Here is a 57,671-nt window from a genome sequence, read left to right as displayed (position 1 = left end):
TGCCGCCGCGGAAGAGACCGCAACGAGCGCCAAAACGGCTTAACAAGACGGCTTGGCCAAGACCACCCGATCAGGACCGCTTGGTCCCGACATTTCCCCGGAGACTGATGGAGGCGCATTTCGGTGCGCCTCTTTTCTTTTGCCAAGTTCTTTTGCCAAAGGCAGGGATGCCAGATACCAGAACGCCAAGCGCGGCAGATCGCCCTCGCCGCTCACAATCGTCGGAAACGTCAGCGAACCTGCCTATTTAAGCCGTTTCCTGATGGTAGATTCCTATGACAGCGACGTTGACAATTGGCATTTTGTATACCAGACTCCCGTCAACGATAACCAAGGAGGTTGCCATGCAAGTCGGAGATATCCTGCGCAAGAAGACCCCCCGCGTCGCCACGGTGCGCATGAACGAGACCGTCGCGATTGCCGCGCAACTGATGCGCGCCAGCAATATCAGCGCGCTCGTGGTCAAGGATGTCGTTCGCACCGAGGGCAACACCGCCGTCGGCATGTTCACCGAGCGCGACGTGGTGCGCGCGATCGCCGAGCACGGTGCGGCCGGTGCCGGCATGAAGGTGTCGCAGTTCGTCTCGGTGCAGCAGCTGGTCTCGTGCACATCGAGCGACACGCTCGAGCACATCCGCCATCTCATGACCAAGCACCACATTCGCCATGTGCCCGTCATCGACAATTACAGCCTGATCGGTGTCGTCAGCATGCGCGACATCGCCGCGGCGTTCGACGAGGAGACCGCCGCGTCGAAGAAGGACGCCGTGCCGGCGTAAACACGCGCCTGCTTTGCCTTGCTCTCAGCCAGGCGCTGCGTGTTCGATCACGAGCGCCTGAACAGATGACGAAAGATTTCCGTCCCGCCCTCGCCTGACCGCCGCGGCCCGTCATTTCCGCATGGGCGCGCCGCAGGTCGCCGGTAGACAATTGCCGGACAGGACTGCATCCTTCCCTCGACATCCCATAACAACACCGTGCGCCGCCGTCCGCGTCACGGAAAATTCCGATGGAAACGAGGGCAGAATGATCAAGACACGTTTCACCGAAATGTTCGGCGTCGACCACCCGATCGTGCAGGGCGGCATGCAATGGGTCGGGCGCGCCGAGCTGGTTGCGGCCGTCGCCAATGCCGGCGCGCTCGGCATGATCACCGCGCTGACGCAGCCGACGCCGGACGATCTGCGCAAGGAAATCGCGCGCTGCCGCGAGCTGACCGACAAGCCGTTCGGCGTCAACCTGACCATCCTGCCCGCGATCAAGCCGCCGCCCTACGCCGAGTATCGCCAGGCCATCATCGAGAGCGGCATCAAGATCGTCGAGACCGCCGGCAACAAGCCGCAGGAACATGTCGACGAGTTCAAGAAGCACGGCATCAAGGTGCTGCACAAATGTACCAGCGTGCGCCACGCGCTGTCCGCCGAGCGGATGGGCGCCGACGCGATCTCGATCGACGGCTTTGAATGCGCCGGCCATCCCGGCGAGGACGACACCCCCGGCCTGATCCTGATCCCCGCCGCCGCCGACAAGGTGAAGATCCCGATGATCGCCTCGGGCGGTTTCGGCGACGCGCGCGGCCTCGTCGCTGCGCTCGCGCTTGGCGCCGAAGGCATCAACATGGGCACGCGCTTCATGTGCACCAAGGAGAGCCCGATCCACCAGCTCGTGAAGGAGCGCATCGTCGCCAATGACGAGCGCGAGACCGAGCTGATCTTCCGCACCATGCGCAACACCTCGCGCGTCGCCAAGAACGCGATCTCGACCAAGGTCGTGCAGATGGAGAAGGAAGGCGCCAAGTTCGAGGACGTGCGCGAGCTGGTCGCCGGCGCCCGCGGCAAGATGGTCTACGCATCAGGCGATGCCGACGAAGGCATCTGGTCGGCCGGCCAGGTGCAGGGCTTGATCCACGACATTCCGTCCTGCGCCGAGCTGGTGTCGCGCATCGTCCACGAAGCGGAAGCGATCATCCGCGAGCGGCTGGAAGCCATGATGTCCGGCGCCAAGCGCCAGGCCGCGGAATAGGGCCCGTCGTGATCCGTCACCTGAGGAGCGCGAAGCGCGTCTCGAAGGGTCGACGGCCACCAGCCGGGCCGTTCACCCTTCGAGGCTCGCTTCGCTCGCACCTCAGGATGACGGTATCAACTCACGCGAGACAACTAGCCGGGAATGCCCCATGAAAGCCTATGTCTACGGAGCCAACGGCCCTGAAATCACCGACGTTGCCAAGCCCGTGCCGAAGGGCACCCAGGTGCTGGTCAAGGTTCATGCCTGCGGGTTGAACCGCGCCGATCTCGGCATGACCAAGGGCCATGTCCACGGCGCGGCCGGCGGCGTCGGCACCGTGCTCGGCATGGAATGGGCCGGCGAGGTCGCCGAGCTCGGCCCCGATGCCAAAAGCGTCAAGGTCGGCGACAAGATCATGGGCTCCGGCGGCGCGGCATTCGCCGAATACACGCTGGCCGATCACGGCCGGCTGTTCCGCGCGCCCTCGAACATGAATTTCGACGAGGCCGCAACCCTGCCCGTCGCGCTCGCCACCATGCACAACGCCGTCGTCACCAACGGCGCGCTGCAGCCGGGCCAGACCGTGCTGATCCAGGGCGCGAGCTCCGGCGTCGGCCTGATGGCGATGCAGATCGCCAAGCTGAAGGGCGCCAGGCTCGTGGTGGGCTCATCGACCGACGCGATGCGGCGCGGCCGGCTGAAGGAGTTCGGCGCCGATCTCGCGGTGGACTCGAAGGATCCCGGCTGGGTCGATCAGGTGCTGCAGGCGACATCAGGCGAAGGCGTCGACCTGATCGTCGACCAGGTTTCCGGACCGGTCGCCAACCAGAACCTCAAGGCGACCAAGGTCAAGGGCCGCATCGTCAATGTCGGCCGGCTCGGCGGCACCCATGGCGACTTCAACTTCGACCTGCATGCGGCGCGCCGCATCCAGTATATCGGCGTCACCTTCCGCACCCGCTCGATCGAGGAGATCCGCGCGATCTTCGACGAGGTGCGCAAGGACATCTGGCCGGCGGTCGAGGCACGCAAGCTGCAGCTGCCGATCGACCAGGTCTACAAATTCGCCGACATCGGCAAGGCGTTCGAGCACATGGAAGCCAACAAGCATCTCGGCAAGATCGTGGTGACGCTGTAGCAACCGCGAGCGAAGGGCGGATCAGCCAACGGGTCCGGGAATCCAATAGTCCCCCGCAAGCGGGCTGACCTTGACGCCACTGATGACTCCGAGCTCCAGGCTTGGATCGAAGTAGCGCATCGTCCGCTCATTGAGGTCAATGATGCGGCCGGGCCGTAATGGCCCCACGTCATTTATCTTCACGATGACCTTCTTGCCGACGGCCTCGACGAGGGCATATTTCGGCCTCGCGCCAAATTGGACCCCACCGAACTTGCGACGCAAACTCGTCTTGATGGCAGCTGCCCAGACCGAGTGATCATAGCGCTCGCCGGAGGCTGTGCTCGGGCCGCCCTCCTCCTTGCCGGGCTTGAACGGATTGTACATGGATGCCGCGCCAACGATTGCATCCCCACACGCGGCATTGACGACGGCGCTTGAATGAACCGCAGCAATTTCACTTCGAGCAGCGGTGCCAGACATGGCGAGCGCAACCAGGGCGCCGCAAATCGCGGCGCTCGAGCCGAACAGCATCATAACTCCTTGATTGATTTTCTTCGATCTTCCGGTTCCCGATGCCGCAAGACATGGTCGAGCGAACGCGGAGGCGTTAACGCGTGCCAATTCTTTGCGGATTCGTGCCAGTTCCGGCGGTGGAACCGTTATGAGAACCGGGGCGGTCCTCACACCGTGTCTTCAGTTTCTCGCCCGACTAAGACAGAGATTGCGTCAGCAAAATGACTGATCGGCACTGTCTTTCGACTGCGCGTGAAGGGTATATCGGCTCCACCTTCCCTACCCGATCGATCGAGGAGATCCGCGCGATCTTCGGCAAGGTGCGCATAACGCAGCGGCGCGAGGCAAGTGCCCCGCGCCGTTTGACCGTATGATTATCGTATGATTATCGCGACGTTCCCCCTCGCCCCGTCGTGGCGGATTGAGCCGTCGCGTTCGGCGTCACGATATTGAACCAGAAGTCGAACGTGTCGAGATACGACACGAGATCGCGCAGCTTGGTCTGGTCTCCGCTGACCTTCACCGCGCCGGACGAGATGGCATCGTCAAACCTGGTCTGCTGCAGGATGATGCCGTTCAGCGTATCGCGCGACAACGCGACCGTCGCATCGGCATTGTTGGACTTCATGTTCGCCGTGTGGTTCAGCACGCCGTTCTTCAGCTCGACGAAGTAATTGCCGTCCTTGCCGAACTCGAAGTTGAGCTTCGCATGCGCGTTGCCGGCCTTCTCCGCGTTGAGGCGAACTCCGAGATAGTCGAAGAATAAATCCGCGGACATCGCGCGCACCGTATCGGGGCTCGCGGTGTTCGGCGTCGGCAGCTTGGCGACTCCGTTGCGCAGTTCCTGGGCGCCGGTCAGGTAGAAGTTGCGCCACGGTCCGGACTCGGCCTGATAGCCGAGTTGCTCGAGCGCGTCGGCTTCGAGATTCTTGGCGGCCTGATTGTCGGGATCGGCGAACACGACGTGGTGGACGGCTTGAGCCACCCAGCGATATTCGCCCTTGTCGTAGGAAGCCTTGGCCTTCTTCAGAACCTCGTCGCTGCCGCCCATGAACTCGACGTACTTCTTGCTCGCCTCGACCGGCGGCAGTTCGTGCAGGGTGGCCGGGTTGCCGTCGAACCAGCCAAGATAAAGAACATAGGTGGCGGCCACGTCATGATAGATCGAGCCGTAGTAACCGCGGTTTGCCCAGACATTGGCGAGGCTGTCAGGCATTTTGAATCCGTCGGCGATCTCGCGCATCGTCATGCCGTGGTTGACCATGCGCAGGGTCTGGTCGTTGATGAAGCGGTAAAGGTCGCGCTGGCTCTCCAGAAGCGAAACCACCTTGTCATTACCCCATGTCGGCCAGTGGTGCTGCGCAAACACCACATCGACCTTGTCGCCCCACATCACCAGCGCCTGGTTGAGGTATTTCGACCAGGGCAGCGGCTCGCGAATTTTGGCGCCGCGAAGCGAATACGTATTGTGCAGCGTGTGAGTCGCGTCCTCGGCGGATTCCATCGCCTTCTTTTCCTCGATGAACCACATCATCTCCGAAGGCGCTTCCGAACCGGGTGCCATCAGAAACTCGTAGGTCAAGCCGTCGATCTTCTCTTTCTGTCCGGTTTCCTTGATGATGTTGGTCGGCGCGATGAGCGTCACCGTGCCTGCCGAGGTCGTGGTGCCGAGACCTGCGCCGACCTGACCTTTCGGATCCGCCTTGAGCAGGTTGCCGTACATGTAGCTGGCGCGCCGGCTCATCGCGGTGCCAGCCATGACGTTCTCGGCGACCGCAGCCTCCAGGAATCCATCCGGCGCGTAGATCTTGACCTTGCCGGACTGGACGTCGTCCTCGCTGGTGACACCCCGCACACCACCATAGTGGTCGACATGGCTGTGGGTGTAGATCACGGCCTTGACTGGCTTGTTGCCGCGCTTCGAGCGGTACAGGTCGAGCGCCACCTTTGCCGTCTCCGCCGAGACGAGCGGATCGACGATTGTAACGCCCTCGCTGCCCTCGATGATCGTCATGTTCGACAGGTCCTGGTTGCGGACCTGATAGATGCCGTCGGTCACCTCGAACAAGCCGGAGATGTTGATCAGCCGGGATTGTCGCCACAGGCTTGGGTTGACCGTATCGGGGGCCGTCGCGTCGCTGATGAAGCCGTACTGCTGCGGGTTCCAGATCGCGTTGCCCGCGCTGCCCTTGATTGTCTCGGATGGCAGCGCGGCCATGAAGCCTTTGTTCGCCGCGTCGAAATCAGAGGTGTCGCTAAACGGCAGCTGTTTCAGCAAGACCGAATTTGCCTGCTTGGTCGCATCGGCCGCGCCCTTGCGCAAATCTTGAGTCTGTGCCGCGGCCGTACCGATCAGGCCCGCGCTGACAACCCCGAGGATTGACGCCTTCGCTGTTCAACCGGCATGATTCCCGACATTTTGGACCGGCATGATCCCCGACAGTTTGGGTTAAGCGGTCTGTTCACCCGGTTCGCGCAGCCCCTCACGCGGCGGAGCGAACCGGGTGAACAGACCGCGGCGGTCGATGAGACCGACGTCGAGGTCGCAGAAGCGGACGACGTGGTCACCGGTATCGAGTTCGGCGATGCCGACAAGTTCGTTCACCAGCGCCTGACCGATAAAGACGAACTTGCCTTTCCATTTGATCTCTCCGTTGCCGCGAACACGGCGGGCCTGGTGATTGGCGTCATACCAGGGGTCTTGCTCGCGATCCGGCATGGTGCGTTGAGATGCTCGATAGGCGTCTTCCGGCGGCCGTTGGCCCAGCGCTTCGTGAGGACGTTCCCTATTGTAATGCTCTCGGAAGGCGTCAAAGCGGGCCTGTTGCTCCGACGCATTATCTGCCGGTGGGCTCGATGTTTGCGCCTTCAAGGTGCGATGCATGCGCTCATGGCGACCGTTCTCCTGCGGCGAGGCCGGACGGATGAAGCGCGGCGTAATGCCGAGCTTCAGCCACCAGACCGACAATGTGGTGAGACCGCCGGCGCCGCGCGAGCCGAACGGCGAACCATTGTCGCAGCGGATTGCCCGCGGCAGGCCATGCTCGCGGAAAGCTCTTTCGAAGCGGGGGCGGACGCCCTCGGTCGTCGGTGCGACGATCTGCAGTTCGATCAGGAAGCGGCTGTGGCTGTCGGCCACCGTCAGGGGATCGACCCGGCACTGGTCGCGGGTGCGAAACCAGCCCTTGAAGTCCACGCTCCACTCGTCGTTCGGCTCCTGCACCGGCGTGCAGGGACGCCGCTGGTCGAGCGGACGGCGACGGCGCTTCACCGGCGAGATCAGCCCCGCGCGCTTGAGAATGCTCCCAATCGTCGACGCCGCCGGCCAATCGATCTCCGGCGCCTGGCGGTCGAGCAAGGCGAGCAGCTTGCGCGGTCCCAGATAGGGAAAGCGCTGCCGAGCCGCGATCACCTTCTCTGCAATCGCTGCATCGGTCGTTTGTCGGCATTGCTGCGGCGCGTGCGAACGGTCCCTGAACCACTCCGGATCGCCGCTCTGCTTCCGCTGGCGCCATGCGTAAAACGTGTCGCGGCAGATACCGTGACGGCGGCACAACTCCGACACGTTCCAGTTCCCGCTCTCGTACTCCATAAACATCCGGATACGCTCTTCCATCCGACTGGTCTCTCTGAACGGCATCGTCGGGCCCTCCCGCCGATGCTTCTAGAAACCTGTCGGCAATCATGCCGGTCTAAACTGTCGGGTATCTATCCGGTCTGTACCCGCGAAAACGCTCCTCATGTGGCCTCTCCCTTTTCTTTGGTCCGCTCCCTGAGCACCGAGAGCATCGCCGCCAAACACCTCCAGAAGGGAATCGTTCCACCCGAAGTTGTGGCGTCAAAGCATGCCCGGCGACTTCTGTCCGCGTGGCTGCGCGCTCTGGCACAAACTGCATACGAACGCTGCGGGCCGAGCTGCCAAAAAAGGGGACCTGGTGCGAGAAATCACGCTCCGAGCAGCCGCATGCCGCGATGGCCGGCTTTGAAGTTGAGGCACAGCGCAACGGCCACGCCGGGAGAGCGCTGTTTTGCCGCACGCGCTCGCGTCCTGGCGATGGCGAACCGTTCGCATTTTACGCAAACGGAAGGCCCCCCCGAAGGCGGTCCCCTGTCCGCGCTACGCACCCGGTCTGACCTGCGTGATGGCAACGCCGGAGATCGCAAGCAGTCCGCCGACAATCAGCTTCGGCGTCACGCTGTCGCCAAGGAACATCACGCTGAAGAGCAAGGCGAACACCGGAAGCAGCAGACCGAAGGGGGCAACACGCCCCATCGAGCAACGCGCGATCAGCCAGAACCAGAGGCCGAACCCGACAATGCCGCCGATGAAGATGGTGTAGGCCAGCGCCAGCCAGCCACGTTGATCCGCCGTGACAAGGCTCGCCGCTTGTCCATATTCAAGCAGCAGCGACATCAACATCACCTGTGGCACCGTGAGCAGCGACGACCACCCCATCAGCATCAGGGGATCGAATGGGCCGTAGCGTTTCGTCAGGACGGTGGACACCGCGAATGCGAAGGCTGCCCCGACCACAAGCAGCAGCGGCAGCACGTTTGCCGACAGTCCCGGCCCCGCCGCCAGCACGACCACGCCGACGAACGCCAGTACCACGCCGGCGGATGTGACGAGCGACGGCCGCTCCGCGAGCAGCGGCCAGGCGAGCAGCACGGTGAACGGCGGGGCAAGTTGATAGGCGACGGCCGACATGCTTCCCGAGCCGAGCCCGAGGCCGACATAAAACAGCCCGAAGTTCAGTCCGCCGAGGAAAACCGAAATGGCCGCGACAGGGCCGAGCTGTTGGCGCGTCGGCCTTCTGACGAACGGTACAAGCAGCAGCGCGATGGCCAGGAAGCGCAGTCCGAGGAAGAAGAGCGGCGGAAACTCGGTGACGCCGACCTTGATGACCACGAACTGATAACCCCAGAGCAAGGGAACGGCCACCGCGCAGACGATCTGGATGGCAGACATGGCACCTTCCTTTCAAGACCGATCGGTCCATATATCGACACGCCAAAAGCGAGAGGCGTCCACGGGCTCCTTACCTGAGGAAGCGATCGAGCAGCGCGTCAGCGGTGGCTTGCGACGTGGTACGCGCCGGAGCCGTTTTGGCGACCACGCGCAGCCCCCACAGGAAACAAATGAGAATTCGGGCGGCACTCGATGGCTCGACGCCAGCGGCCAGCTTGCCCGCGGTCTCCGCACGGGAAAATGCGTCCGCCACCCTGGCCTCCATGGTTTTGAAGAAGCTCGCGAAGCGACGGCCAACCTCGGCATCCTGGCCAGCCAGTTCCATCGCCGTCGCCACCAACAGGCAGCCGCGCCGGCCATTGGCACCGCACGTGCGCTCAACGTAACCGGCAAGGTAGGCCCGCAGGCCATCGACCGGATCTCTGCCGGGATCGAGTTCGTCATCCATCCGCGTCACGGCATCGGCAATGTAGCGATCGAGCGCGCGCAGGAACAGCGAGTGCTTGTCGCCGAAGGCAGCGTAAAGGCTGCCGCGCGAGAGTTTTGTCGCACGCAGCAGGTCCGGCAGCGCCGTGGCGTGATAGCCGCGCGACCAGAACACATTCATGGCGCGCTCGACCGCGGCCTCCGTGTCGAAGCTTCGCGGGCGCCCACGGGGCGACTGCACTGGGGTTTGGCGGCTCATTGCCGATATATAGACCGATTGGTCTTTAAATAGCAAGTGATTGCGATCGATTGCAGCGCGGGCAGTCCGTTGGATGGGTCGAGCGAAGCGAAACTTCACGTTACCGCGCGGAAACAACTGATGGGTTTCGCTGCGCAGCACATCCAGTGTCGTCCTGGCGAAAGCCAGGACCCATTGCCCCGAATGCGAGTCATGAGGCGATGCAATCGCAACAGCTCACTTCAACAACACAACCCTGTGGTTATGGGTCCTGGCTTTCGCCAGGACGACGGCATGATTTTGGCGCAAGGATGCAATTGCAACTGAGTGGCGACTGCGCGTGGCGAATGACACTTGATGTTCACCAACTCCCTGCTACACCGCCGCCCATGAGCTCTTCAAAGACCAGCGCCCCCTCCGCCAAGACATCGGTCGCCGCGATCTCGATCCTCGCCAGCGGCAGCATGGCGGTGGCGAAGTTCGTCGTCGGCATCGCGATCGGATCGCTGGCGCTGATCTCCGAGGCGCTGCACTCGTCGATCGACCTGGTCGCCACCATCATCACCTGGGCGGTGGTGCGGGTGTCGGATCAGCCGGCCGATGCCGAGCATCATTACGGCCACGGCAAGTTCGAGAGCGTCTCGGCACTCGGCATCATCGCTTTGCTCTATGTGCTGGCCGGCGGCATCCTGGTCCAGGCCTACAGTCATCTGCGCGAGGGCGCGCCGCCGCCGTCGATCTCGGCCATCCCCTTCATCGTTCTGGTCATCGATATCGGCGTCAATCTTTGGCGGGCCCGCGCGCTGCACCGCGCCGCGCGCGACACCAAGAGCCAGGCGCTGGCCGCCGACGCGCTGCATTTCGCCTCCGACGTGATGGGCTCGAGCGCCGTCATTGTCGGCCTGGTGCTGGCCGGCTTCGGCTTCTGGTGGGGCGATGCCGCGGCGGCGATCGCGGTCGCGGTGATGATCGCCCTGCTCGGCCTGCGCATGGCGCGGGAGACGGTCGAGACCCTGCTCGACCGCGCGCCCGAAGGCGCGCTGGAGAAGGCCACCGCCGCCATCAAGGCCGTGCCGGGGGTGGTCGATGTCGACCGGTTGCGCGTCCGCATGGTCGGCGCGACGCATTTCATCGATGCCAGCGTCACCGTGCCGCGCACCTACCCGATCGACCGCGTCGAGGACATCAAGCGCCGGGCGCAGGCGGCGGTGGCCAAGACGTTCGGCGACGCCGACCTTACCTTCACCGCGGTGCCGGTGGCGCGCGACAATGAGAGCGTGCGCGAGCGCATCATGGTGATCGCGCGCAATTCCGGCCTCGCCATCCACCACGTCACCGTACACGATATCGGCGGCAAGCTGATCGTCGGTATCGACCTCGAGGTCGACGGCGACATGGCGCTCGACGCGGCGCACGACATCGCCCACAACCTCGAGCGCGCGATCCGCGAGGATTTCGGCGAGGACGTCGAGGTCGACACCCACATCGAGCCGCTCGAGCCGGAACTGCCGTGGGGAACCGACGCCGCGCCCGATCGCGTTGAAACCATCAAGGCCGCGCTGACCGGCTTTGCCGATGGCGGCGCGATCCATGACATCCACAATGTGCGGGTCCGCAACACCGATGCCGGCGAGATCGTCAACTTCCATTGCCGCGCTCGCCCTTCGATGAGTGTGATCAAGGTGCACGAAAGCGTCGACGAGATCGAACGCAAACTGCGCCGTGCGTTCCCCTCCGTGAAGCGTGTGATCAGTCACGCAGAGCCGACGCGCGCGTAATTCTACGGAGCCGTTCCTGTTTCGGACTCACTTTGCGCTGCATGATTCTCTCCGGGACAAGAATTTTTTCGCATTAACGAATCGTTGACTCTCGACAGTCCCGGAAATCTGGATTCAAATGATCATGATTCGGATGCATCGTGGGGAGCATCCGAACCGGGTAAAAATCAGCTTAGAGCGGGGGTCTAAGGCATGGCGCGCGCGCATGCAGCGAACGCGTGCGTCCAATCCGATTCGATCAAGGGATTGGCGCAGTCGATCGCGAAACCGGCCTATCACAGGCTCTTGACGGCCGAGCCTGCACTGCGCCGCGCTGTCCCTACCCTCATCATCGCCTTCCTCATCACGATCTGCCTCGGCGCCTTCGTTCAGGTGATCGACCAGAGCCGGCAGAAGCGCGGCGCGATGAAGCGCGACCTCGCCGCGCTCTCCGACATCCTCGCCGAACGTCTCGATCGCCTGACCTCGGTGCGGCGCGACCGGCTCGCCAACATCGAGCGGATGCAGGAGCTGCTGCCGGACCTGATCCCGTCCTGGGGCATCGCCTATGGCCGCCACGTCATCATCACCAGCGCCGATCACCGCGTGCTGGCGCGCGTGCCGGTCGATGGCGCCGGCGAGAACGACCGCATCCTCGACATCGTCTCCACCGCGCAGCTGCTCGTCGCGCCCGGCCAGCAGGGCACGGTCAGCGACATGACGCTGCCCGGCGGCACCGGCGCGCTGGCGATCTCGCAGCTCGTCAAGTCGCTGCCCGGCCAGGTCGTCGTGATCCAGGAGATGAACGAGCCGATCTGGGGATCGGACGCCGCGCTCTCGGTGACGCTGTCGGCGACCACGAGCTTCGTGGTGCTGATCCTCGGCTTCGCGTTCCACTGGCAATCGACCCGCGCCCGCGAGGGCGACCTGATCAACGACGCCGTGCGCGGCCGGATCGACACCGCGCTCAACCGCGGCCGCTGCGGATTGTGGGACTGGGACCTGTCGCGCGGCAGGATCTTCTGGTCGCAGTCAATGTTCACCTTGCTCGGCCTCGACACCCGTAACGACCTCCTCACCTTCGGCGAGGTCAACGCGCTGGTGAATTCGGACGACATCAACCTGTTCGACATCGCCGACCAGCTGATCTCGGGCAAGATCGATCACATCGACCAGAGCTTCCGCATGCGCCATGTCGGCGGCCACTGGATCTGGCTGCGGGTGCGCTGCGAGCTCAGCCACGCCGCCGCCGACGGCGGCCTGCATCTGATCGGCATCGCGGTCGACATCACCGAGCAGAAGAGCCTCGCCGAGAAGTCGGTGGAAGCCGATCTCAGGCTGCGCGACGCGATCGAGACCATTCCGGAGGCCTTCGTGCTCTGGGATGCCGACGACCGCCTCGTGCTCTGCAACTCGCACTTCCAGCGGCTGCACAGGCTGCCCGATTCCGCCGTCAGCCCCGGCACCTCCTACGAGACCGTGATCGAGGTCGGCAGCATGCCCGAGGTGCGTACCCGCCTGCACGAGAGCGGCGTGCCGGCGCCCGGCGCCCGCACCTTCGAGGCCCAGCTCGACGACGGCAGCTGGCTGCACATCAGCGAGCGCCGCACCAAGGACGGCGGCTACGTCTCCGTCGGCACCGACATCACCCGCATCAAGGCGCACGAGCAGAAGCTGGTCGACAACGATCTGCGCCTGCGCGCCACCGTGATCGACCTGCAGCGCTCGCAAGCCGAGCTGGAACGGCAGGCCGTCGAGCTCGCCGACCTCGCCGAAAAATACTCGCAGGAAAAGACCCGCGCCGAGGACGCCAACGCCGCGAAGTCGAAGTTCCTCGCCAATATGAGCCATGAGCTGCGCACGCCGCTCAACGCCATCATCGGCTTCTCCGAGATCATGGGCAGCGGCCTGTTCGGCACGCTCGGCTCGGACAAGTACGCGGAGTACTGCCACGACATCCTGACGTCGGGGAAATACCTGCTCGAGGTCATCAACGACATTCTCGACATGTCCAAGATCGAGGCCGGCCGCATGAAGTTCGACATGGAGCCGCTCGACCTCTCCGGCATCCTCGCGGAGTCGCTGCGGGTGGTCTCCGGCCGCGCCGAGCACAAGGGATTGTCGCTGGAATCGGATATCGAAAGCACGATCTCGGTCGTCGCCGACCGCCGCGCGGTCAAGCAGATCATCGTCAACCTGCTCTCCAATGCGGTGAAGTTCACGCCCGACCACGGTCGTGTGCTGGTGCGCGGCCAGATGCTGGATGACTCGATCGTGCTTCTGATCGCCGACAGCGGCATCGGCATCGCGCCGGAATCGCTGCGCCGGCTCGGCAAGCCGTTCGAACAGGTCGAGAGCCAGCTCACCAAGAGCTACCAGGGCTCCGGTCTCGGACTTGCGATCGCGCGCTCGCTCACCAATCTGCACGGCGGCTCGATGCGGCTGCGCTCCAGGCTCGGCGTCGGCACCGTCGTGCGCGTCACGCTGCCCCGCGATCCGCGGTCCCTGCAGACGAAGCTGCCGGAAGCGGCCTGACGCCCCACACTACTTCGCAAGCACCCCTTCCAGCAGAGCGGAATCACCGAGCACGGCCAGCGTCTCGCGCGGCGTGAGATGGCGGACCGCCTGGTCGAAGCTGTCGCTTGCCTCGATCCGCGCACGCGCCACCGCGAGGTGAAGATCGATCTCGCCCGGACCGCCGCGCCGCGCCGGCGGCAGCGACGAGAGATGGCGATGCAACAGCGCGGGATCCTGCCGCAGCGTCGCGAGCGCAGGGGCCGACGCGTGTGCCGGCGACGCCGCCAGCTCATTGGCGCGGACCAGCACGCGCGGCGGCTTAGCTTCCTCCGGCGTCACGAACAGCGCGTGCATCGCCGGCCTGGCGGTCCAGGCGCCGATCGGGATCGCAAACAACAGGCCGACGATCACCGGCGACATCCACAGCAGCAGCGGCAGCGACACCGCCCACGCGCTGATCGCCATCGCGACACCGCAGGCGGTCGGAACGCCGTACTTCCGATAGAGCTCGCGCCGCTCGACCGCGCCGTCGTCGCGCCGCTGCGTCTGCCAGCCCGCGTCCCGGCCGAGCAGGATCTCGACGACGGCGATCGACTGGAACACCATCATGACCGGCGCGATCATCGCCGAGATCAGCACTTCGGCGATCACGCCCGTCAAAGCCCGGAAGCCGCCGCCGAATTGCCGGCGCACGTCCGAGCGTGTCAGCAACAGGAGGAAGCCGAGCAGCTTCGGCACGATCAGCAGCGCCATGGTGAGGCCGAACACCCAGGCGGCGAGCACGGGATCCTGCGCCGGCCAGTTCGGGAACAGCGAAAAACCCTTCGGAAAATACTCGGGGCGAATGAAGCGCGCCTGCAACGAGATCAGGATTCCGAGCAGCAGGAACGACAGCCAGAGCGGCGCGGTGATGTAGGAGCCGATGCCGGTCATGAAATGCAGCCGCGAGATCCAGTGCAGCCGGCGCGTCCTCAGCACGGCGAGATGCTGCAAATTGCCCTGGCACCAGCGGCGGTCCCGCGCGGCAAAATCCAATAGCGACGGCGGCACCTCCTCAAAACTGCCGCCGAGCATCGGCGCCATGTAGATGCCCCAGCCGGCGCGCCGCATCAGCGCCGCCTCGACGAAGTCGTGGCTCAGGATATGTCCGCCGAACGGCTTGCGTCCGGAGAGCTCGGGCAGGCCGGCCTGCTGCGCAAATGCCTCGATCCTGATGATGGCATTGTGCCCCCAATAATTGCCCTCGGAGCCGTGCCACCACGCAACGCCGGCGGCGACCATCGGTCCGTAGAGCCGGCCGGCAAACTGCTGCAGGCGGCTGAACAGGCTGCGCGCGTTGACGATGACCGGCAGCGTCTGCAGCAGCGCCGCCTGCGGATTGCTCTCCATGGCGTGCACCATCCGCACCATGGTGTCGCCCGACATCAGGCTGTCGGCGTCGAGCACGATCATGAACCGATAGGCGCCGCCGAACCGGGTGATCCACTCGCCGACATTGCCGGACTTGCGCGCCGTATTGTCGGCGCGATGCCGGTAGAACAGCCGCTGCGCGCCGCAGGCCTCGCACAGCTCGAGGAACGCCCGTTCCTCGGCGATCCAGATATCGGGATCGCGGGTATCGCTGAGCACGAACCAGTCGAAGTTGTCGCCCTGGCCGGTCGCCTCGACGGACTCGTAGATGGCGCGCAGCCGCGCCATCAATTGATGCGGATTCTCGTTGTAGGTCGGGAGCAGGACCGCGGTCCGGCTCGCGAGCTGCGGCAACGGACCATCGTCGCGGATCGGCAGGGCGTTGCCGTTGCGCCGAAGCAGAGCGAAGAAGCCGGCGAGCGCCGAAGCGAACGAAAACGCGATCCAGGCGAGCAGCGCGACGAACAGCACCAGCACCATGCCCTCCATGATCGTCACGCCGCCGACCTGGACCACCATGTACATCTCGTAGGCACCGGCGCCGGTCAGCGCCGCCGTCAGCACCAGGACGAGCGCGCGGCGCATCAACATGCCCGCGCCGACCGACACCGGCTTGCTCACCGCGTGCGGCGGCCGGCCGAGGTCGGCCGCCGACATCGCAAGCGGGCTCTCTTGCGGCAGGAAGCCGTCGGTCGCCGTGGCGACCTCGGGATGAGGCGACGTGACTATGGCGCCCATCGATAGACCCAGATCTCGGAGAGCGGCTTGTCATCTTGCGCCAGATGCGCACGCAGCTCGATCGGGTCCTTCCTGACGGCGCACTGGAAGCTGAGCCGCCATCCGCCGGTATTCGGATTCGGCTGCGTGACGACATTCGTGATCTCGGACTTCTCGGCCGTCACGACGCCCTTGACGCTATTGGGATCGATCCCCTTCAGATTGTCCCCGAACAGGTCGAGCACGAACAGCTTGCTGTTCTCGCCATGCGCGCCGATGCCGCTGCGCGTGAAGCGGGCGAGCGAATGCGGCTTCGGCGCGTCCGGCCCCCAATGCAGGCGATAGGTGAAATTGGTCTCGCTCTTGGCCTTGGGCGGCGCCTTCGGCCGCCAGAACGCGGCGATGTTGTCGTGGATCTCTTCCTTGGTCGGGATCTCGAACAGGATGACCGCGCCCTCGCCCCAGTCGCCGATCGGCTCGACCCAGAGGCTCGGACGCTTCTCGAAGCGCGATTCGATGTCCTGATAAGCGAAGAAATTCTTCTCGCGCTGCATCAGCCCGAAGCCATGCGGATTGACGTCCTGGAACGTGCTGATCTGGAGGTCGCGCGGATTGCTCAGCGGGCGCCACAGGCTCTCGCCCTTGCCGTTGTAGATCGCGAGCCCGTCCGAATCGTGCACCGACGGTCTGAAGTCGTCGACCTCGTTGCGATCGTTGGGCCCGAAGAAGAACATGCTGGTCATCGGCGCAAGGCCGACATGCTCGAGATCGGCGCGCGGATAGAGCGATGCCTCGACATCGAACACCGTGGTCGCTCCAGGCCTGATCGTGAACCGATAGCTTGCCGCGCAGCTCTTGCTGTCGAGCAAGGCGTGAATGACCAGCGAGGTCGCGTTGGGCACCGGGCGCTCGAGCCAGAACGCCTTGAAGAACGGAAACTCCTCGCCCTTGGCCTCGCCGGTATCGATCGACAGGCCGCGCGCCGACAGGCCGTAGGTCTCGTCCTTGGCGACGGCGCGGAAATAGCTCGCGCCGAGGAAGACGCAGACCTCGTCGTAATAGTCCGGCTTGTTGATCGGCGCGTGGATCCGAAATCCGGCAAAGCCGAGGTCGGTCTCGGTGAAGTCAGGCACGGTCTCGCCGAACGAAAACATGTCCTTGCTGTATTTGACTTCGCTGACCTTGCCGTCGGCGACCTCGAAGATACTGACCTTGTTCTTGTAGAAGAAGCCGCGGTGGAAGAACTGTGCCTCGAACGGCAGCTTCGCACCGCGCCACAGCGCGCGCTCGGACGTAAAGCGGATCGAGCGGTACTGGTCGTAGTTCAGGTCCGTCAGGCCGTTCGGCAACTTCTCGTCCGGCGCCTCGAACGACTTGCTGGCGAGATTGCGCGCAAGCTCCCTGACCATGCCTGGGTTGAAGGGTGCGTCCGTCGCGCTCGCTGCGGCGGCGGCCTGGCGCTGTGGCAAGAACATGAGTGTCGGCAACACGGCCGATCCGTGGAGTAACTGGCGACGATTCAAAGCAGCTCCTGCTCGCTGACCGGGACGCCGCAATGCAACCGCCGAACCGGCGCTGAGTTCCATCTTTGCTGCGAGCAAGCGAAGATTGTCCGCCGGCTGAACACCAGGACTTGCTTCAACGCAAGCACACAACGCGTGGTCGCTTGCTGCTGTGCCGGAACCGTGACGGAAGGGCCGCGGGAGAATGCCGGGAGCTACGCGCTCTCGAGTGTCGGCGCGACCTCGCGTGCGACCTGCACCAAGGCTGCGATCAGCGGCGTCATCGGATCGCGCTGCGGGATCACGAGGCCAATGCTGTAGTCCACGACCGGATCGACGATCGGAATGCTGCGCACGGCATCCGCAAGGCCGAGTGTCTCGGCGAGCTTGGCCGGCATCACACTGGCCCAGCGGCCGGTCTTCACATGGGTGTAGAGCACGAGCAGCGAATTCGACGTCAGCGTCGGCGTCGCCTCCGCGCCGACCGAGGTCAGCGCGCGATCGATGATGCGGCGGTTCTGCATGTCGGGCGTGAGCAGACAGAGCGGCACGGTGCCGACTTCCTTCCACGTCACCTGCTTGCGGTCGCCGAACATCGCATCCGGCGCCGTCAGCAAGCGATAGCTCTCATTGTAGAGCGGGATGGTGCGGACCTTGCCGATCGGCTCGTTCTCGATATAGGTCAGCCCGGCATCGACCTCGAGATTCTCGAGCAGGCCGAGCACGTCGGCCGACGTGCAGGACTGAATCCGGAACCGCACATCGGGATGGCGCGCCCGGAACGGCGTGGTCAGCGAGGCCACCATGCCGAGCGCGGTCGGGATCGCCGCGATCCGGATCTCGCCCGACAGCTTGTCCTTGAGGCTGTTGATTTCCTGCTTCATCGCGCGCGCATCGCCGACGATGCGCCGCGCCCAGTCCAGCGTCCGCTCCCCTTCCGGCGTGAAGCCCTGGAAGCGGGATCCGCGCTGCACCAGCATGACGCCGAGGATCTCCTCGAGCTGCTTGAGACTGGTCGACATCGTCGGCTGGGTGACGCCGCAGGCCTCCGCAGCCCGGCCGAAATGCCGCTCCTTGGCCAGCGCCAGCAGAAGTTCCAGCTTGTCGATCAAGGTTCAAACCCCTTCGGAATACGGCGCCCCAAGCGGCCGCCCAACACGTCCATAGGTAGCACGATCGGGGTGCGATCCCGAAATCCAAAGCGCCGCGGAAGTGCGTGATTCCAGAACATTATTGCGATCCCGGATCGTCCCATTCGGCAACGCTATTAATCGCGTTTCGCAATCGCCGCATGAGACAGCTTTATTGATGTTTCGAAGGATTCCAACTCTCATGTGCGAAGCAAAAAACTGATCGTGAGAAGCGCTGATGAGTGTGGGATACGAAGCTTGGGACAAGGCACGCGGCGCCGAAATCATCGCCGAGCATGCCGGGCTTGAAGGCGCCACGCTGGTGATGCTGCACGCGCTGCAGGAGGCCTTCGGCTACGTGCCCGAGCCGGCGATCCCGATGGTGGCGGAGGCGCTCAATTTGTCGCGCGCCGAGGTGCATGGCGTGTTCACCTTCTACCATGATTTCCGGAAGCAACCTGCCGGACGCCACGTCCTCAAGCTGTGCCGCGCCGAGGCCTGCCAGGCCGCCGGCGGCGACCGGCTTGCGGCGCGCGCGGAAGCCAGGCTCGGCGTTGCCCTCGGCAATACCACGGCGGATGACCGCGTGACGCTGGAGCCGATCTACTGCCTCGGGCTGTGCGCCACCGCGCCCTCGGCGATGCTGGATGGCCGCGTGGTCGGCCGGCTCGATGAAGCACGGATCGACGCGCTGGTCGCGGAGGCACAGCGATGACGTTGCGAATCTTCATCGCCCGCGATGCCGGCGCGGTCGCCGTCGGGGCCGACGATGTCGCCCTCGCCTTCGAGCAGGCCGCGGCAGCGCGCGGCACGCCGCTCGAGATCGTCAGGACCGGCTCGCGCGGCCTCTATTGGCTGGAGCCGATGGTCGAGCTGGCGACCGCACAAGGCCGCGTCGCGTTCGGCCCGGTCAGCCCGGCGGACGTCCCGTCCCTGCTCGATGCAATGGTCGGCAGCGGCCAGCACGCGTTGCGGCTTGGTGTCACGGACGAGATTCCCTGGCTGAAGCGCCAGACCCGGCTGACTTTCGCCCGCTGCGGCGTGATCGATCCGCGCTCGGTCGACGACTACCGCGCCCATGGCGGCTACAAGGGCCTGGAGCGGGCGCTGACGCTGACCTCTGACCAGATCCTTGCCGACGTCACGACCTCAGGCCTGCGCGGCCGTGGCGGCGCCGGCTTCCCCACCGGCATCAAGTGGAAGACCGTGGCGCAGGCCAGCGCCGACCGCAAATACATCGTCTGCAACGCCGACGAAGGCGACAGCGGCACCTTCGCCGACCGCATGATCATGGAAGGCGACCCCTTCGTCGTGATCGAAGGCATGACGATCGCAGGTATCACGGTAGGCGCCACCAAGGGCTACATCTACATCCGCTCGGAATATCCGCACGCGGTCGAAGCGATGAACGCGGCGATCGTGGCGGCCCGCCGCGCCGGCGTGCTCGGCAAGCGCATCGGCGGCTCCGCCCATGAGTTCGATCTCGAGGTGCGGGTCGGCGCCGGCGCCTATGTCTGCGGCGAAGAGACCTCGCTGCTGGAAAGCCTTGAGGGCCGCCGCGGCATCGTGCGGGCCAAGCCGCCGCTGCCGGCGCACAAGGGCCTGTTCGGCCGCCCGAGCGTGATCAACAACGTGCTGTCGTTCGCGGCGATCCCCTTCATCCTCGACAACGGCGCCAAGGCCTATGCCGATTTCGGCATGGGCCGCTCGCGCGGCACCATGCCGATCCAGCTCGCCGGCAACATCAAATATGGCGGGCTGTTCGAGACCGCGTTCGGCGTCACCCTCGGCGAGCTCGTCGACGAGATCGGCGGCGGCACCTTCACCGGACGCGAGGTGCGCGCGGTTCAGGTCGGCGGCCCGCTCGGGGCCTACTTCCCCCGCGCGCTGTTCGACACGCCGTTCGACTACGAGGCGTTCGCCGCGCGCGACGGCCTGATCGGCCATGGCGGGATCGTGGTGTTCGACGACAGCGTCGACATGGCGAAGCAGGCCCGCTTTGCGATGGAATTCTGCGCGGTCGAATCCTGCGGCAAGTGCACGCCGTGCCGGATCGGCTCGACCCGCGGCGTCGAGACCATCAACAAGATCATCAATGGCGAGCGCGTGGCGGAAAACCTCGCGGTTGTCGAAGACCTCTGCAACACCATGAAATTCGGCTCGCTGTGCGCACTCGGCGGCTTCACGCCCTACCCCGTGATGAGTGCATTGAAACACTTCCGGGAAGATTTCGGCGGAGATCTAGGTCCCGCACCGGCCCACCTGCAGGCCGCGGAATAGCAAGGAAATCACGATGTCGCTGATCCAGGAAACCGATTTCGGCACGCCCAAATCCAAATCCGAAACGATGGTCACGCTGACCATCGACGGCAATCAGATCACGGTGCCCGAGGGCACTTCGATCATGCGCGCGGCGATGGAAGCCGGCACCCAGATTCCAAAACTCTGCGCGACCGACATGGTCGACGCCTTCGGCTCCTGCCGGCTCTGCCTCGTCGAGATCGAGGGCCGCGTCGGCACGCCCGCCTCCTGCACGACGCCGGTCATGCCCGGCCTCGTCGTGCACACCCAGAGCGAGCGGCTGAAAAAGCTGCGCAAGGGCGTGATGGAGCTCTACATCTCCGACCACCCGCTGGACTGCCTAACCTGCGCCGCGAACGGCGACTGCGAATTGCAGGACATGGCGGGCGCCGTCGGTCTGCGCGACGTGCGCTACGGCTATGAGGGTGAGAACCACGTCTTCGCCAAATCGCACGGCTGCGAAAACGACAACTGGATGCCGAAGGACGAGTCGAATCCGTACTTCACCTACGACCCCTCGAAGTGCATCGTCTGCTCGCGCTGCGTCCGCGCCTGCGAGGAAGTACAAGGCACCTTCGCGCTGACGATCTCCGGCCGCGGCTTCGACAGCCGCGTCTCGCCCGGCATGAACGAAAGCTTCCTCGGCTCCGAATGCGTGTCCTGCGGCGCCTGCGTGCAGGCCTGCCCGACCGCGACGCTGACCGAGAAATCCGTGATCGAGATCGGCCAGCCCGAGCATTCGGTCGTCACCACCTGCGCCTATTGCGGCGTCGGCTGCTCCTTCAAGGCGGAGATGCGCGGCGAGGAAGTGGTGCGCATGGTGCCGTGGAAGGACGGCAAGGCCAACCGCGGCCATTCCTGCGTCAAGGGCCGCTTCGCCTGGGGCTACACCACCCACAAGGAGCGCATCCTGAAGCCGATGATCCGCGAGCGGATCGAGGATCCCTGGCAGGAAGTGTCGTGGGACGAGGCGCTGAACTTCGCCGCGGCGAAGTTCAAGGGCATCCAGCAGAAATACGGCCGCGACGCGGTCGGCGGCATCACCTCGTCACGCTGCACCAATGAAGAGACCTATCTGGTGCAGAAGCTGATCCGCGCCGGCTTCGGCAACAACAATGTCGACACCTGCGCCCGCGTCTGCCATTCGCCGACCGGCTACGGCCTGTCGCAAACCTTCGGGACTTCGGCCGGCACGCAGGATTTCGATTCGGTGGAGGACACCGACGTCGTGCTGATCATCGGCGCCAACCCGGCTTCCGCCCATCCGGTGTTCGCCTCACGGCTGAAGAAGCGGCTGCGCCAGGGCGCCAGGCTGATCGTGATCGATCCGCGCCGCACCGAGATGGTGGAATCGCCGCACGTGAAGGCGCTGCATCTGCCGCTGATGCCCGGCACCAACGTCGCCGTGCTCACTGCGCTGGCCCATGTCATCGTCACCGAAGGGCTCGTCGACGAGGCTTTCGTGCGCGAGCGCTGCGACTGGAGCGAATTCGAGGACTGGGCAGCCTTCGTCGCCCAGGACAAGCACAGCCCGGAAGCCACCGCGATCATGACCGGCGTCGATCCGAAGGCGCTGCGCGAGGCGGCCCGGGTCTATGCCACCGGCGGCAACGGCGCGATCTATTACGGGCTCGGCGTCACCGAGCACAGCCAGGGCTCGACCACGGTGATCGCGATCGCCAACCTTGCGATGGCGACCGGCAATATCGGCCGGCCCGGCGTCGGCGTGAACCCGCTGCGCGGCCAGAACAACGTGCAGGGCTCCTGCGACATGGGCTCGTTCCCGCACGAGCTGCCGGGCTACCGCCACATCGCCGGCGATGCGGTGCGCGAGCAGTTCGAGGCGATGTGGAACGTCAAGCTCAACAACGAGCCGGGTCTGCGCATCCCGAACATGTTCGACGCCGCCATCGAAGGCAGCTTCATGGGGCTCTACGTGCAGGGCGAGGACATCCTGCAGTCCGACCCCAACACCAAGCATGTGGTGGCGGCGCTGTCGGCGATGGAATGCGTGATCGTCCACGATCTCTTCCTGAACGAGACCGCGAACTACGCCCACGTCTTCCTGCCCGGCTCGACCTTCCTCGAGAAGGACGGCACCTTCACCAATGCCGAACGCCGCATCCAGCGCGTCCGCAAGGTGATGACGCCGCTCAACGGCTATGCCGACTGGGAAGTGACGATCATGCTCGGCAAGGCGATGGGCTTTGAGATGAACTACGCCCATCCATCCGAGATCATGGAGGAGATTGCCGCGCTGACGCCGACCTTCGCGGGCGTCTCCTATGCCAGGCTCGACGAGCTCGGCTCGGTGCAGTGGCCCTGCAACGAAAAGGCGCCGGAAGGCACCCCGGTGATGCATATCGGCGGCTTCGTGCGCGGCAAGGGCAAGTTCATCCTCACCGAATACATCGCGACCGACGAACGCACCGGCCCGCGCTACCCGCTGCTGCTCACCACCGGCCGCATCCTCAGCCAGTACAATGTCGGCGCGCAGACCCGCCGCACCGAGAACGTGGTGTGGCACGCCGAGGACCGGCTGGAGATCCATCCGCATGACGCCGAGCAGCGCGGCGTGCGCGACGGCGACTGGGTGCGGCTGGCGAGCCGCGCCGGCGAGACCACGCTGCGCGCCGAGATCACCGACCGCGTGGCGCCGGGCGTTGTCTACACCACGTTCCACCACCCGGACACCCAGGCCAACGTCATCACGACCGATTTCTCGGACTGGGCCACCAACTGTCCCGAGTACAAGGTCACCGCGGTGCAGATCTCGCCGTCGAACGGTCCGTCCGACTGGCAGAAGGCCTATGACGAGCAGGCACGCCACTCCCGCCGCATCGCCGCGCCGGTGGTGGAAGCCGCGGAGTAGCGATGCGCGAGCCCGTCTATCAGGCGAACCGGAAGGTCTGGCGCAACGGCGTCTTCAGCGACGGCGCGCGCCTGATCCCGGAGGAGACGCCGCTCGCGCTGACTTATAATGGCGGCACCTACGCCGTGATGATGGGCTCGCCCGAGGACCTCGGCGACTTCGCCGTGGGCTTCAGCCTGAGCGAAGGCATCGTGCGAGCGGCCGACGAGATCGAGACCCTCGACATCGTCGAGCTCGATGACGGCATCGAGCTTCGGATGTGGCTCAGGCCTGACAGGGCCGAGCGGATCGCGGAGCGGCGGCGCAACATCGCCGGCCCGACCGGCTGCGGCCTGTGCGGGCTCGATTCCATCAGCGAGGCGGTTCGGCCGGCCGCGGTGGTGCGCAGGGGCCGCGTCTTCTCGCCGCGCGAGATCATGGCGGCGGTGGCGGCGGTCGCGCCGCTGCAGGAGATCAACCACCAGACCCGCGCCGTGCACGCCGCGGCGTTCTGGACGGCCGCGCGCGGCATCGTGGCGCTGCGCGAGGATGTCGGCCGCCACAATGCGCTCGACAAGCTCGCCGGCGCGCTGGCCCGCGACAAGGTCATGGCCAGCGAAGGCATGGTACTGCTGACCAGCCGCGTGTCGGTCGAAATGGTGCAGAAGACCGCCGCGATCGGCGCGCCGCTGATTGCGGCGGTGTCGGCGCCGACCGCGCTTGCGGTGCGGATGGCGGATGCCGCCGGCATCACGCTCGCCGCGATCGCTCGCGCCGATGGATTTGAAATCTTTACGCATCCGGAACGCGTCACTGGCGCGGTGGCCGGCAAGGAGCCCGCTTATGTCGTCGTCGCCTGACAAACTGGTCTATATGGCGAACCAGATCGGAAAGTTCTTCCACAGCCAGGGCCACGACCGCGCCGTGCAGGGCATTTCCGAGCACATCTGGAAGTTCTGGGATCCGCGGATGCGCAAGCAGATCTTCGCTCATCTCGACGCCGGCGGCACCGGCCTCGATCCCGACGTCCGCGATGCCTTGCAGAAGCTGAAGCAGCAGGCGTAGCGAACTGCAAACCCCACACTGTTTCTCACCGTCACCCTGAGGTGCGAGCGGAGCGAGCCTCGAAGGGTCGACGGCCCGGCTGGTGGCCGTGCATCCTTCGAGACGCGCTACGCGCTCCTCAGGATGACGGGTCCAACATTCTTCTCAGCCGCCGCCCACGATCGTGTTGAAGACGCGGCGTACCTCGCTCTGGGTCTCGCGCAGGCGGGCTTCCAGTGCGGAGAAATCCGGCGTGTCCCCGGCCCGCGCCATTACGCGCAGCAGGTCTTCGCCCGCCGTCTCCGGATTGAACTTGCCGGTGACGCAGAGCCGCAGGATCTGCGTCAGGTCATGATAGAGCCGCGCCGCGGAGCGCAGGATCTCGGCCTCGGACTGGCCGAGCAGGCCGAGCTTGGCGGCATTGTCGAGCACCTGCAGCGTGGAGACGCTGAGGATTTCCGGCTTCACCGCGGCATGCGCCAGCTGGAGATATTGCGCGATGAAATCGATGTCGACGAGCCCGCCGGCGGCGAGCTTGAGATCCCAGACATCGTCCTCGCCCTTCTCCAGCGCGATCGCGCGCCGCATGTCGGCAACATCGGCCGCGGTCGACGCCGCATCGCGCGGCCGGGTCAGCACGCTGCGGATGATCGCCTCGATCTTCTCGCGGAACTCAGGCGACGACGAGATCACGCGGGCGCGCGTCAGCGCCATGTGCTCCCAGGTCCAGGCCTCGCGCTCCTGGTAGTCGGAGAATGAATCGATCCGCGAGGCGACCGGGCCGGCGCGCCCCGACGGGCGCAGCCGCATGTCGACCTCATAGAGCACGCCGTAATTGGTCCGGGTCGTGAAGGCGCTGATCAGGCGCTGGGTGAAGCGGGCAAAATACTGCGCGCCATGCAGCGAGCGCTCGCCGTCGGAATCCGGCGTCTCGCTGTCGAAATCGTACAGCAGGATCAGATCGAGGTCGGAGGACGCCGTCATCTCGCGGCTGCCGAGCCGGCCCATCGCGACGATCGCGGTCTCCTGCCCCTTGATCCGGCCATATTGCGCGGCGAACTGGTCGGTGACGAGGCCGTGCACGGTGTGCACGATACCCTCGGCCACATCGGCAAAGGCGGTGCTGGCGTGCTGCGCCGACACCGTGCCGGACAGGATCCGCGTGCCGATCAGGAACAGGCTCTCCTGGCCGAACAGCCTCAGACGATCGAGGAAATCCTCGTAGGACGACGCATCCTGCAGTGTGGCGGCGAGCCGCGCCGACAGTTCCTTCTTGTCCGGCATCGCGCCGAAGAAGCGCGGGTCGACCAGGCCGTCCATGATCTGCGGCTGCCGCGCCAGCATGTCGCCGAGCCGCGGTGCCGCGCCGAGGATCAGCGCCACCAGCGCGACGGAGTCGCGGTTCTGGCTGAGCAGCGAGATCAGCCGCCCGCCCCGCTGCAGCGCGCCGAGGAAACGGTCGAACGCCGCCACCGCATCGTCCGGCTCCTCGGCATGCGCGAGGCCGTCGATCAGGCCGGGAATGAATTCCAGGAACGCGGCGCGCGTCGCCTCGACGCGCAGCGCGCGATAATCGCCCTCGATCCATTGCTGCACGGTGCCGGCAACCGCGATCGGCTTCTTGAAGCCGAGATGGGCGAGATGCTCGATCAGGCGGGCATCCTCGGGCCCGGCGCCATAGTCGATATCCGGCAGCTTTGCGGTGCCGGTCGGATCGTCGCCCTCGAACAGCTTGCCATAGTGGTTCTGCACGATCTTGAGCTGGCCGAGCAGGTCCCTGGCGAAGGTCTCGCGATTCTCGTAGCCGAAGAAATGCGCAAAGCGCTCGACGTCCTCAGGCGCTTCGGGCAGCGAATGGGTCTGCTCGTCGGCGATCATCTGCAGCCGGTGCTCGACCTGGCGCAGGAATTCGTAGGCCGTCGTCAGTTCGTCGCGCGCTTCAAAGGTGATCCAGTTGCTGTCGGCGAGCACGTTGAGCGCCTCCAGCGTCGGCCGCGCCCGCAACTCCGGATGGCGGCCGCCGGCGATCAGCTGCTGGGTCTGGGCGAAGAACTCGATCTCGCGGATGCCGCCGCGGCCGACCTTGACGTTATGGCCCTCGACCGAGATCTCGCTCTGGCCGCGATAGGTCTGCATCTGCCGCTTCATGTCGTGGACATCGGCCAGCGCGGCAAAATCCAGATGCTTGCGCCAGACGAACGGCGCGAGCTCGGCGATCAGCGCCTCGCCGGCCTTCGGATCGCCGGCACAGGGCCGCGCCTTGATCATCGCGGCCCGCTCCCAGGTGCGCCCCTCGCGCTCGTAATAGTGCAAAGCCGCATCGGTCGAGATCGCGACCTGGGTCGAGGCCGGGTCCGGCCGCAGCCTGAGATCGACCCGGAACACGTAGCCGTCGCCCGAGCGCTGCTGCAGCATCCGCGCCATCGCCTGGGTGACGCGCACGAAGAACGGCTGCGGCTCGATGTCCTCGGCGAGCGAGGCGGCCGCGCGATCGAAGAACACGATCAGGTCGATGTCGCTGGAATAGTTCAGCTCGCCGGCCCCCATCTTGCCCATCGCGAGCACGATCAGGCCCGAGCCTGCCTCGGGGTGATCGGGGTCGGCGGCGGTCATCCGGCCGCGGGCCACTTCCTGCCGGAACAAATATCGCAGCGCCGATTGCACCGAATTCACCGCGATGTCGGTCAGCGCCGCCGTCACCCGCATCACCGGCCAGACGCCGCCGATGTCGCACAGCGCGATCATCAGCGCGGCCTCCGCCTTCATGCGGCGAAGTAGAACCATCACGTCGGCCTCGCTGCCGGCGGCGAGCACCTCGCGCGACGTCGTCTCGATCAGGCCGGCAAGATGCTGTTCCGGGTCGCATGACAGGATCCGGATCAGCCGCGCGGCGTCGGCGCGGGCGAGCTCGAAAAGGTAGGGCGAGAACTCGGCGATGCCGCGCAGGATGTCCCGTGCGAACGGATGTTCGAGCAACGCATTGAGCGCGGCCGATTGCGCCGGCTCGAGCTCGGCGAACCAGTCGGTCAGGCGCTGATCGGCGGATACGGGCGCGGCGACACGCGGTCCGTCCGCGAACCGCGCGGCCAGACGATGTCGATCCGCGTTTCCCGGCGCGGCGGCATTCATGCCGCCTTCTGTGGCACATCCTGCGTTTGAGCCGCAAGCCTGTCACTGCCGCCCGCCCGCGCGGGCAGCACCAGGGTAGCGACCAGCCCCGGATGGGCATCGCCGAGCCTGAGCTCGCCGCCATGAAGCGTGGCGACCGCCGAGGCCAGGCTGAGGCCGAGACCGGAACCGGGTAAGGTGCGGCTCGCCTCGAGCCGGACGAAGCGCTCGACCGCGTGCTTGCGGTCGGCCTCGGGAATGCCCGGGCCGTGGTCGGTGACGCTGAGCAGGACCTGGTCGCCCTCGCGCCGCGCCTCGATCAGGATCTCCCGCGCATCCGCATTGAGCGGCTGCACGCTCGCGTCGGGCTTGCCGTATTTGATGGCATTCTCGACCAGGTTGGCGACCGCCTGGCTGATCAATTCGCGGTTGCCGTGAATCGGCGCCGGCACGGTCTTCACCTGCAGCGTCATGCCGTCGTCCTCGGCCAGCGGCTCGTACAGTTCGTGGATGCCGTTGGCGACATCGGCGCCGTCGAAATCGTCCATATTGCCGCGCGCCTGGCCGGACTCGGCACGCGCGATCATCAACAGGGCGTTGAAGGTGCGGATCAGCCCGTCGGATTCCTCGATGGTCCGCTCGAGCGCCGCGCGATAGTCGGCCTCGCAGCCCGACCGCGCCAGCGCCTCCTCGGCGCGATTGCGCAGCCGCGTCAGCGGTGTCTTGAGGTCATGGGCGATGTTGTCGGAGACCTCCTTCAGCCCCGTCATCAGCGCCTCAATGCGCTCGAGCATGGCATTGAGATTTTCCGCCAGGCGATCGAGCTCGTCGCCGCTGCGGCCGACCGGCAGACGGCCGGACAGATCGCCGGCCATGATGCGCTTGGTGGTTCCGGTCATGGCGTCGATCCGGTGCAGCACGCGACGGGCGACGAAGATGCCGCCGCCGATGCCGAGCACGACGACGACGAGGATCGACCATTGCGCGGCCTTGGCGACGATGCCGAACAGCCGCCGCCGTTCCTCGAGGTCGCGCCCGACCAGCAGGCGGAAGCCGTTGTCCATCTGGGTGACCCGCACCAGCGCGCGGTGATCGGTCTTGTCCTGGTCGTCGAGCCGGCGATAGGCGGTCTCCGTCCAGCCCTGCGTGCTCATCACGCCCGGCGCCAGCGCGCCGACATTGCCGGCGAGCATCTGCCCGTTCGGCGCCGTCACCAGATAGAGGTTGGCGCCCGGCCGCAGCGCACGATTGCCCATGGTGCCCAGCAGGCCGCGCAGACCGCGGCGGTTGTAGATGTCGGTGATCTCGCTGATCTCGACGTTGACCGTCGTCGTGATCTGCTCGGTGATCAGCCGCCGCGTGTTCCAGGCGAAGTAAGCCAGCAGCGAGGCCGCGAACAGCGCGAACAGGAATAGGTAGACCAGCGTCAGCCGAAACGCCGTGGTCCGGATCAGTTTACCGAATGCCGTCACGGATCATATACCCCGCGCCGCGGATGGTATGCAGCAGCGGCCGCTCAAAACCCTTGTCGATCTTGGAGCGCAGCCGCGAGATGTGGACGTCGATGACGTTGGTCTGCGGATCGAAATGATAGTCCCAGACATTCTCGAGCAGCATGGTGCGCGTCACCACCTGCCCGGCATGCTTCATGAGATATTCGAGCAGGCGGAACTCGCGCGGCTGCAAGGTCAGCTCGTCCTTGCCGCGGGCGACGCGATGCGACAGTCGGTCGAGCTCGAGGTCGCCGACCCGGTAGGTCGTCTCCTCGGCCGGGCCGACATTGCGCCGCGACAGCACCTCGACGCGCGCGAGCAGCTCGGCGAAGGAATAGGGTTTCGGCAGGTAGTCGTCGCCGCCGGCGCGCAGGCCCTTGATGCGGTCATCGACCTGGCCGAGCGCCGAGAGGATCAGGACCGGCGTCCGGTTGCCCTTGTCGCGCAGGCTGCCGATCAGCGACAGGCCGTCACGCTTCGGCAGCATGCGATCCACAACCAGCACGTCGTAGTCGCCGGTCTCGGCCATCGACAGCCCTTCCTCGCCATCGGAGGCGAGATCGGCGATATAGCCGACTTCGCGGAATGCCTTGACCAGATAGTCGGCTGACTCACGGTCGTCTTCGATGATCAGGATGCGCATTTGCGGAGCGATTGCGGTCACGGGAATTGGCCCTCTGTCAGCATGACGCGGCCGGCCTGCACATGCAAGACGACCGCGCATATTCCGGGAATCTCGTGGGCGCATGATCTCCGCGCAAACCCGTTCCGGGTTTGTCGCGGGGGAAAACCGGTCTCCACTTTTCCGAATCATGCGCTGAAAAAAGTGGGCGGTGAAGCTGGGGGACCTCACCGCCCTGAGACCTTCCGACAGAGGGGGGCATATTCCATCGAAAGGCAACGTAGGGAGCGAGCAAGGGGCCCGCCCCCCGGAAAGCGCCGTCGGCGGGGGCGACTGATGCCGGCGACGCTTTCCAACTCATAGATAGTTATCCCTTCGCCAGCGGCACTGCCACAAAGCGCGACGAACCGCCGCTCTTCACGCGCATGAGAACGCTGTTCTTGCTGTCATTGCGCGCCGCGGTGATCGCATCACGCACTTCACCGGCGGTGCCGACGGACTTGCCGGCGACCTCGAGGATCACGTCACCTTCCTTGAAGCCCCGCTCGGCGGCAGCACTCTTGGGATCGACTTCGGTCACGACCACGCCTTCCTTGCCAGCGCCGGCCACGCTGTTGGCGGGCGCCACGGTGAGGCCGAGCTTCGGCACGTCGGTGCCGCGGGACGAATTGCCCTTGTCGCTCTTGTCGGTGTCAGCCTTGGCTTCCAGGTTGTTCGGCAACTGGCCGAGCGTGAGGTTGACGGTCTTGTCCTGCCCCTTGTGCAGCACGTTCAGCTTCACGGCGTTGCCGGGCGCGAGGCCACCGATGGTGCGGGCGAGCTCACGCGCATCCTTCACCGGCTCGCCGTTGACGGCGGTGATGACGTCACCGGACTCGATGCCGGCCTTGGCCGCGGGGCCGTTGGCCTGCGGTTCGGCAACCAGCGCGCCTTCGGCCTTCTTCATACCGAGGCTGTCGGCGATGTCGGAGGTCACCGGCTGGATCTGGACGCCGATCCAGCCACGGCTGACCGCGCCCTTGTCCTTGAGCTGGGCGACGACGCTCTTGACGGTCTGGGCCGGGATCGAGAACGCGATGCCGACGCTGCCGCCGGACGGCGAGTAGATCGCCGTGTTGACGCCCATCACCTCACCGGACACGTCGAACGCCGGGCCACCCGAATTGCCCTTGTTCACGGGCGCATCGATCTGGATGAAATCGTCATACGGGCCGTTGCCGATGTCGCGGCCGGAGGCCGAGACGATACCCGCGGTCACGGTGCCGCCGAGGCCGAACGGATTGCCGACCGCCAGCACCCAGTCGCCGATGCGCGGCTTGGAGTCGGACAGCTTGGCGAACTGGAAGTTCGAGCCGCCCTCGACCTTGATCAGCGCGAGGTCGGTGCGCGGATCGGTGCCGATCACCTTGGCGGAATAGGTCTTGCCGTCGTCGGTGGTGACTTCGACCTTGTCGGCGCCGTCGACGACGTGGTTGTTGGTCACGGCAAAGCCGTCAGCCGAGATGAAGAAGCCGGAGCCCTGGCCCGTCACCACGCCACCGCCACGCGGTCCACCGCGCAGGCCCGGGGGCAAGCCATCCGGACCGCCGAAGCGGCGGAAGAAGCGCTCCATCGGCGAACCCGGCTGGAACGGCGAATCGTCATTGTTACTGTCGTCCTTCGCGACCTTCTCGCGAATGTTGACCTTGACCGAGATCACCGACGGCTTCACGCGCTCGACGATGTCGGCAAACCCGACCGGCTGCTGAACCTTCTTGACCTCGTTATTGACCTGCGCATGCGCGGGCGTCGTGAACAGGTCGGCGGGGTTGTGCGAGGGGCTGAAGCCGTAGGTGGCGGCACCGAGGCCGGCCACGACCGACGCCATCAGCGCGAGTTTGCGGGCAGAAAACAGCGAGCGCTTCGGCGCCTTGTAGGACGGAAGGGTCGAGAGGTCGGGACGGTCGGTCATGTCTTGAAATCTCCAGGGCCAGAATCATTGGTGCCGGGGGCGAGCACCTGATGGGTCTGAACATGGGGTCATCAGCCTTACAGCGCGCTGGCTGCGGAATTAAACTTTGGTAATTCAGCAGGCCGTCGCTGCGGCAGAATAGCGCAGGCAAATAAAAGACTTAAAAGGGAACTAAAGCGGCTTGTCCGGCGCGGATTCCGCCGCCAGCAGCCGTTTCAGGCGCGCCTGCTCGTCGGACGTCAGTCCGGCGGCGGAATCGCCCCCGCCGGCGGCCGGATTTGCCTTGCGCCGGCCGAGCCGCCAGAGCGCAAAACCGCCCAGCAGCAGCGCCAGCGGCGGGGTCAGCCACAGCAGCAGCGTGTGCTCGTTGAGGCGCGGCTTCAGCAGCACGAATTCGCCGTAGCGGGCCACCAGGAAATCGATCACCTGGCGGTCGCTGTCGCCGGCCGAGATGCGTTCACGCACCAAAAGACGGAGGTCGCGCGCCAGCGGCGCCTCCGAATCGTCGATCGACTGGTTCTGGCAGACCATGCAGCGCAGCTCTTTGGAGAGCTCGCGCGCCCTCGCCTCCTTGGCCGGATCCGCCATGACCTCGTCGGGCAGCACCGCCCGGGCGGGCATCGCGCCGAGCATCAGGATCGCCGCAAGCATGGCGGCTGCAAGCGCGCGCCACCGCATCACTCGGCCGCCTGCAATGCGCGCGCCGCTTTCGCCGGCTTCGGCGCGCCGACCCGCAAGCGGCGGTCGGACAGCGACAGCATGCCGCCGAACGCCATCAGCACCGGTCCCCACCAGATCATCAGTACCAGCGGCTTGTGATAGATGCGCACCGCGATCGCGCCGTCGGCCGAGGTATCGCCGAGCGAGATATAGAGCTGGCTTGCTCCCCGCGTCATCAGCGCGGCCTCGGTCGTCGAGGCGCCGCGGGTCGTGAAGTTGCGCTTCGAGGGCGTCATCACGCTGACCTTCTCGCCGTCACGCGTCACGGTGAATTGCGCGACCATCTCGCGGAAGTTCGGACCCTGCCGCGGATTCAGGCCGTCGAGCCGCAACTGGTAGCCGGCGACGCGGGCGACGTCGTCCGGCTTCATCGCGCCGATATATTCGCTATTCCAGGTGGTCTCGCAGACGATCCCGATCAGCGCGACGCCGAGACCGGCATGCGCAAACGCCGTCCCCCAGGTCGCGCGCGGCAACCCGCGCGCGCGGCGCAGCGAGAGCGACAGCGGAATCCGGAACAGCGCGATGCGCTCGGCGAGATCGCATAGCGCGCCCATGATCACGAACACCGCAAGCCCGATCGCGAGCGGCGCCAACGTCGCGCCGCCATAGGTCCATGCCAACACCAGCGCCATCGCAACCAGCGCGACGATGCCGGCCAGCATCAGCCGCTGCGCCGCGCCGAGCAGATCGCCGCGCTTCCAGGCCAGCAGCGGCCCGAACGGCACCGCGAGCAGCAGCGGCACGAACAGCGGCGCGAAGGTGAAATTGAAGAACGGCGCGCCGACCGAAATCTTTTCGCCGGTCAGAACCTCGAGCGCCAGCGGATACAGCGTGCCGATGAACACGGTCGCGCAGGCGGTGGTGAGCAGCAGGTTGTTGAGCACCAGCGCGCCCTCGCGCGAGATCGGCGCGAACAGTCCGCCCTGCTTCAGCGCCGGCGCGCGCCAGGCATACAGCGACAGGCTGCCGCCGATGAAGACGAACAGGATCAGCAGGATGAACACGCCGCGCGTCGGATCGGTCGCGAAGGCGTGAACCGACGTCAGCACGCCGGAGCGCACCAGGAAGGTGCCGAGCAGCGACAGCGAGAAGGTCAGGATCGACAACAGGACGGTCCAGACCTTCAGCGCGTTGCGCTTTTCCATCACCAGCGCCGAATGCAACAGCGCGGTGCCGGCAAGCCACGGCATCAGCGAGGCGTTCTCGACCGGATCCCAGAACCACCAGCCGCCCCAGCCGAGCTCGTAATAGGCCCAGTAGGAGCCCATCGCGATGCCGAGCGTCAGGAAGATCCACGCCATCAGCGTCCACGGCCGCACCCAGCGCGCCCAGGCGGCGTCGATCCGTCCCTCGAGCAGCGCCGCCACCGCGAACGAGAACGAGATCGAGAAGCCGACATAGCCGAGATAGAGCATCGGCGGATGCACCGCGAGGCCGATATCCTGCAGCACCGGATTGAGGTCGCGTCCTTCCAGCGGCGGATTGGCGATGCGCAGGAACGGGTTCGAGGTGATCAGGATGAACAGATAGAAGGCGCTGGCGACCCAGGCCTGCACCGCCAGCACATGCGCGCGCAGCGACAGCGGCAGATTGTTGCCGAACGCCGCGACGAGGCCGCCGAACAGCGCCAGGATCGACACCCACAGCAGCATCGAGCCTTCATGGTTTCCCCAGACGCCGGTGATCTTGTAGAGCAGCGGCTTCAGCGAATGCGAATTCTCGTAGACATTGGCGACCGAGAAATCCGAGGTGACGTGCAGCGTCACCAGCGCCGCGAACGACGCCGCGACGAACAGCAACTGGGCGAGCGCGGTCGAACGCGCGACGTTCATCAGCGCCGCATCGCGCCAGCGCGCGCCGACGATCGGGACGATGGACTGGATCAACGCGAGCCCAAGCGCGAGCACCAGGGCGTAATGTCCACTTTCGGCAATCACCGCACGGCTCCCTGGGTCGGCGCCGCGGAGGCGCTCGGCGTATTGCCTGATTTGGCACCGTAGTCGTCCTTCCAGTGGCCCTGCTTCTTCAGGGCGTCGGCGACGTCCTTCGGCATATAGGTCTCGTCATGCTTGGCGAGCACGGTGTCGGCGCGGAACACGCCGTTCGCGTCGAGCACGCCTTCGGCGACGACGCCCTGCCCCTCGCGGAACAGATCCGGCAGGATGCCCTTGTAGGCGACCGGCAGCGTCGCGCCGCCGTCGGCGACGGTGAAGGTCACGGCGAGATTGTCGCCGCGATTCAGCGACCCCGGCTGCACCAGACCGCCGAGCCGGAAGCGCTTGCCCGGACCGAGATGCTTTTCGGCGACCATCGACGGCGTCGAGAAGAATACGATGGAATCGCGCAGCGCGTTCAGCACCAGGCCCGCGGCGATCGCCAGCACGACGAGCGCGCAGCCGATCAGTGTCAAACGCCGTTGTTTCCTGGTCATGGTCCATCCTTGCGCATGACATCCTCCGAAAACCGCTGCGCACTTTTCGGCGTCATGCGCTTATCCATCCAGCCCGAGATTCTTCAGCCCCTCATTGAGCTGACGCAACCGGTCCGCATCGTTGGCGACCGCCTGACGGGCATCCGCGAGCGCGCTCATTGCCTTGTCGCGCTCGCCCATCACGAGATAGGCGCGGACCAGCCGCAGCCAGCCCTCGACGTCGTCGCCATTGGTCTTCAGCCGCGTCGCCAGCCGATCGACCATGCCTTTGATCATGGTGCCGCGATCGGCCGCGCTCATGTCCCGGGCCGCGGCCACCGCGCTGTCCGGCAGCGCCGGTGCGCTGACGCCACCGGGCGAGCTGACGCCGCCGGTCACGCTGCCGCCGCCGGGCGCGCTGCCGCCGACGCGTACCAGCGCGGCCTGCACCAGCGGCCGCCACGGCGCGTCCGCCGGCGCCTTCGCCAGCATCTTCTGCCAGAGCGCCGCGGCGTCGGCCTTGCGGCCGTCCTGCTCGGCGGCAAGGCCGAGGAAATAGTTCGCCTTGGCATCGTCGCCATTCAGCGCGACCGCGCGCTCGAATTCCGCCTTGGCGTCCGCGGTGACGACGCCGCCAGCAGTCCCCATCAGCGCCTCGCCGAGATCGGCGCGGCGATCGGCGCTGTCGCCGGCATAGGTGATGGCGTTGCGATAGGCGCGGACGGCGTCATCGTAGCGGCCGAGGCGCGACAGCACCGGGGCCAGCACCGTCCAGCCGCGGCCGTCGGTCGGGTTCTTTTCGAGATGCGCCTCGACCTGCGCGACCAGATTGGCGAGCGGCTGGTTGGCGTCGGCCACCCGGCCGCGCTCGGCGAGCGGAAAGTCACCGAGGCGCGGCGAGCCGAGCGCGAGATAGAAGCCCGAGGCAATCACCGGCAATCCGACCAGGCCGACGATCGCGGCAGTGCGCCGCAGATTGAGGCTGCCTTGCATCGGGGTCTCACGTCCGCTCTGATCGGCGGCGGCCAACAGCCGGCGGCTGATCTCGACCCGCGCGGCATCGGCCTCGGCGGCGCCGATGATCCCGGCCGCCATGTCGCGGTCGATTTCGGCGAGCTGGTCGCGATAGACCACGACCTCGCTGCCGCCGGTATCCGCGCGCCCGCGGCGGCTGAGCGGCCACAGCACGGCAAAGATCGCCGCGACCGTCATCAGCGCGAACACAAACCACAGCGTCATCAAGCGGTTCCCGGATGGAACGGCGGCTTCCGGCAAGCCGCCTTAGAATCGCTTTACACTACCGGCGGCGAGCCCGGCAATTGACAATTGCTGGATCGACCGAAGGTCGAAATCAGCCGGTTTCCGGTGCCGTTCCGGCGGTATCGCAACAGCGTTACCTGGCCAAGGCGCGCCCGACCAAAATATCGAAAACAACCCCATGCAAAGGAGCCGGCGGCCGCCGGCGCTCGATTGACCGTTGACACGTCGGGCAAATCAGCCCCACACTTCCGTTATTCCGAAATTTCGCAAATGCTTGCCGTGGCGCAGGGCAATCGCATATGGGCTCGGTAGCTCCACAAACTCGTCATGCCCGGCCTTGTGCCGGGCATCCACGTCTTGGTCTCCGCAACAGAAAGACGTGGATGGCCGGGACAAGCCCGGCCATGACGGCGCGGAAACACCAGTGCTAGAGCCATATGCTTATCCTACGCCTTCGCGCGTAGCGCCGAAAATGCTCGCGAATTCTTTTCGCCCGTTGCTATCCGCGCTCTCGCTACCCCGCGCGCGAGGATTTGCGCTCGCCGGTCACGGCGTTTTCCGCCGCCCTGTTCATCAGGGAGGCGTAGTCGTGGCCGAACAGCACCTCGCAGAACCGGATCGCGGCCTTGACCTGCTGCTGGCGGAAGGCCCGGACCCGGGCGTCGCCGCCGCGCAGCGACTGCACCAGCCCTTCGGTCGACTGCTCGACATAATGTTGCAGGTCCGAGAAGGTCCGCAGCGTCACCTCGTTGATGGCGAGCTCGCTGGCATAGGTGCGGCACACCGCGACGAAATCGATCAGGGCGGCGGCGTCCTCGACCTCGGTCGCATCGATCTTGGCGCCGGCCGTAATGTCCTTGTCGGCGCGCTGGCGCAGGATGCGGCGGACCCGGCCCGGCACGCTGTCGATCTCCGATTGCAGCGCGTTGGAGGTATCGGCGCGAACCGAGGTGAGCTGGCGGCCCCAGGTGGAATCGTTGCGCAGATCGAGCTCGGTGCGCAGGCCGCGGACGCCGTCATGCAGGGTCTTGAGCTGCTCGCCGACATAATCGAAATGCCCGCGCCTGATGTCGGTCCGCAGGCAGGCCGCGACGAACGACAGATCATGCAGCGCGATGGTGACCGCGACGCCATACGGCATTGCCGCGACGCGGAGCTCGTCGTCGGAAGCCGCCATCTTGATGGCAAGGCGGACGATCTGCCATGGCGCGGCGAGCCGCTGCGCAATCAGTGACAGCGCGAACGGCAATAGCTGCGGCGTCTGCAACGACGGCAGCTTGAGCGCTTCGGTCGCTGAAGCGATCTGGGAATCGGCAAATACCCGGATCTGGCTCGGCAGCCGGCTTCCCAGGGTTTCCAGCGCTTCGCGGGCCTGCAGAACGAGGCCGATCGGCAGCAGGTCCTCGACAACGCTCGGCGGGCCGACGCGCGACAGCGCGCGCTGGCGGTCGTCCTGACTCGGCGCCGCGATCTTGAGGATGGCGTCCGCAGCCGCAAGCTGGAACTTGCGTGCGGCGACCTCCATCGGACCGCTTTCGGTAGCTGCAGCCAGCGCTGCCTCGAATTCGCGGGCCGCCTCCGGCGTCCCCTCGCGGGCCAGCCACTGCCAGATCGGCAGCAGCGAGGCGCGCCGGAGCTGGCCCGGCCGCGTCGGGAAATTGGTCTCGGCGAGGAACGGCTCGAGCGGCCGGAACAGCAGCCGCGCCGGGTCGTCGCTGCGCGGCTGGATCTGCTCGTCCTCCTCGGCGCCACGCGCGATCTTGCGCAACTGCTCCAGCACCAGATTGGCGACGGTGATGTCCTCGCCACGTTCGACGGCGCGCTCCAGCTCCCGCATCAGCAGCGCCTGCGATTGCGGCGGAAGCTGCGCGAGATAATCCCTCAGCCGCTCGGTCGATTTCTGGCTCATGCCCGGTCGTGAAAGCTTGGTGCCCGGCAAGCGCCGCAGCCCGTCCGCCCGCAATGATAGCGGTCGGCGCGTTAAGAAGCCGTTTAGGAAGAATAGCGGCGTCGAGTCTGCCAAAGGCAGACTAAGCGGGATGAGATAAGGTTGAGCTGGAACGGCGCCGAAGGATCACCTCTCCCTTGGGAGAGGTCGATTTGCGCAGCAAATCGGGTGAGGGGCTACGGTCTATCGGGAGAGCAAGAGCCCTCACCCGGATTGCACTGGACGATGCTTCGCATCGCCAGGCGCAATCCGACCTCTCCCCGGCGGGGAGAGGTGATCCGAAACCTTGGCGAGCCAATTCAACCAAAACTCATCCCGGTCTACACCGCCGGCAACATGATCTCCGCCCGCAGGCCGCCGATCGGCGCGTTGTTCAGGGTGAGATTGCCGCCATAGAGGCCGGCGAGATCGGTCACGATCGACAGGCCGAGCCCCGAGCCGGGTTTCGACTCGTCGAGCCGCTGGCCGCGCCGCGACACCTGGGCCCGCTCGGCTTCCGACAGGCCGCGCCCGTCGTCGTCGACCACAATGCGCAGTCTCGGCCCGGCGCCCGAGGCCTCGGGCGGGACCACGGTCACCTCGACGAACACCTGCGAAGCCGCCCATTTGCAGGCGTTGTCGACGAGATTGCCGACCATCTCCTCCAGGTCCTGCCGCTCGCCGCGAAACCGTGCCGCCGGATCGGCCTTCGCCTCGATCGAAAGGTCGCGATCGCGATGGATCTTCTCCATGGTCCGGCGCAGCGCCTCGATCACAGGTGCGACATCGGTGATGGTGCTGACGATAGTGGCACGGGCGGCGATCCGCGCGCGCTCGAGATGGTGCGCGACCTGGTCCCGCATCAGATCGGCCTGCTCCAGCACCTTGCTGGCGAACGGATCGCCGGCATGCGCGCCCGCCTCGTTCACGATCACCGACAACGGCGTCTTGATCGCATGGGCGAGATTGCCGACATGGGTGCGCGAGCGCTCGACGATCTCCCGGTTGGCATCGATCAGCGCATTGGTCTCGCGTGCCAGCGGCGCGATCTCGACCGGAAACCGGCCTTCCAGCCGCTCGGCGCGGCCGGAGCGGATATCGGCGATCGCATCCGAAATCCGCTTGAGCGGCGCGAGGCCGTAGCGCACCTGGAAGATCGTGGTCAGCAGCAGCACGATGCCGAGCGCGGCGAAGGTGCCGCCGAGATAGTAGTCGAAGCTGCGCGTCTCATCGAAGATCTCGGTGGCATCGCCAGCGACGCTGACCAGGAACTTGCCGTCGGCGCCGAGATCGACCGGCCGCTCCACCACGCGCAGGCTCTGGCCCTCGGGCCCGTCGACATAGCCGAGGCGGACGCCGGCAGCGGTCAACTCGGCGCCGTGCTCCTCGAGCTTGGGCAGCTTCTTGTCCCACAGCGAGCGCGAGGCGCGGGTCTCGCCCTTTTCGGTATCGGTCCGGGTGATCTGCCAGTACCAGCCTGACAATGGCAGGTCGAACAGCGGCTCGCCGAGCGACTGGAACTGGCGGTCCGCCGGCTCGTCCGGCGTCGCCACTTCGGCGATCAGGGTGCGCAGATAGAGATTGAGCCGCCGGTCGAAGGCGCGCTCGGTGGCGTCGCGATAGACCGACGACAGGATGACGCCCGTGATCGCCAGGATCACCACCACCCAGGCGGTCGCCGAGACGAACAGGCGTGTCGCGAGCGAGCTGCCGCCCATCAGAACATCGTGTCAGCGGCAACAGACATGGCGAATCCCGTCCTCCTGGCGCGGATCATGCCGTAGCCCGCACGTCGATCAAGCGCCTTAAGAGCATGATCCGATTGAATAGGATATGCCCTTATCCTATTGTTTGGTCGTGCTTTCTTCGCGCGAACGAACCGGCATCCATTTCGCTCGAAAATGCTTCAAGAGCATGATCTTTTCGGAAGACCGCTTCGCACTTTTCCGGATCATGCCCTAGGTCGGCGGCGACAGCATGTAGCCGAGGCCGCGAACGGTCTGGATGATATCGACTTCCAGCTTCTTGCGAATGCGCCCGACGAATACCTCGATCGTGTTCGAGTCGCGGTCGAAGTCCTGGTCGTAGAGATGCTCCACCAGTTCGGTGCGCGAGACCACCCGCCCGGTGTGGTGCATCAGATAGTCGAGCAGATTGTATTCGTGCGAGGTCAGCTTGATCGGATTGCCGTTGACGGTGACACGCTTGGTGCGGGTATTCAGCGCCACCGGCCCGCAGTTCAGTTCGACCTGGGCATGCCCCGTCGCGCGGCGCAGCAGCGCGCGGATCCGCGCCAGCACCTCCTCAAGGTGGAAGGGCTTGGCGACATAGTCGTCGGCGCCGGCGTCGAAGCCCTGAACCTTGTCGCTCCAGCGATCGCGTGCGGTGAGGATCAGCACCGGCATCACCCGCTTGTTCCGCCGCCAGGCCTCGAGCACCGAAATACCGTCCATCTTCGGCAGACCGATATCCAGCACGACCGCGTCATAGGGCTCGCTGTCGCCAAGGAAATGCCCCTCCTCGCCGTCGAACGCGCGATCGACCACATAGCCGGCGTCCGTCAGCGCGGTGGTGAGCTGGCGGTTCAGATCCGGGTCATCCTCAACGACGAGCAGACGCACTTTGGCCTCCGAGAGTGAGCATTACGACATTCCGGCACCAAATGAGGCTTCCGGCCGTGAACGGCTTATGAATGGACCCGCAAGGCGCCGCTTATTTTTTCGTCAGGTGCACCATCCCGGGAACCCGCGCAAGCACCCCCTGGTTCCCTCCATGAGATGCGCGCGAAACGAAATCGGGTTTCAGCTCAGAGTATCGTGATACCTTAAACTTGAAGACAATTGTTGCTGGCAACCTTCCGGCGGACCAGGGCACCGAGAACATGTCGGGTCATTTGCAGTCGACCGGCAAGTTAACCTTCGACGACCATTTTCATGTCGCTGACACGAGCGATGCGCTAATTCAACGGCGGCGCGCCGAGCGCACATGGACCGGGAAGAACGCGTTGCTTGTTTCAAAAATACGAAGGTTCGGCGTGATTGCAGGCTGGCTTGCGCTTGCCTTCATCGCCTTCGTGACACTGTCCCCGATCCAGGACCGTCCCTCGCTATTCCATCCGCAGATCGAGCATTTCGCGGCGTTCGCCGTGATGGCGCTGGCCTTCGTGCTGGGCTACCCGCGGCGCACCGCGCTGATCGTGCTCCTTGTCGTCTTCAGCGCGTTCACGCTCGAAGCAATGCAATTCCTGACACCGGACCGTCACGGCCGCCTGATCGACGCGATCGTCAAGGTGGCGGGAGGTCTCGCCGGCGTCGGCGTCGGTCGCTTCATGCTGCTCGTGCTGCGCAACCAGTTCGGCCGGCTGAGGCCGGGCGTGGAGCAGTCCGCAAGCTGAGCGGCCGGCGCTTTGCGCTCAATCGCGCTTCGGCGCTTCCGCCGACTTCATGTCGTCCTGCGCCATGCATTGCTGAAAGAAGTGCAGCCGGTCGCCATTCATCGGCACGGCCCCCGGTCGCTTGTAGGGGTAGACCATGTAGGCCGCGCGCAGGCAGCGCTTTGCGGTCTCGGCGGCGGGTGCGGCGACGGCGGCACTCGACGCCAGCAGGAGCGCCAGCACGGCGCTGAACCGCACGGACACCCCGCTCACGGTTTCTCGCATTCCGAGTAGAACACGCCATTGGCGGCCGCCAGCCGCTGCAGGCAGTGCCGCTTGTCGGTGACCGCGCCCTCGACGGTGAAATCGTAGGCCTGGGCCTTCAGGATCAGCGCGTAGCGTCCCGGCGGCAGCGGCGCGTCGTCGCGCGGCAGGACCTCGAACATCTGCGGATCGTCCTTGAGCGGCGCCGCGCGGAACGGGATCGAGATGTTGCGGATCACCCAGCTGTCGTCACCCGGCGAGACCACCGGCTTGCCGGCCGCGTCGAACGTGGTCTGCTGGCTCACATGCGCGATCAGGCGCACATCGATCGGATCGGAGGCGCTGCCGGCACCCTCGCGCCGGAACACGATGAAGCGGAGATGTCCGTCCGGCAGCGTGGTCTCGCTCGGCCGCGTGATCGCCGCCGAGATCGCCACCCGCGGATCTGGCGCGCGCCCCTGGATCAGTTGCAGCTCGTAAAGCTTGCCGGCGCTCTCGGCATAAACGCCGTAGGCGGTCGGCAATGGCCGTCTCGGCGCCGGTGGCTCGGCCGCAACCGCCGGCGCCGGCACGGCCGCGACCACCGCCGGCCTTTGGGTTTCAGGCGGCGCCGATGCCAGCGTGCCGGCGATCATCGCGCGGGCCGCGGCCAACGACACGCCGCGTTGCTGCAGCAGGACAACGGCCGCGATCAGCCCGAAGAACGCCAGCATGACAATGTAACGCAGCGGCGCCGACGACGACCATCGCGGACGGCGCGACGCCGCGGCGGGCTCGACGCGATCGAGGGTCGTGACAAAGGCCGCCTCGGCATCGATCGGGGGCGGCGCCTCGATCCGCCGCGCGGCGCCCGCCGCTTCCAGGAATGCGGGCAGCGCCCGCGCCGGCGGGACCTCGAATTTCTCGATCACGTTGCTCTTGGTGTGCGCCTCGACGCCTTCGATCGCCACTTCCAGCGCCTGCATCAAACGCTGCTTCTCCGCCGGATCCTCGTGCGCGAGCTGCTGCAGTTTCTGCCGCGCGAGCTCGTAGACCGCGCTGCGCAGCTGCTGCGGGTCGGCGCTCACGGAATCGATGGTTCGCGCCAGCACCAGCGCGAACTCCACCTCGGGGTGCGCAGGACCGGTGTCCCTGACCGTTCTCTGGGCGGCGTCGGCGTCATAAATGTTAGTCTGGTTTGCCCATAATGTTACAACATTCTATGTGGATTTTACTGTTAACACAAACCACCCGGCCGGCGGATGACACCGCGGTTTGACCGTCCCGATCCGAGCAGCAGCAGCAGGATTCATTGACCCGTTCTCTGCACATCCTGGACCAGTGGTGGTTCGCGCCCAAGCGGGACCGCCGATCCTGGCCGGACCTCCTGCTTCTCGCAGGATGGGTCGCGCTGGTCGGATTCCAGATCGGCCGTCATGTGATGTGGCGCGACGAGGTCCGCGCGCTCACCATTGCCCTGAACGGCGACGATCCGGTCGCCATGCTGCGAGGGTTGCATGGCGAGGGCCACCCTGCCCTTTGGTACCTTCTGCTGCGCGGCGCACATGCCGTATTCGATCGGGTCGAGGTGCTGCCCGCCGTCGCCTTCGTGGTCGGGCTCCTCACGGTCGCACTGCTGATCTTCCGCTCGCCATTTCCGCGGCCGCTGATCCTGCTGTTGATCACCGGCCATGCGCTGTTGTTTGAATACGTCGTGATGGCCAGGAATTACGGCATCTCGGCCCTGTTGCTGTTCGCGATCGCGGCCTGCTATCGGGCTCACCGCGACCGTGGTTTGCTGCTCGGCGCGCTGCTGTTCCTGCTCGCCAACACCAACGTCGTCGGCGCGATCATGGCCGGCGCATTCCTGCTGTTCTGGCTGCTCGACCTGCTTGACACCGATGGCTGGCGCTGGTCGCCGCAACTCGCCAATTTCGCGATCAATGCAACGATCGCGACGATTGGCGTCGTCATCTGCGCCGTGACGATGCTGCCGACCTACAATGACGCCGCGGCCCGGGACTGGTCGCACGAGTCACCGCTGGCGGCGGCAATTCTTGCGCTGGTGAACCCCGGCGCAACGTCGCTGGGCGCGCTGTTTGCCAATCTGCTGCCGGGGGTCGCGGGATCGGCGCTGCTGTTCGGCGCGACGCTCGGGCTGCTGCCGCGGCGACCGGCCTTTCTCGCCGCCATCGCCGCCCTGCTGCTGACGTCGCTGTTCTTCGCCGTCGCCGCCAACGGCGCCTACCGCCACGCCGCGGTCTGGCTGAGCTTCCTGATCGCGCTTTACTGGATCGGCTGGAGCAAAGTCACCGCGCCATCGGTCTCCCGCGCATGGCTCGACCGGCGCTTGCCGGCGATCGGACGCGTGTCGCTCCTGCTGGTGCTCGCGATCCAGACCGCCGCCGGCATCAACGATCTGCGCAATGCAGTGACCGGCGTGGTCGCGAGCCGCAGCGCCGATCTCGGCCGCCTGATCGCCTCGCGCGCCGATCTGGCCAACGCGGTGATCCTCAGCGAGCCGGAATGGCTGGTCGAGGCGCTGCCCTACTACGTCAAGAACCCCCTCTATCTCGCGCGCGACCACAAATTCGGCAGCGTCGTGATCTTCTCGCGCAAGGGCAAGATGGACGGCGATCTCGGCGAGACCCTGCGCCTCGCCCGCGAGCTTCGCGACACGAGCCGCGCGCCCGTCATCATCCTGCTGGCCTACCGGCTCAACGAGATCACGCCCGACCGGATCTACGACGAAGGCAAGGACTGGCGGACGTTCCGTGCCTCAGCGGCGCAGATCCGCGATTTCCGCGAAGCGACCACGATGCTCCGCCGCTTCGGCCCCGCCAAAACCGACGAGAGTTTCGACGTCTACCTCCTCAACTAGGCGATCGATCGACGACGACAGAAAAGGACCGCGCGATGGCGCTGATGGACAGTAAGGTCGAAGCCGGCAAGCCGCCGGCCGCAAGCATCCGGCAGTATCTCGCCATCCTGCGGCTCGATCACAGCACCAAGCACGTCTTCATCGTTCCCGGGATTGTCCTCGCCTGGCTGTTGCGCGGCCCGAGAGGCGAGCATGTCGCAAGCGCGATCGTCCTCGGCCTTGTGGCCGCGATCTGCATCGCGTCGGCCAATTATGTGATCAATGAATGGTTCGACCGCGACTTCGACCGGCATCACCCGACCAAATCGCAGCGCTCCGCGGTCCAGAGCGCGATGGACGGCAGGATCATCGGAATCGAGTGGCTGCTGCTGGTCGCGCTCGGTCTCGTCTGCGCATCTGCGAGCAGCCGCCTGATGCTGTTCGCAACCGGCATCTTCGCCCTGCAGGGCATCGTCTACAATGTCCCGCCGCTCCGCAGCAAGGACAAGGCCTATTTCGACGTCATCTCGGAATCCGTCAACAATCCGCTGCGGCTGTTGATCGGCTGGGCGATGATCGACCCGACCTCGCTGCCGCCGGGCTCGGTGATCCTGTGCTACTGGTTTGGCGGCGCGTTCCTGATGGCGGCCAAGCGGCTGTCCGAATATCGCGAGATCGCCGCGTCCCACAGCAGGGAGCTGCTGGCGCGCTACCGCGCGAGCTTCGCGCACTATACCGAGGTGTCGCTGACGGCCTCGTGCCTCAGCTATTCGCTGTTCTCGGTGTTCTTCCTCTCGGTGTTCCTGGTGAAGTACCGCATCGAGTACGTCCTTGCGATGCCGCTGGTGGTGATGCTGTTCACCACCTACTTCTCGATGTCGACGTCGCCGGGGTCGTCGGCGCAGAAACCCGAGAAGCTCTATGGCGAGCGCGGCCTGATGCTGCTCGTGCTGGCACTGGTCGCCGTCTTCCTGGTGGCAAGCTTTGTCGACATGCCGTTCCTCGCCCGATTGGCGGAGCAGCACTACATCACCTTGAACTGAGGTGCTGTGGACGCAGGCGGTTATCGCCGGCGCGGATGGGCCTTCCGGTGCCACGCCCAGGCCGAGCGGATGATGTAGCCAAGATCGGACCGGCTGGCCTTGAAGCCGAGGCCGCGCTCCGACCTGGAGGGATCGGCCACCAGGATCGGCGGATCGCCGGCCCGGCGCTCGCGCACCACGCTCGGCACCGCTTCACCGGTCTCGGCGCGGATCGCGTCGAGCACCTGGCGCACCGAATAGCCGGTGCCGGTGCCGAGGTTGAACACGCCGCCGGCGTCGCCCTTCAGCAGCAGTTCGAGCGCCGCGATATGGGCGCTGGCGAGGTCATCGACATGGATGTAGTCGCGCACCGCGGTGCCGTCAGGCGTGTCATAGTCTTCGCCGAAGATCGCAAAGTCCGGCACGTGCCCGAGCAGCGCCATCAGCGCGCGCGGAATCAAATGCGTCTCGGGATCGCGAAGTTCGCCGATGGTGACGGAGGCGTCGGCGCCGCAGGCATTGAAATAGCGCAGGCAGACCGAGTTGAACCGATAGGCCGCGCGGTAGTCGGCCAGGATCTGCTCGATCATCAACTTGGAGCGGCCGTAGGGATTGACGGTCGGACCTGCAGCACTCTCGGGAATTGGATCGCGTCCGGCGTTGCCGTAGACCGCGCCGGTCGAGGAAAACACCAGGCGGCCGCAGCCCGCCTCCCGCATGCCGCGCAGCAGTCCGAGCGTGCCGGCAACGTTGTTGGTGAAGTATTTCTGCGGATCCGCCACGGACTCGCCGACCGCACTGAACGCCGCGAAATGCATCACGGCGAGCGCATCGTGCTCGCGGATGGTGGCGGCGATCCTGTCGTGGTCGGCGACGTCGCCGATCACGAGCGGTCCCCAGCGCACGAAATCACGGTGACCGGTGGACAAATTGTCGTAGACGACCGGCAGAAACCCGGCCTCGGCAACCGCCTTGGCGCAATGGGACCCGATGTATCCCGCGCCGCCCGTGATCAGGATCGAACCCCTGCTCGCCATTTGAACTTATTGCCCTGCGCGCGAACCAATTCTGCGCCTCAACAGGCGCAGTGATCGCATCGGTACGACATTCCGTCCGAGGCGGCAAAATGACGATGGGAATAGCGTTAAGACCGAACGGATTTGCAGCCGAAGCAACGGCTAGCGCGACCCCAGCGGCACGTTGGTCCGTTGACCGACCGGCGGCGCGTGCCGCGACGGTCTGCCATAGGGGTAAGCCGGTGTTGCCGGCGGGACCGGCTGGGTCGCCTGCGGCCGCGACGTCGGAACGCCGCCGCCCGGCCCATCGATCGAATAGCGCGTTGCGCCCTGCGCGGTCTGTCCGGTGCCCTGTGCAAGGGCGGGGACGGTGGCGACGACCAGCGCCGCTGTTGTGACAAGGCCGGCCAGCTTCATGTCGATGCCTCGATGGGTTGGACCGGGTCAACCATCGATGCCTCCAATCGTTCCGGCAATGTCGCCGCAGCGGGCTGGCGATCGTCCTTGATGCGAAAAATGGCGTGGCGAAATGTCTCGCCGCGCCATTTTCGATCGATGGAGCTCGTTCAGAACTTCAGGCGCCGGCCTGCGCGACGGCGGCCCAGTGATCGGGGTTCGCCGGGGTCTGCATCCTGACCCAACGATAACGCGCCTGCGACCAGCTGCGGATCTGCGCATTCAGATTGTCGAGCACGATGTCTCCACCCCTGGCGCGGACCACCAGCACGAGATGATGTTCGCCGGAGGAGGTCACAACCTCGCTCAGCAGAAGGTCGCGCATCGGCCAGCCGCGCGCCAGCAGCTCGTGGCGCTTGCTGACCGCGTAATCGTTGCAATCGCCGCGCGCCGGATTGATCAGCCATTCCTCGCCGGCAAGTCCGCGTTCGTTGCGCTGGGGCGCGATGCTGCGATTGACCGAAGCGTTGACCTCGATCAGGTCGGCGATGCGCTGCCTGGTCAGGCGCGTGGCGCCGCCGCGGAACACCATCCGGGCGCGGGCTTTCGGCTTGCACTCGTCGGCATAGCGCATGCAGAACATGGTGTAGGCCATCGGCGCCAGCGTCGGTTCGCTGAAGCGGATCTTCTCGATCACGCCGCGCAGCGGCAGCGGGAAGCCGACCATTCCAGCCTGGGTGTTCCGTGCGCTTGTCCCGAGCGCAAGGACGGCCAGAACCAGGGCCATCACTCTCTTGACGTTGTACATTCTTCACTCCCCACAGTGACGGGAAGCATGTACGGGAAATGTCTTGAGCTTGGGCTCAAGCGCGCGGCGGCATTTGTTTCAAATGCGAGGGTGCGCGCGAGCAGTCCGTTAACCAAGCCTGCGGGGCGCCGCCGTCAGGTCAAGCGCCGATTGCGGCCCGAAATCTTTCGTTCCCATGCCGGCATGGTTGGCCTGCCGTGAAGCCGCCGGCGCGCTCTGTTAAATCGCCACCCGCTGCCTGGGTGCGATCCCGCACCAGCTCATCACGAGATCGGCGAGCATCTTGATCTCGAGATCCGCGGGCGTCCCGCCGGCAAAATCGGCGACCGATTGCCCCAAGGCGACGGCGCGAACATAGGCCGAGCGACTGCCGATCATCGGCCCGATCTCCTCGTCGAGCGTATCGAGCTCCTCGATCAGCTGCTGGCCTTCGAGGGTGCGCTGGTCGACGCGGTTCGGCACGATCATGGCACGGAGCGCCGTTCGCCGCGTGGCACGCACCTCCCGCACGATGTCGAGCGTCCGCGCGGTGGCCTCGATATCAAGGCCGGACGGCGTGCATGGCATCAGCACGATATTGGCGACCGCGAGCACGGCGCCCAGCACCCGATCGTTCGGCGCGGAGTCCACCACGATGATCTGATGCGGAATCTGGCGCATCAGCCTGGCCCATTCGGCGACCGGCCGGGTTTCCGGGTCAAGCTGGTAGACGGGGAACGACAGATTGCCGGGCTCGGCCCAGTGACACGCGGACGCCTGCGAGTCGGCGTCGACCAGTCCCACGACGCCCGTGCGCCGATCCAGTTCTGCGGCCAGCAAGACCGCGAGGGTCGTCTTTCCGACCCCGCCCTTGCGCTGGGCAACCGAGATGACAAGCGGCATCGCAAACTCCTGGCGTTATCCCCCGTGCGTGCGCGGGAGGACACCTTCATCAACGAGCGTCAGCATCCGCGGCAGACAGACCCGCTTTGCGTCGTAATTGTCCCGCACGAAGCTGCGCGCCTTCATCCGCATCTTCTTGAAGGCCTTGGGCCGTGACAGCACCGAGACTACCTGATCCGACAGCGCATCAATATCAAAAAACGGCACCAGCAGGCCGTTGCCGTCCGAGATGATATCGCGAAGCGGGGCGGTGTCGGACGCCACCACCGCACATCCCGCGCTCATCGCCTCCAGCAGCGACCAGGACAGCACGAAGGGATAGGTCAGATAGACGTGCACCGAGGATATCTGCAGCAGCTCGAGATACGGTTCCCGAGGAATCCGGCCGAGGAAATGCACCCGGCGCAGGTCGATGTCCGACTTGATCTCGTCCAGGAACATCGACTTCCAGCTCGAGCCCTTGGGCGGATTCGCGCCGTAGGATGTCCCGCTGCCGCCGACGATCACGACCTGCGCATTCGGCCGCGCGGCGAGGATCCTCGGCAGGGACCGCATGAAGACATGGAATCCGCGCACCGGCTCGAGGTTGCGCGAGACGTAGGTGATCACCTCGTCGTCCGCCGACAGCGTCGCACCGTTCGGAAGCTGAAACCGCGCGACCGGATTGGGCTTCACCTCGTCGGTGTCGACGCCCTCGTGGATCACCTCGATCTTGCTCTGAAACTCGGCGGGAAAGGTCGACCTCTGCCATGGCGTCGGCGAGACGCCCGTATCGCATTCCGTGAGCGCCAGCAGCGTGGTCGCATTCTTCAGATGGAGTGCGACATTGCCATCAAGGCCCGTCATGGGAAACTCGGGATCGAAGCCGACGTCCCTGCCCTCGGCACCGTAGTAGAATTCGCAATAGAGGATGATCCGCGCGCGCGGAAACATCGTGCGCAGCGGCAGCGTCTCGCCCCAACCGGGATGCGCGAAGATCAGGTCGGGCACGAAGCCCTGCCCCGACAGCGACGACAGCGCGTACAGAACCTCTTCCGCACGCCGCGATTCGACATCGAAGCGCCGGGCAAACGGATGGACGACCGCGGAATCCGTCTTGGTCGTCGAATATTTGAGCAGCCGGATATCCGGCGTCGTGCTCGCGGTCGATGAACCGACCGCAACGACCCTGTTGCCGGGCTGCTCCGCGAGCGCGCGCGCAATGTGGCGGTACTGGGCTGGAAAGTTATTGTGGACGAACAGGACGTTCATTGGCGGGCGAGCGCGCCCTCCGGCCGCGCGGTCTTCAATTGGGGTCAGGGTCTGCATCATCACCGGCGGTGTGTCATCGATTGGCGGGCGAAACTATCTTACCGGATTAACATTAAGACCCCTTCTATCACACAGATTTTTGGGGCACACTGCAGGGGACTTATCAATCCATTCCGTTAGGCTCGCAGGCGACAATGAACGAACAGATTCAGCAGAAAACCATTGATCTGGCACGGGGTCTCTTCCTGGTTCGATACAATGGCGCAGATGATAAGGTGTCACCTCCGGTGGTGCGCGTATACGCGGATCGCGCCAGTCTTAACAATTGTAATATCATTACCGGACCGGACGTGGTCAATGGAACCCTGTTCGCGCCCGAGACCGCGCTGGTCGTGTCGGTCGCCCGGCCGAGCCGCCTGATCGTCGAGGTCACCGCAGGGCGCGTCGGCGGGTCGACCGCCGCCAATATCAAGATCGAGCCGCTGACCCAGGGACAACCGGCTGAGCAGCCGGCCAGCCAGCCATTCGACATGTTCGAGCCGGAGGCTGGGCCCGGCGAGTTGAGCGACCTCAAGCTGCTCGCACATGTCGCGGGCCTGGGCGACGTGACGGTCGGCTCGAATGTCTGGATTGCCGGACCGTCCGCGCCGGCCCGGATCGAGGGAATTTCCCTCGAATGGCCCAACAAGCCGCGCGATCTCCACCTGCAATATGCCGTCAAGTTCGCCCGGCCGCAGCGGGGCGACAACCAGTTCGTTCCTCTCGGAACTTTTGCCGGAACCCGGGGACGCGCGTTGGCCATCACGGGGTTCTCGCTGGAGGCCACGGGTCCCGGCGCGGATCGCTACGCCATCGCGGCTGAAACCATTTTCCTCGGGGCTCCAGCCCTGCGGGTCACCGGGAACCGGATTGTGGTGTCGGGTCCTTCAGGACGGGAACCGCTGGTGGGCCTCAAGCTCAATCTCGAGGAGCGCCGGGTCCAGGCGGCGCCCCTCGCGCCCCAGCAGCCGCGGCGCGTCGAGCCCGCCACTCCGACTCCGATGCCGCACCAGGACGGACCGCGCCTCGAGGGACGGGTGCGCGTGTTCCGGAGCCGGCAGGGCGCCGTCAAGACGGCAGGCTGACCATGCGGGCAGATAAGGGCGCCATTTGACCGCCGACGCGCGCAGGATCGCCTTTACGTCCAAAACGCTCCACCACGTCGATCTCGAGCGGGCCGCTGTCGGGGCGCTCGAGGCGCGTGATTTCCGCTTGGCGTTCGCGCTCGCCGACCGCCGCTGCCGGATCCTGCCGCATCCGGGCGCCCGCGCTCATCTGCTGCGCGCGGAAGCGTTGTTTCATCTCGATCTCAGGGATGCGGCGATCGCTGGCGTCGCGAGGGCGCTCGAGCTCGAGCCTGACGATCTGGTCGCCGCCCGGCGAATGATGGCGTGGGGCGACGACCTTCAGCAGATCGAGGCGGCGCGAAGCGTCACGCGGCGTGATGACGATCCGGATTCGGTCAGGGGCGCCCTGCTGCTGCTCGAACAGAGCGGCCAGGACAGCTGCGCCCGCATCGACTTTCTCGATGAAGAAGTAAAGGGATGGGTGACGTGGCGCGGGCCGGACGACCCGCACCTTTCGCTGGCGCAGGCGGATCAATCCAGCACGATCCAGCTTCCCGCCGATCTACGCCACAGATTCGCGCGTGACGGCCGACATGCCGCGAGCTTCCGTCTGATCCGGCCCGCGTCCGCGACCTCTCAGCGCCTGCAGATCACGCAGGCGGACCGCGTGATCGCAAGTGTTCAACTCCCGGCCAACCGCGTTCCGGATCACCGGGCCGCACCACGCCGGCCGGTTCGCCTTCGAAACGGCGAACCTCCTCCGCTCACCATCATCATTCCGGTATACGGGGATCTGGCCGCGACGCGAGCCTGCATCGACAGCGCGTTGAATGCGCTCGCCTGCACGCCGGGCTCGACCATCGTCGTCGTGGATGATGCCTCGCCCGAGCCCGACATCAAGCGCCTGCTCAACGACCTCGCCGCCGAGTTCCGCATCCGGCTGCTGACCAACGAGCACAATCTTGGCTTTGTCGGCGCGGTCAACCGCGCGCTCGGCGAGACCGGCGCCGGCGACGTCGTGCTGCTGAACTCGGACACGATCGTGCCGAAATACGCGCTGCAACGCCTGCGCAGCGCCGTGCAATCGACGCCGCGCGTCGGCACCGCGACCCCGCTGTCGAACAACGGCGAATACACCAGCTTTCCGATCCCGAACCGGTCAAATCCCCTGCCCCCGCCCGGCGAGATCGAATTGCTGGATGAACTTGCAGGCAGGGCAAATTTCGGGATTGCCATCGACATCCCCAACGGCATCGGGTTCTGCCTCTACATTACCCGCGAATGCCTCGACGCCGTGCGCGAGCTCTCCGACGACTTCTATCGCGGCTATCTCGAAGACGTCGACTTCTGCCTGCGCGCAGCGGAGGCCGGCTTCCGCAACGTGTGCATTCCTTCGGTTTTCGTCGGACACGAGGGCTCGCGCTCGTTTCTGGGCGAGAAGCGTTCGCTCGTGATGCGAAATCTTCGCGTTCTCGAACACCGTTACCGGCGCTATGCAACGGACTGCGCCGCATTCCTGCTTGCCGATCCACTCCGCGATTGCCGCGCGGTGCTTGAGCTCAAGCTGCTCACGAACCAGCAGGTCGCCGCCGGCCCCACAGTCATCCTCTGCGGCTCGTCCGCCGGCCGCGCGATCGCCGTCAGGCGCTGCCGGCAGCTGGCTGCAGAGGGTCAGCACGGTCTGGTAGTGCAGATCCGCTCCGAGGGACAACGCCAGCTGGCTGCGATGTTCGATCCGGATGGCGGAGCGCCGCAGTCGATCGCACTCGACGTTGCAACGCCGGAGGGCCGCGAAGCTCTTCTGAGGTTTCTCGCCGATCTCGGAATCCGGTCGCTCGAGATTGCGGAGCCGAACCGCATTCCCAGCGCATGTCTGGCGCAGCTCACACGACGCTTTGCCTACGACCTCCTGATCACCGACACCGCGCTTGCAATGCGCACCGCATTTGGATCAGGCGTTCATCCGGATTGGACGAGCCTGGTCGCCGGGGCGCGGCGCGTGACTGCGATCGGTGACGACGGGACCGAATTCACGGAAGCCGTTCTCGGCCTGCAGGTCGTGAGGCTGAGCGACCCGTCTGCGCCGCCGACGCTGTATCCCGCCGTGAGCGGCCCCGCGCGTCTCGGCCTGCTGGTCCTGCACGCCAACGCCGCGGAATTTCGCTTCATACGAGCGTTGAGCGATCAACTGGCCGACGCCGACGAAGACGTCGAGATCATCGTGCTGGGGAGTACCCTCGACGATCTCAAGCTCATGCAGCGCACGAATGTCGTTGTCACCGGCGATATTGCCGTCGACGACGTTGCCACGCTCATCGAAGGTCACGGCATCACGAAATTGGTTCTCGACATCGGTGAACCGGCGTTTGGCCATCCATTGGTGGACGCGTTGCTGGCAACCGGGCTGCCGATCGCCGCGACGGAATGGAGCCCGACTCCTCCAGGACGTGGCCGAAGCACGGACCTGAAGCTGCAGGCGGGCTTTGATACCGATGCAACGATTGCTGCCGTAAGCGACTGGGCGGTCGAGGACGTCCTGCTACAACCCGATCGGAGGAGCGGTCGGCACCGGCGGCAGGTTGGCGCGCGGCTTCCATGATCGCGGCGGCCATGCAAGCGAGGAGAACGGCGTCGAATCCAGCCCCAGCAGCGGGCTGTAATAGGGATCGTCGAGTAGCACCTCGCCCCATTTCGCGCGCAGGATCGACAGCTCGCGCCTGAAGCGTGCCCTGCGATCCGGCGCGGAATCGCGGCCGCGGCTTGCCGACTCCAAATGAACGAGTTTCGCGTCCGGCGTGAACACGATCCGCCTTCCGAGCTGGCGCAGCTTCAGGCACAGATCGATATCGTTGAAGCTGATCGGAAAGCGGATCTCGTCCATGCCGCCGACGGTCACGAAATCGCTCTTGCGCATCAGGAGGCACGCCCCCGTCACCGCCGAACATTCGTGCGCCACCTGGAGCAGATCGCCATAGCCGGGATCGCCATCCATCCGGTCGTTGAAGGCGTGCGCGGCCGAGAAATTGGCCCCCAGAACCACTCCGCCGTGCTGCACGACGCTGCTCGGCCAGAGCAGCTTTGCACCGACGGCTCCGACATCGGGAGCGGCGAGCCGCCACAGCATCTCCGCCAGCCAGCCGTCGTCGAGCGCCTCGACGTCATTGTTGAGAAAGCAGATGTTGTCGGTATCGACGCAAGCGACGGCGGCGTTGTTGATGAATGCGAAGTTGAAGGGCCCCTCGACCGAAATGACGTCGATTTCCTGCGCGGACAGGCCATCCAGATAGTCCAGCGTTTCCGGCTCGGTCGAGCTGTTGTCGACGACAAGGATCCGGGCGTTCGTCTCATTTGCCGCCGGCATGACCGTCTCGATGCATCGCTTGAGCAGCTCGGCGCGATTTCGGGTCGGGATGATGATGGTGGTGCGCTCGTTCCAATCGACGGCGCGTTTGACCTGAACGGCCGGAAGAAGTCCCGCTTTTCGCGGCTCGACATTGGCCTCGATGCCGGCCCTGGCAAAATACGCCTTGCTTGCGGCGACCAGTTCGGCGGTGGCAGCCGACGCATCAATCCGCGGCAACGCCGCAACCGATCCCGGAAGATGATAGGTTCGATCCGGCTCCGCGCAGCAAAGGAAGATGTCGTAGAGCGACGTCGCCGATCGCAGCGCTTCCACGGCAGGCTCCCGACGCACCGCAAAACAATACGCCCCATAGCCCTGCTCGAGCGCGCGTTCGAGATCGAATGCGGAGAACGCCAGCGGCCAGACAGCGCCGGCGCCCGCAGCGACCTCGACGTCGCCATAGACCATATCGCAGCCGGGTTCGGACGCGAATAGATCGGCGAAGCGCTGCAAGGCGTCTTCCGCGAGGATCGTTCCGCTCAGACAAAACACAAAGAACGCGCTGCCAGCGGCATCGCCCTCGACAAACTCGCGCGCTGCTTTTGGATCGAATTGACTGAACGCCCGCGCCGGCAGGGACACCGCCGACCAGGCGGAGTGCCGTTGGGCTTCGAGGCTTTCGATGCTCTCGTCCACCCTGGCATCGCCGATCAGGACGACTGCCGCCTCGGATGCAACATCAGACTGTTCAGATTGTGTCGTCGGCGAGAAGCGCTCTTTCCAGCCGCGATAGGCGTGAAACGGCATCGAGGCCGGCAGCACCCGGTCGAACAGCTCTCCACGAAGCCGCTCGCTGTCCCAGCGCCCGAGATCCGCGAGCGTTTGCTCCAATCCGCGATCGAAAGCGACAAAGGAAATCGGCTCCGAGATCAGGCTCCGTCCTGAAATCGTCCGCGCGGATAGTCCGCGCATGCGACCGTCCGCAAAATGCTCGGGCAGATGAAAATCGATCCGGCGGCCGACGCCGAACTCGCCGCCCCGCGCAACGTTGGTCCACCCGGTCGGCTTCACGGTCATCACCGGGCGTTGCGCGATCAGGATTTCGATGTCCTCGTCGATGTCCTGGGCAAGCCAGCCTTCGAAGCGCAGACCTCCGACCCACTCGATATCGCCGATCCGGTGCCACCGCGCTTCCGGCGCAGCGACATCGCAGCGAATCGGAGCACCGACGGGACTGCCGATATTCGCCAGCCTTGCCTCAATGATCCCGGCGTTCGCGCTGACCTGATCCTGCACGTTGAAGGTAAAGCCAAATCGGGCGTCGCCGATCCCGGCCTCCGCAAGCTCTGTTACGAACTCGTCACACAATGATGACATGTATGGCTCGCCGTCGACGAGCAGGTCGACGGTGTAACGTCGGCCGAGATCGGCGCGATCATAGACAAACCCGGAAAACGTCGTGCGATCGGATCTGGAGAACTGCGTTTGCAACGACGCGTATTCAGCTCCTGAGGGCTTCTGCTTGCCAATCGTCTTCATGCTCATGTCCACCCTCAAACGGCAGCTCGATTGTCGGTCGATTTCAAGTTGAGAATGTGTCCATGGTGCGCCCGAGGTGACTAGCGGGCGCTCAGCTGCACCGAGGCGATCACCGTTTGCACAAAAAGCCGCCGACCTCCAACACAAACTATACGCTATAAAACTTGGCGTTATCGGCGCCAATTGTGCTAGTGCTAACTCCTCCTCTCCACACTGATCGACGAGCGGATTCATGAAGATTGCAATGGTTGGAACGGGATATGTAGGTCTCGTGTCCGGAGCGTGTTTTGCCGATTTCGGCCACCAGGTCGTTTGCGTCGACAAGGACGCCGGCAAGATCGAGGCCCTGAAGCGCGGCAAGATCCCGATCTACGAAACTGACCTCGATAAGCTCGTCGAGACCAACGCCGCGGCCGGACGGCTGACCTTCACGACGGAGCTCGCGGGCGCCGTCGCGGACGCCGATGCCGTGTTCATCGCGGTCGGAACGCCCTCGCGGCGCGGCGACGGCCATGCGGACCTGAGCTACGTCTATGCTGCTGCCAAGGAGATCGGCGCGGCGCTCAAGAAGTTCACCGTGGTGGTGACCAAGTCGACCGTGCCCGTGGGCACCGGCGACGAGGTTGAACGCCTGATCCGCGAAACCAATCCCGACGCCGATTTCGCCGTTGCGTCGAACCCCGAATTCCTGCGCGAAGGTGCCGCAATCCAGGATTTTCGCCATCCCGACCGCATCGTCGTCGGCACCGAGGACGATCGGGCCAAGAGGGTGATGGGCGAAGTCTATCGTCCGCTCTATCTCAACCAGGCGCCAATCCTCTATACCGCGCGACGCACGGCTGAATTGATCAAATACGCCGCGAATGCCTTCCTTGCCACCAAGATCACCTTCATCAACGAGATCGCCGATCTCTCCGAGAGGGTCGGGGCGAACGTGCAGGAGGTCGCGCGCGGCATCGGGCTCGACAACCGGATTGGAACCAAGTTCCTGCATGCCGGCGCCGGCTATGGCGGCTCGTGCTTCCCGAAGGACACCCGTGCGCTGTTCAAGACCGCGCTCGACCACGACGTCCAGCTGAAAATCGTCGAGGCCACGCTGACCGCGAACGACAACCGCAAGCGCGCGATGGCGCGCAAGGTCGCCAACGTGCTCGGCGGCGAGCTGCGCGGCAAGACCATCGGCGTGCTCGGCCTGACCTTCAAGCCCGATACGGACGACATGCGCGAGGCGCCCTCGATCCCGCTGATCAACGGCCTGATCGACTTCGGCGCCAAGGTTCGTGCCTACGATCCCATCGGCATGGAGCAGGCGCGCAAGGAATTGCCGGAGATCGAGTACTGCAAGGATGCCTATGAATGCGCGCGCCAGGCCGATGCGCTGGTGATCGTGACCGAGTGGCGCCAGTTCCGCGCGCTCGATCTCAAGCGCATCAAGCAGGAGATGAAGCATCCGGTCGTCGTCGACCTGCGCAACATCTACCGTCCGGACGAGATGGCCGCGCACGGCTTCACCTACGACAGCATCGGTCGGCCGCGCTGAGCGCGCGCGCCTGGCGACGATAGCCGCCGGTCGGTTCAATCCTGGAGCCTTGGTTCTGATCAAATCAGAACCAAGGCTCTTTTCTTGTCTGACGCGTTTTCTTCACGCGCACCGGCATCCCAACTTCCGAACTCGCCCTAAGCGTGGGCGGGCGCGCCGAGCTGGACAAATGCATCCAGTTCGCGCGCCAGCGCTTCCTGCCAGGTCGGCATCGCCACGCCGAACTGCGCCTGCAGCCGCGACAAGTCCAGCCGCGAATTGCCCGGACGCACCGCCTTGGTCGGAAAATCGGCCGTTGC

At 65.4% G+C, this 57,671-nt stretch carries 46 protein-coding genes (2 of these 46 cut by a window edge); 17 read left to right on the top strand and 29 right to left on the bottom strand.

Annotated features, from left to right (window positions below):
• From oxlT to XI02_RS16575, 4 genes are all read left to right on the top strand, one after another.
• Positions 1-43, top strand: partial view of an oxalate/formate MFS antiporter gene (gene oxlT / locus XI02_RS16590; protein ID WP_026192540.1) — the final stretch only. The gene continues 1,274 nt to the left of window position 1, outside the view; only the last 43 of its 1,317 coding nucleotides appear in the window; its start codon lies beyond the left edge, outside the window; it ends in the stop codon at positions 41-43.
• Positions 44-344: 301 nt separating this feature from the next.
• Complete coding sequence (locus tag XI02_RS16585; RefSeq protein WP_016846946.1) at positions 345-779, top strand: CBS domain-containing protein; 435 nt, start codon at positions 345-347, stop codon at positions 777-779.
• Positions 780-1,026: 247 nt separating this feature from the next.
• The gene (locus XI02_RS16580; RefSeq protein WP_018270747.1) at positions 1,027-2,022 is read left to right on the top strand and encodes a nitronate monooxygenase family protein; all 996 of its coding nucleotides are present in this window, start codon (positions 1,027-1,029) and stop codon (positions 2,020-2,022) included.
• A 151-nt stretch (positions 2,023-2,173) separates the two neighbouring features.
• Positions 2,174-3,142, top strand: a complete 969-nt coding sequence (locus XI02_RS16575; RefSeq protein ID WP_018270746.1) for a zinc-binding dehydrogenase — start codon at positions 2,174-2,176, stop codon at positions 3,140-3,142.
• A gap of 21 nt (positions 3,143-3,163) precedes the next feature.
• Here the strand turns inward: XI02_RS16575 and XI02_RS16570 are convergent, their stop codons facing one another.
• The 5 genes from XI02_RS16570 to XI02_RS16550 all read right to left on the bottom strand — a co-directional run bounded on the left by XI02_RS16570 (position 3,164) and on the right by XI02_RS16550 (position 9,291).
• Complete coding sequence (locus XI02_RS16570; RefSeq protein WP_016842348.1) at positions 3,164-3,658, bottom strand: septal ring lytic transglycosylase RlpA family protein; 495 nt, start codon at positions 3,656-3,658, stop codon at positions 3,164-3,166.
• 364 nt (positions 3,659-4,022) lie between these two features.
• Positions 4,023-5,960, bottom strand: coding sequence for an alkyl/aryl-sulfatase (locus XI02_RS16565; RefSeq protein WP_016842347.1), 1,938 nt, complete (start codon positions 5,958-5,960; stop codon positions 4,023-4,025).
• 126 nt (positions 5,961-6,086) lie between these two features.
• On the bottom strand, positions 6,087-7,253 hold the full coding sequence (locus XI02_RS16560; protein ID WP_244620959.1) for an integrase core domain-containing protein: 1,167 nt from the start codon (positions 7,251-7,253) through the stop codon (positions 6,087-6,089).
• A 501-nt stretch (positions 7,254-7,754) separates the two neighbouring features.
• Positions 7,755-8,606, bottom strand: a complete 852-nt coding sequence (locus XI02_RS16555; RefSeq protein WP_018270744.1) for a DMT family transporter — start codon at positions 8,604-8,606, stop codon at positions 7,755-7,757.
• A gap of 70 nt (positions 8,607-8,676) precedes the next feature.
• Positions 8,677-9,291 carry a TetR/AcrR family transcriptional regulator gene (locus tag XI02_RS16550; RefSeq protein WP_172649186.1) on the bottom strand — a complete coding sequence of 205 codons (615 nt, stop codon included), beginning with the start codon at positions 9,289-9,291 and terminating at the stop codon, positions 8,677-8,679.
• Between the two features lie 368 nt (positions 9,292-9,659).
• Here XI02_RS16550 and XI02_RS16545 point away from each other — a divergent pair, with 368 nt between their 5' ends.
• Both XI02_RS16545 and XI02_RS16540 read left to right on the top strand, forming a co-directional pair.
• Positions 9,660-11,048 carry a cation-efflux pump gene (locus XI02_RS16545; RefSeq protein WP_026192539.1) on the top strand — a complete coding sequence of 463 codons (1,389 nt, stop codon included), beginning with the start codon at positions 9,660-9,662 and terminating at the stop codon, positions 11,046-11,048.
• A gap of 192 nt (positions 11,049-11,240) precedes the next feature.
• Positions 11,241-13,562 (top strand): PAS domain-containing sensor histidine kinase, encoded by a 2,322-nt coding sequence (locus XI02_RS16540; protein WP_018270742.1) that lies wholly within the window; start codon positions 11,241-11,243, stop codon positions 13,560-13,562.
• Between the two features lie 9 nt (positions 13,563-13,571).
• Here XI02_RS16540 and mdoH read toward each other — a convergent pair whose 3' ends face one another.
• The 3 genes from mdoH to XI02_RS16525 form a co-directional block, all read right to left on the bottom strand.
• The gene (gene mdoH / locus XI02_RS16535; protein WP_018270741.1) at positions 13,572-15,692 is read right to left on the bottom strand and encodes a glucans biosynthesis glucosyltransferase MdoH; all 2,121 of its coding nucleotides are present in this window, start codon (positions 15,690-15,692) and stop codon (positions 13,572-13,574) included.
• Entirely contained in the window at positions 15,680-17,146 is a 1,467-nt protein-coding gene (locus XI02_RS16530; RefSeq protein WP_018270740.1) for a glucan biosynthesis protein G, read from the bottom strand. Before XI02_RS16530 ends, mdoH begins: the two co-directional genes overlap by 13 nt.
• A 242-nt stretch (positions 17,147-17,388) precedes the next feature.
• The gene (locus XI02_RS16525) at positions 17,389-18,285 is read right to left on the bottom strand and encodes a LysR family transcriptional regulator (protein WP_018270739.1); all 897 of its coding nucleotides are present in this window, start codon (positions 18,283-18,285) and stop codon (positions 17,389-17,391) included.
• Positions 18,286-18,541: 256 nt separating this feature from the next.
• On the opposite strand from XI02_RS16525, the gene XI02_RS16520 reads away from it, so the two are divergent.
• The 5 genes from XI02_RS16520 to XI02_RS16500 are packed head-to-tail and all read left to right on the top strand — an operon-like array spanning position 18,542 to position 24,520.
• Positions 18,542-19,018: a formate dehydrogenase subunit gamma gene (locus XI02_RS16520; RefSeq protein ID WP_018270738.1), complete on the top strand. Its 477-nt coding sequence runs from the start codon at positions 18,542-18,544 to the stop codon at positions 19,016-19,018.
• A complete protein-coding gene (locus tag XI02_RS16515; RefSeq protein ID WP_018270737.1) occupies positions 19,015-20,583 on the top strand; it encodes an NADH-quinone oxidoreductase subunit NuoF in 1,569 nt (522 codons plus the stop codon). Before XI02_RS16520 ends, XI02_RS16515 begins: the two co-directional genes overlap by 4 nt.
• A gap of 13 nt (positions 20,584-20,596) precedes the next feature.
• Entirely contained in the window at positions 20,597-23,476 is a 2,880-nt protein-coding gene (fdhF, locus tag XI02_RS16510) for a formate dehydrogenase subunit alpha (RefSeq protein WP_172648129.1), read from the top strand.
• A 2-nt stretch (positions 23,477-23,478) separates the two neighbouring features.
• Entirely contained in the window at positions 23,479-24,315 is an 837-nt protein-coding gene (gene fdhD / locus XI02_RS16505; protein WP_172648130.1) for a formate dehydrogenase accessory sulfurtransferase FdhD, read from the top strand.
• The gene (locus XI02_RS16500; RefSeq protein ID WP_016842332.1) at positions 24,299-24,520 is read left to right on the top strand and encodes a formate dehydrogenase subunit delta; all 222 of its coding nucleotides are present in this window, start codon (positions 24,299-24,301) and stop codon (positions 24,518-24,520) included. The genes fdhD and XI02_RS16500 overlap by 17 nt, the downstream gene beginning before the upstream one ends.
• Positions 24,521-24,664: 144 nt before the next feature.
• Here the strand turns inward: XI02_RS16500 and XI02_RS16495 are convergent, their stop codons facing one another.
• From XI02_RS16495 to XI02_RS16445, 11 genes are all read right to left on the bottom strand, one after another.
• On the bottom strand, positions 24,665-27,628 hold the full coding sequence (locus tag XI02_RS16495) for a bifunctional [glutamine synthetase] adenylyltransferase/[glutamine synthetase]-adenylyl-L-tyrosine phosphorylase (protein ID WP_172648131.1): 2,964 nt from the start codon (positions 27,626-27,628) through the stop codon (positions 24,665-24,667).
• A complete protein-coding gene (locus XI02_RS16490) occupies positions 27,625-29,079 on the bottom strand; it encodes an ATP-binding protein (protein WP_038379574.1) in 1,455 nt (484 codons plus the stop codon). The genes XI02_RS16495 and XI02_RS16490 overlap by 4 nt, the downstream gene beginning before the upstream one ends.
• Positions 29,063-29,743, bottom strand: a complete 681-nt coding sequence (locus XI02_RS16485; RefSeq protein ID WP_016842329.1) for a response regulator transcription factor — start codon at positions 29,741-29,743, stop codon at positions 29,063-29,065. Before XI02_RS16485 ends, XI02_RS16490 begins: the two co-directional genes overlap by 17 nt.
• Before the next feature lie 346 nt (positions 29,744-30,089).
• A complete protein-coding gene (locus XI02_RS16480) occupies positions 30,090-31,673 on the bottom strand; it encodes a Do family serine endopeptidase (protein WP_050387038.1) in 1,584 nt (527 codons plus the stop codon).
• 171 nt (positions 31,674-31,844) lie between these two features.
• Positions 31,845-32,351 carry a cytochrome c-type biogenesis protein gene (locus tag XI02_RS16475; protein ID WP_018270732.1) on the bottom strand — a complete coding sequence of 169 codons (507 nt, stop codon included), beginning with the start codon at positions 32,349-32,351 and terminating at the stop codon, positions 31,845-31,847.
• Complete coding sequence (locus XI02_RS16470) at positions 32,351-34,333, bottom strand: heme lyase CcmF/NrfE family subunit (protein WP_026192537.1); 1,983 nt, start codon at positions 34,331-34,333, stop codon at positions 32,351-32,353. Before XI02_RS16470 ends, XI02_RS16475 begins: the two co-directional genes overlap by 1 nt.
• A complete protein-coding gene (gene ccmE / locus XI02_RS16465; RefSeq protein WP_026192536.1) occupies positions 34,330-34,827 on the bottom strand; it encodes a cytochrome c maturation protein CcmE in 498 nt (165 codons plus the stop codon). Before ccmE ends, XI02_RS16470 begins: the two co-directional genes overlap by 4 nt.
• Before the next feature lie 60 nt (positions 34,828-34,887).
• A complete protein-coding gene (gene ccmI, locus XI02_RS16460) occupies positions 34,888-36,045 on the bottom strand; it encodes a c-type cytochrome biogenesis protein CcmI (protein WP_018270729.1) in 1,158 nt (385 codons plus the stop codon).
• 535 nt (positions 36,046-36,580) lie between these two features.
• A complete protein-coding gene (locus tag XI02_RS16455; RefSeq protein ID WP_018270728.1) occupies positions 36,581-37,975 on the bottom strand; it encodes a hypothetical protein in 1,395 nt (464 codons plus the stop codon).
• Positions 37,976-38,334: 359 nt separating this feature from the next.
• Positions 38,335-39,711 (bottom strand): sensor histidine kinase, encoded by a 1,377-nt coding sequence (locus XI02_RS16450; protein ID WP_018270727.1) that lies wholly within the window; start codon positions 39,709-39,711, stop codon positions 38,335-38,337.
• Positions 39,712-39,951: 240 nt separating this feature from the next.
• Positions 39,952-40,614, bottom strand: coding sequence for a response regulator transcription factor (locus XI02_RS16445; RefSeq protein WP_016841655.1), 663 nt, complete (start codon positions 40,612-40,614; stop codon positions 39,952-39,954).
• A 209-nt stretch (positions 40,615-40,823) separates the two neighbouring features.
• Between XI02_RS16445 and XI02_RS16440 the strand changes: the two genes are divergently transcribed.
• Entirely contained in the window at positions 40,824-41,387 is a 564-nt protein-coding gene (locus XI02_RS16440; RefSeq protein WP_018270725.1) for a VanZ family protein, read from the top strand.
• An 18-nt stretch (positions 41,388-41,405) separates the two neighbouring features.
• Here the strand turns inward: XI02_RS16440 and XI02_RS16435 are convergent, their stop codons facing one another.
• Together XI02_RS16435 and XI02_RS16430 are read right to left on the bottom strand one after the other, a co-directional pair.
• The gene (locus XI02_RS16435) at positions 41,406-41,639 is read right to left on the bottom strand and encodes a hypothetical protein (RefSeq protein ID WP_244620843.1); all 234 of its coding nucleotides are present in this window, start codon (positions 41,637-41,639) and stop codon (positions 41,406-41,408) included.
• Positions 41,636-42,721 (bottom strand): hypothetical protein, encoded by a 1,086-nt coding sequence (locus XI02_RS16430; protein ID WP_246783623.1) that lies wholly within the window; start codon positions 42,719-42,721, stop codon positions 41,636-41,638. The genes XI02_RS16435 and XI02_RS16430 overlap by 4 nt, the downstream gene beginning before the upstream one ends.
• Positions 42,722-42,921: 200 nt before the next feature.
• Here XI02_RS16430 and XI02_RS16425 point away from each other — a divergent pair, with 200 nt between their 5' ends.
• Together XI02_RS16425 and XI02_RS16420 are read left to right on the top strand one after the other, a co-directional pair.
• Positions 42,922-44,490, top strand: coding sequence for a hypothetical protein (locus tag XI02_RS16425; RefSeq protein WP_018270722.1), 1,569 nt, complete (start codon positions 42,922-42,924; stop codon positions 44,488-44,490).
• Positions 44,491-44,525: 35 nt separating this feature from the next.
• Entirely contained in the window at positions 44,526-45,512 is a 987-nt protein-coding gene (locus tag XI02_RS16420; protein ID WP_018270721.1) for a UbiA family prenyltransferase, read from the top strand.
• 20 nt (positions 45,513-45,532) lie between these two features.
• Here the strand turns inward: XI02_RS16420 and galE are convergent, their stop codons facing one another.
• From galE to XI02_RS16395, 5 genes are all read right to left on the bottom strand, one after another.
• Entirely contained in the window at positions 45,533-46,528 is a 996-nt protein-coding gene (gene galE / locus XI02_RS16415) for a UDP-glucose 4-epimerase GalE (protein WP_018270720.1), read from the bottom strand.
• 141 nt (positions 46,529-46,669) lie between these two features.
• Positions 46,670-46,924, bottom strand: coding sequence for a hypothetical protein (locus tag XI02_RS16410; protein WP_018270719.1), 255 nt, complete (start codon positions 46,922-46,924; stop codon positions 46,670-46,672).
• Between the two features lie 157 nt (positions 46,925-47,081).
• Positions 47,082-47,711 carry a transglutaminase-like cysteine peptidase gene (locus XI02_RS16405; RefSeq protein ID WP_026192534.1) on the bottom strand — a complete coding sequence of 210 codons (630 nt, stop codon included), beginning with the start codon at positions 47,709-47,711 and terminating at the stop codon, positions 47,082-47,084.
• A 219-nt stretch (positions 47,712-47,930) separates the two neighbouring features.
• A complete protein-coding gene (locus XI02_RS16400) occupies positions 47,931-48,593 on the bottom strand; it encodes a ParA family protein (RefSeq protein ID WP_016841664.1) in 663 nt (220 codons plus the stop codon).
• 15 nt (positions 48,594-48,608) lie between these two features.
• Positions 48,609-49,844 (bottom strand): glycosyltransferase family 4 protein, encoded by a 1,236-nt coding sequence (locus XI02_RS16395; RefSeq protein ID WP_018270717.1) that lies wholly within the window; start codon positions 49,842-49,844, stop codon positions 48,609-48,611.
• Between the two features lie 194 nt (positions 49,845-50,038).
• On the opposite strand from XI02_RS16395, the gene XI02_RS16390 reads away from it, so the two are divergent.
• Positions 50,039-50,968, top strand: coding sequence for a hypothetical protein (locus XI02_RS16390; RefSeq protein ID WP_041482631.1), 930 nt, complete (start codon positions 50,039-50,041; stop codon positions 50,966-50,968).
• Here the strand turns inward: XI02_RS16390 and XI02_RS16385 are convergent.
• A complete protein-coding gene (locus tag XI02_RS16385; RefSeq protein WP_157183443.1) occupies positions 50,952-51,485 on the bottom strand; it encodes a hypothetical protein in 534 nt (177 codons plus the stop codon). The genes XI02_RS16390 and XI02_RS16385 overlap by 17 nt on opposite strands.
• Here XI02_RS16385 and XI02_RS16380 point away from each other — a divergent pair.
• Positions 51,432-53,549 (top strand): glycosyltransferase family 2 protein, encoded by a 2,118-nt coding sequence (locus XI02_RS16380; protein WP_246783628.1) that lies wholly within the window; start codon positions 51,432-51,434, stop codon positions 53,547-53,549. The two genes, XI02_RS16385 and XI02_RS16380, sit on opposite strands and share 54 nt — an antisense overlap.
• On the opposite strand, the gene XI02_RS16375 is transcribed toward XI02_RS16380, so the two are convergent.
• Entirely contained in the window at positions 53,490-55,832 is a 2,343-nt protein-coding gene (locus XI02_RS16375; RefSeq protein ID WP_240537072.1) for a glycosyltransferase family 2 protein, read from the bottom strand. The two genes, XI02_RS16380 and XI02_RS16375, sit on opposite strands and share 60 nt — an antisense overlap.
• 232 nt (positions 55,833-56,064) lie before the next feature.
• On the opposite strand from XI02_RS16375, the gene XI02_RS16370 reads away from it, so the two are divergent.
• A complete protein-coding gene (locus XI02_RS16370; RefSeq protein ID WP_028331574.1) occupies positions 56,065-57,372 on the top strand; it encodes a UDP-glucose/GDP-mannose dehydrogenase family protein in 1,308 nt (435 codons plus the stop codon).
• A gap of 137 nt (positions 57,373-57,509) precedes the next feature.
• On the opposite strand, the gene rfbD is transcribed toward XI02_RS16370, so the two are convergent.
• On the bottom strand, positions 57,510-57,671 hold the 3' end of the coding sequence (gene rfbD / locus XI02_RS16365) for a dTDP-4-dehydrorhamnose reductase (protein WP_018270713.1). It continues 750 nt past the right edge of the window; only the last 162 of its 912 coding nucleotides appear in the window; its start codon lies off the right edge, out of view; it ends in the stop codon at positions 57,510-57,512.

This window comes from Bradyrhizobium sp. CCBAU 21365, assembly GCF_015291305.1.
Taxonomy (GTDB): Bacteria; Pseudomonadota; Alphaproteobacteria; order Rhizobiales; family Xanthobacteraceae; genus Bradyrhizobium; species Bradyrhizobium elkanii.
This window is presented reverse-complemented; position numbering and strand designations above follow the sequence as displayed.

What these genes read in the sequence shown, in the direction of transcription:
- XI02_RS16585 (WP_016846946.1), top strand. Translation starts at nt 345, where the DNA reads ATGCAAGTCGGAGATATCCTGCGCAAGAAGACCCCCCGCGTCGCCACG.
- XI02_RS16580 (WP_018270747.1), top strand. Translation starts at nt 1,027, where the DNA reads ATGATCAAGACACGTTTCACCGAAATGTTCGGCGTCGACCACCCGATC.
- XI02_RS16575 (WP_018270746.1), top strand. Translation starts at nt 2,174, where the DNA reads ATGAAAGCCTATGTCTACGGAGCCAACGGCCCTGAAATCACCGACGTT.
- XI02_RS16570 (WP_016842348.1), bottom strand. Translation starts at nt 3,658, where the DNA reads ATGATGCTGTTCGGCTCGAGCGCCGCGATTTGCGGCGCCCTGGTTGCG.
- XI02_RS16560 (WP_244620959.1), bottom strand. Translation starts at nt 7,253, where the DNA reads ATGGAAGAGCGTATCCGGATGTTTATGGAGTACGAGAGCGGGAACTGG.
- XI02_RS16555 (WP_018270744.1), bottom strand. Translation starts at nt 8,606, where the DNA reads ATGTCTGCCATCCAGATCGTCTGCGCGGTGGCCGTTCCCTTGCTCTGG.
- XI02_RS16550 (WP_172649186.1), bottom strand. Translation starts at nt 9,291, where the DNA reads ATGAGCCGCCAAACCCCAGTGCAGTCGCCCCGTGGGCGCCCGCGAAGC.
- XI02_RS16545 (WP_026192539.1), top strand. Translation starts at nt 9,660, where the DNA reads ATGAGCTCTTCAAAGACCAGCGCCCCCTCCGCCAAGACATCGGTCGCC.
- XI02_RS16540 (WP_018270742.1), top strand. Translation starts at nt 11,241, where the DNA reads ATGGCGCGCGCGCATGCAGCGAACGCGTGCGTCCAATCCGATTCGATC.
- mdoH (WP_018270741.1), bottom strand. Translation starts at nt 15,692, where the DNA reads ATGGGCGCCATAGTCACGTCGCCTCATCCCGAGGTCGCCACGGCGACC.
- XI02_RS16530 (WP_018270740.1), bottom strand. Translation starts at nt 17,146, where the DNA reads ATGTTCTTGCCACAGCGCCAGGCCGCCGCCGCAGCGAGCGCGACGGAC.
- XI02_RS16520 (WP_018270738.1), top strand. Translation starts at nt 18,542, where the DNA reads ATGAGTGTGGGATACGAAGCTTGGGACAAGGCACGCGGCGCCGAAATC.
- XI02_RS16515 (WP_018270737.1), top strand. Translation starts at nt 19,015, where the DNA reads ATGACGTTGCGAATCTTCATCGCCCGCGATGCCGGCGCGGTCGCCGTC.
- fdhF (WP_172648129.1), top strand. Translation starts at nt 20,597, where the DNA reads ATGTCGCTGATCCAGGAAACCGATTTCGGCACGCCCAAATCCAAATCC.
- fdhD (WP_172648130.1), top strand. Translation starts at nt 23,479, where the DNA reads ATGCGCGAGCCCGTCTATCAGGCGAACCGGAAGGTCTGGCGCAACGGC.
- XI02_RS16500 (WP_016842332.1), top strand. Translation starts at nt 24,299, where the DNA reads ATGTCGTCGTCGCCTGACAAACTGGTCTATATGGCGAACCAGATCGGA.
- XI02_RS16495 (WP_172648131.1), bottom strand. Translation starts at nt 27,628, where the DNA reads ATGAATGCCGCCGCGCCGGGAAACGCGGATCGACATCGTCTGGCCGCG.
- XI02_RS16485 (WP_016842329.1), bottom strand. Translation starts at nt 29,743, where the DNA reads ATGCGCATCCTGATCATCGAAGACGACCGTGAGTCAGCCGACTATCTG.
- XI02_RS16480 (WP_050387038.1), bottom strand. Translation starts at nt 31,673, where the DNA reads ATGACCGACCGTCCCGACCTCTCGACCCTTCCGTCCTACAAGGCGCCG.
- XI02_RS16475 (WP_018270732.1), bottom strand. Translation starts at nt 32,351, where the DNA reads ATGCGGTGGCGCGCGCTTGCAGCCGCCATGCTTGCGGCGATCCTGATG.
- ccmE (WP_026192536.1), bottom strand. Translation starts at nt 34,827, where the DNA reads ATGACCAGGAAACAACGGCGTTTGACACTGATCGGCTGCGCGCTCGTC.
- ccmI (WP_018270729.1), bottom strand. Translation starts at nt 36,045, where the DNA reads ATGACGCTGTGGTTTGTGTTCGCGCTGATGACGGTCGCGGCGATCTTT.
- XI02_RS16455 (WP_018270728.1), bottom strand. Translation starts at nt 37,975, where the DNA reads ATGAGCCAGAAATCGACCGAGCGGCTGAGGGATTATCTCGCGCAGCTT.
- XI02_RS16450 (WP_018270727.1), bottom strand. Translation starts at nt 39,711, where the DNA reads ATGGGCGGCAGCTCGCTCGCGACACGCCTGTTCGTCTCGGCGACCGCC.
- XI02_RS16420 (WP_018270721.1), top strand. Translation starts at nt 44,526, where the DNA reads ATGGCGCTGATGGACAGTAAGGTCGAAGCCGGCAAGCCGCCGGCCGCA.
- galE (WP_018270720.1), bottom strand. Translation starts at nt 46,528, where the DNA reads ATGGCGAGCAGGGGTTCGATCCTGATCACGGGCGGCGCGGGATACATC.
- XI02_RS16410 (WP_018270719.1), bottom strand. Translation starts at nt 46,924, where the DNA reads ATGAAGCTGGCCGGCCTTGTCACAACAGCGGCGCTGGTCGTCGCCACC.
- XI02_RS16405 (WP_026192534.1), bottom strand. Translation starts at nt 47,711, where the DNA reads ATGTACAACGTCAAGAGAGTGATGGCCCTGGTTCTGGCCGTCCTTGCG.
- XI02_RS16400 (WP_016841664.1), bottom strand. Translation starts at nt 48,593, where the DNA reads ATGCCGCTTGTCATCTCGGTTGCCCAGCGCAAGGGCGGGGTCGGAAAG.
- XI02_RS16395 (WP_018270717.1), bottom strand. Translation starts at nt 49,844, where the DNA reads ATGAACGTCCTGTTCGTCCACAATAACTTTCCAGCCCAGTACCGCCAC.
- XI02_RS16390 (WP_041482631.1), top strand. Translation starts at nt 50,039, where the DNA reads ATGAACGAACAGATTCAGCAGAAAACCATTGATCTGGCACGGGGTCTC.
- XI02_RS16375 (WP_240537072.1), bottom strand. Translation starts at nt 55,832, where the DNA reads ATGAAGACGATTGGCAAGCAGAAGCCCTCAGGAGCTGAATACGCGTCG.
- XI02_RS16370 (WP_028331574.1), top strand. Translation starts at nt 56,065, where the DNA reads ATGAAGATTGCAATGGTTGGAACGGGATATGTAGGTCTCGTGTCCGGA.